This window comes from Bizionia hallyeonensis (assembly GCF_042657385.1).
Lineage (GTDB): Bacteria > Bacteroidota > Bacteroidia > Flavobacteriales > Flavobacteriaceae > Algorimicrobium > Algorimicrobium hallyeonense.
On the sequence record NZ_JBHSLA010000001.1, the window covers coordinates 1,038,089 to 1,095,759 of the forward strand.

A 57,671-nucleotide genomic window follows, 5' to 3' on the forward strand; every position below is an offset into this window, starting at 1 on the left:
CGCTTCAAATAGTTGTTATTATTTAACCTCGAAGGTTATTTTTATATTCACTCGAAATTCGGTTACGTTATCGCCATTTACAATAGCACTTTGTTCTTTTACATAAACCGAACGAATGTTTTTTACGGTTTTAGATGCTTCCTTAACGGCTTTTCGGGTTGCGTCTTCCCAGCTGGTTTCAGAATTTGATAATACTTCAATAACTTTTAAAATAGCCATAATATTGTTTTTTTAAGTTTAGCTGTTAAGTTACTAATTATATTTCGGAATATAAAATTATCCGTTTAAGGCTTCAACTGTTTCCACACGACCTTTAAGCATTTCTTTTAGCATATTTTCAATACCATTTTTCAAGGTAAACGTAGACGATGGACAGCCACTACACGCACCTTGTAAAATAACTTTTACGGTTTTCGTTTCTGGATTGTAGGATTCAAATTGAATATTTCCACCATCACTTGCTACGGCAGGTTTTATATATTCTTCTAAAATGTTTATTATTTCTTTGGACGTATCATCGCGTGATTCATAGGTTTCGTCCAGTTTTTCACTTGTAATATTTAGTACTTCTTGCGCATTAGCATTTACGACTTCCTTACCATTTTCAATAAATGTTCGGATAAACTCGCGTAATTCCATGGTGATAGTTTCCCATTCTGCCATGTCATATTTAGTTACAGAAATGTAATTGTCTTCCATAAAAACACTTTTCACAAACGGAAAATGGAATAATTCTGTTGCTAATGGCGACACTTTAGCATCGTCTATGGATGTAAATTCATAAGTTGCAGTTACTAATTTTTTATTGGCTACAAACTTAATTACAGCAGGATTAGGTGTGCTTTCCGCATAAACCGTAATCGGTACTTTTTTTACCGTTGTGGTGTCGGTAATTACAACGCCACCCGAATTTAAGTATTCGGTAATTTGTTCTGCAACTTCCTCTTGAACATCAGGCCACTCGACAATATTAAAACGTTCAATAGCTATAAAATTACTTGATATATAAACCTTCTTCACAAAAGGTAAATAAAATAATTGCTGTGCTAAAGGTGAATTTTTAGCATCATCAATATTATTAAATTCAAAGCTTTGGTGCTTGGTTATAAACTGATTAAGTTCAAATTTTACAATTGTATTATTGGAAGTTTCTTGAATGGAAACTGTATATGGATTCATGATAAATATTTTTTTTGCAAAAATACTAAAAGAAAACTATAGATATCCATATATTTGAGTTTTAATGCTCGGTAAAATAGAGTTTAAAACTTATCAATTTCATGAAATTTGATAAGGTTTAACTTTTGTAATGGAGTGATAAAAAGTAATTTTTATATATTTGGTCGCGGATTTATAATTTTATTGTAAAAACCGAGTTTTATATAAGGATAAAGATTTAGTGTGGTTTTACCAATCTACCTTGAAAAATATACTATGAGAATGAAAAGGTTTTTTTTAATAGCAGTTGTTGCCTTTTTTACACAGTTTGTAAAAGCCCAAGAAGGACTTCCTATTTATACCGATTATCTAACAGATAACTATTATTTAATTCACCCGTCTATGGCTGGTGTTGCCAATTGTGCTAAAATACGTATGACAGGTAGACAGCAATGGTTTGGCCATGAAAATGCGCCCAAATTATTAACTGTTAGTGCTAATGGTAGAATAGGTGAATCTAATTCTGGAATTGGCGCCATTTTTTACACGGATAAAAACGGATACCACTCGCAAAATGGTGCGTATTTAACGTATGCATACCAATTAATGTTTTCTAGAAATGAAGTAGATTTAAACATGCTTTCTTTCGGTTTAAGTGTTGGAGCTATCCAATATAAATTGGACGAGACAGCTTTCTTAAATGAATTACCAGATCGTATAATTTCAGGAATCGAACAAAGTTCAACCAACTTTAATATTGATTTCGGATTTTCATATTTCTTGTATAATTTCTACGCACATGCTACTGTAAAAAATATTCTAAATAATGAAGGGATTAATAACGATATCGAAATTACTAGTAATTTAAGACGTTATTTATTCTCTACAGGTATTGTTTTAGGGAAGTTTGGTAGTGAATGGACTTATGAGCCATCCATCATGTTTCAATATAAAGATGGTACAAAAGAATCGTCCATTGACATCAATGCGAAAGTTTACAAAGAAATGGATTTCGGAAAGCTTTGGGGAGGTTTATCCTACCGTCGTAGTTTAGATGGTGCCGAATATATTGATGGCGGAAGTGTTAATAGCCAAAAATTACAATATATTTCACCACTTGTAGGTGTTAATTTTAAAGACTTTATGGTTGCATATACCTATTCATACCAATCAAATTCAGTTGTATTCAACAATGGTGGTTTTCACCAAATAACATTAGGTTATAACTTTGGTTGCAGAAAAGAGCGTTATCACTGTGCTTGTCCTGCAATTAATTAAGACATACAATTCAAATAATTTAAAACTCGGAATAACCTTCCGAGTTTTTTTTATGTTGTTTAATTTTATTTGAATAAAACCCAGAATGTGTGAAAGCCCTATTTTAATTAGGGAATGAATTTAATCAGCTTGTAAACAACACTTTTTAACTTAAAATCTTCACCGTATTTGCAAATACGTATTTTATAATACCGCTTAAAGTACGTAAGTTTATACATGTAAATTTTAATAATGAAATCTTTTTTAACCGCTCTTTTGTTTCTGTTCCTGTACGTCAGTCCCTACATGGTCTATGCGCAGGAAATGTCAACATCATCTAATAGGCAACAAACTGTTTTTACGGTTCGTGGGTCGGTATATGATGCTGAATTTAGTAAGCCCATTCCACAAGTTAATATTGAGGTAAATGGTGGCGCATATACCACAACAAATATGGCTGGTGAATTTAGAATTCAGGCAAAAAGAGGTGATGAATTAGTGATAAGGCATAAAGATTTCCAAACCGTTTACTACACCATAAAAGATAACGAACGCATAAAAATAGAAGTGCGAGCAAATGAGTTAACGTTTGAAGCGCCAAAAATAAATCAAGAGTCAACTTTTAATGCATCTATAGATTCTGCGGAAACCTATTTAAAAACAGATATAGAAAAAAGCTTGCAATTTATTACAGAAGCGCTTTCCAAAAGTCGCTCTATTAACGAAAATTCGCAAGTATATGAAGTTTTAGGTGATGTATATATTCATTGGAAACAATATGATTTAGCAATTAGTAATTATCGCATTAGCCTTCAAAGTGTTAAATCTCATACTGTTCAGTTAAAATTAGCCAAAGCCTATTGGTACAATAAAAGTTACCAAGAAAGTATTGCGACATATCAAAATGTTTCAAAATCTGATTTAAGTAATTGGCAACAGGTTGTTTTACATGAAGGACTTGGTGATACTTATACTAGTATTCATGATTATCCAAAGGCTTTAAAGGCTTATAATTCAGCTTTAGAGAAAGCAAATTATTATAAAATAAAAGCCAAAATAACCGATTTAAATTCGAAAATAGCCCAAGTGTTGAGTGAAACTGGGAATGAAAAAGAAGCAGAAGATTACTTTGATAATGCTTTAAAATTAGCCTCTCAAGAAACCGGTTCGCGTGCTGTGGAGGAGAAAGTGAAAGTGGCCGATTTCAAAAATAGAAGTCAAAATTTTTCTGATGAAATTGAACTGCGAAAACAAGCCATACAAGCCATTCAAAATATTGAGTTAGATTCGGCTATCGGTAATGAAAGTGCGTTAACTGTTCAAAAACAAAACTATAAAATTGGCAATGCCTATTATTTAAAAAAGGATTATAATAGCGCTAAAACCTATCTGGAAAAAAGTATAAATGAAGCCAGTGCAAAAAATGATTTAGTGGTTGCCAAGGATGCCAAGCGAAAACTATCAGAGGTTTATAGTAGTTCTGGCGATTATGATAAAGCCCTGGAAACCTACAAGGAATATACAGATCTGGTGGAAACCTTGTATATTAAAAAGGAGCAAGAAATAATTCAAGCGGCACGTTTTAGCAAAGAAATTGCTGAAAAACAAAACCGGATTACCAGTTTGGAATCCGATAGACAATTATCAGAAAGTAAGTATCAATTAACATCAGAACGTAACAAGCGTCAGCAGCTCATAATCTACTCTTTAATTGGAGGATTATTGTTGCTTTTGGTTACGGCTTATTTTATGTATAAATACATTAAACAACAACGTTTGGCAAATAATTTATTAGCTTTAAAATCATTGCGTAGCCAAATGAATCCGCATTTTATTTTTAATGCCTTAAACTCCGTAAATAGTTTTATAGCGGCTAATGATGAGCGAACAGCTAATAGATATTTATCCGATTTTTCCCATCTCATGCGTTCCGTTTTAGAGAATAGTGAAGCTGATTTTATTCCCTTGGAAAAAGAGATTGCCCTGTTGGAGCTTTACACGAAATTGGAGCATTTCCGGTTCCAAGATAAATTTGATTATGAGATAACCATTGCGGATAATGTGGTTGTTTCCGACTTTCAAATTCCACCTATGCTGTTACAACCGTATATAGAAAATGCAGTATGGCATGGTTTACGTTATAAAACAACCAAAGGGTTGTTGTCCATTAGAATCTGTAAAACAAGCGAAACAGAACTAACGATTACCATTTCTGATAATGGTATTGGTCGCGAACGTTCTAAAGAATTAAAAACTGATAATCAGAAAAAGCATAACTCACAAGGCATGAGTAATATTCAAAAACGGGTGTCTATTTTAAATGATATGTATCAGGATAAAGTAGATGTAAGCATTTCCGATTTTCAGGATGAAGAAGATGCAGGAACCCAAGTGATTGTCAAATTGAAAAAAGATTGATTATCGCATAATAAGACAACTTAATTTGTAAACAAAAGAATGAGATTCCCAAATCTAAAAAAATAAGAATATGAAACTAAAAGCTATAATAGTCGAAGACGAACATACTAGTCGTGATATTTTAAAAAACTACTTAACACGCTACTGTCCAAATGTCCAGGTTTTAGGTGAAGCAGAAAACGTGGAGGAAGCACTCATTTTAATTAGAAATAACGAACTAGATTTGGTATTTCTAGACGTGGAAATGCCTTATGGAAATGCCTTCGATTTATTAGAAAAAGTAGGCGATATTAATTTTGAAACCATATTTGTAACAGCCTATAATCACTATGCTATGGATGCGTTAAATGCTCACGCATCGTATTATTTAATGAAGCCAATTTCTATTGATGAATTAATTAAAGCGGTGGATTATGTAACTGAAATTAAACAGAAAGAATCCGCGCTTCAAGATCAGGTTTTAGTCCCTAAAATACAGGTGATTTCAGGAAAAATAACCATACCACAGCAGGATGGGTTTGAAGTCATCAACACAGCAGATATTTTGTATTGCAAAGCCGATGATAACTACACGGAGATTTATTTAAATAATGAGAAAAAGAAATTGGTAAGTAAGACCTTGAAGTATTTTGAAGATGCGTTGATGGATAGCCACTTTTCACGCGTGCATAAATCCTATTTAGTAAACGTCAACGAGATTTTAAAATACGTGAAAGGAAAGGGTGGAAGTGTTGTGTTGAGTAATGGGAAGCAAGTGAGTGTTTCGGCTTCTAGAAAAGCGGAATTTTTGGCTTTTTTTAAATAGAATTCCTGCAAAAGCAGGAAATCGAAGATTCAGAGGAGCTAATCTCATAGCTTTAAATACAGCACTTCAAATTTAACACAAGCGTTAACCATTTCAAGCGAAGCGAGAACTAATAAATTTTTTATATCACCCTAGATTTCCAAACCTATCAGGTTTTAGAAACCTTTTAGGTCTTTTAGGCATTTCTCAAAACCATTCAGTAAGAGTAGAAATATTAATCTCAAAAATAATCCTACTTTAGCAATTCATAAAAACGAATACTCAAAACATAATTTATAAAAGCAACATTATTATGCCTGTTATCAAACCCGTAAACGGAAAAGCACCAAACATACCAACTAATTGTTATATTGCCGAAAACGCAACCATTGTTGGCGATGTTTCAATGGGATCAAACTGCAGCGTTTGGTTTAATGCCGTTATTCGTGGCGATGTCCATTATATTAAAATGGGAAATAAAGTGAATGTTCAGGATGGTGCCATTATTCATGCTACATATCAGAAATCGCCAACCACCATAGGAAATAATGTGTCTATTGGACATAATGCTATCGTACATGGGTGTACCATCCATGATAATGTACTTATTGGTATGGGTAGTATAGTAATGGATGATTGTGTTGTAGAAAGCAATAGTATTATTGCTGCAGGTGCTGTGGTAACCAAAAATACACATATAGAATCAAATAGCATTTATGCAGGCATTCCAGCTAAAAAAGTAAAGGATATTAGCCAAGAATTAATTTCAGGTGAAATTAATAGAATAGCCGAAAACTACGTGACATATTCGGGTTGGTTTAAAGAGTAGATTCTTAAAAATCCAAATACGAAATATCATGATTACCACCTAAAAGCGTGGTAATAACCTCTGTACTTGCATTGGTGTTAAATTGCCACTTCCCTTTAGTCATGGAGCTATTTAATAAATTATTCTCTTTTAAAATGAGTTCCGTCTGTTTGGCAACTGCTTCTCCTGAATCAATAATTTTAACCTGCTCTGGCAATAACTCTAATAGCTGTGGAAGTAAATAGGGGTAGTGCGTACAGCCTAAGACTAAATAATCAATATTGGCTTTAATCATGGGTTGTAAATAGAGTTTTAATAAGCCAGTCATTTCAGATGAATTTAATTTACCCGATTCAATTAATTGCACTATACCTTCGCCTTCTTGTTCTATAACTTGTATATGCCGACTATATAAATCTGCTGCTTGATGAAATAATTCGCTGGACAAGGTGCCGCGAGTGGCAAGAATACCAATGGCTTTGGTTTTAGTATTTAAAGCTGCTGGTTTAATAGCAGGTTCAATACCTATAAAGGGAATTGGAAATTTTTCGCGAAGTATTTTTATGGAATTGGTTGTCGCGGTGTTGCAAGCCACAACAATGAGTTTGCAGCCTTTGGACATTAGGTGTTCGGTGTTTTTGATACTTAATTGAATAATTTCCTGCTGCGTTTTAGTACCATAGGGCGAGTTTTTACTATCGGCAAGGTAAATGGTATTCTCATGTGGTAAACGCAGGTGGAGCTCGTTCCAAATGGACGTGCCACCAACACCAGAATCGAATATGCCAATGGGTTTTGTGCTCATATACCAAAAATAAAAAAGCCACTTGATATAAGTGGCTTTTTGTAGAATATTTTAAAAAAAGATTAGATACCTAACGCTTTCTTAACATCGTCTAATAAATTTTTACCGTCGGCCATGATTACACCACCACCTTGTGTAGAATCAAGTACATACTCAAAACCTTGAGCTCTTGCTACTTTTAAGATAGCTGCTTTGGCTTTTTCAGTAATAGGCTTTAATAAGTCTACTTCTTTCTTTTGCATGTCTTGTTGCGCAGTACCACGATATTGTTGGATGTTTTGCTCCATAGTTTGAACTTCAATCAAACGTTTTTGGTTTTCTTCATCCGTTTTTGTTGGTGCTTCCGCTTCGTATTGCTTCATTTTATTTTGGTATTCAGTTACCATAGCTTTAATATCAGCTTCATACGTTTTGCCCAATTTTTCCATTTCAGATTGTGCTGTTGACATTTCTGGCATAGATTTAATTAAATCTTGGGTATTAATGTGCGCAACTTTGCTTTGAGCTTGTGTAAAACTGGTTGCTCCAATAAATAATGCTGCTGCAAATAAAAGGGTTTTGAATTGTTTCATTTTAAAAATAGTATTAATGTGTGTTATAAATTTAATTATTAATTATCGCCTTCATCCTCGTCTGGCGTGTCTTCATTTGTGTTGTTTCTAGCTTTTTCACGCTCTAAACGTGCTTGTTCTCTTTCGGCTAGAATTCGTTGCTTACGTTCTTCTAATTCTTGTTTTCTGCGCGCACGATCATCTAATTTTTCCTGTCTGCGCTCTTCAGCAATTTGCTCTGGGGTTTTTACCTCTTCAGAGTCTGTATTGTTTTTGTTATTTTCAGTAACAGTTGTTTCTTCTACCTCATCTTCGGCTTCATCAGCTTCATTGTCCTGATTACGGCTGTTTAATTTTTCTTCACGCGCTAAATTACGCGCTTCAATAATACTGTCACGACGTTTTTGAGCTGCTAATTTACGTGCTTCACGTTCGTTCATTATTTCATTTTTGCGTTCGTCAGCAGCTTCTTGTTTTGCTTCTAATTCTTCATCCACTTCAATAACCAGATCTTCATCTTGGGCAGCCTGTTTTTCTGCTCTAGAACCTGCTTGGGTACGTTTAGCACTACGGGTTAAACTTCTAATAACTTGCTCGCTAAAATCATACCGTTTTGCTGAATACAGCATCACTACATCAGCTGATTTATCAAAAACAAAATCATATTTCTTGGCTTCTGCAATATCTTGGACCGCAGAAAAAATTTGATCTTGAATGGGTTGAATGAGTTGCTTTTTCTGAATCATTAAGTCGCCATTTGGACCAAAACGCTTTTGCTGATAATCTAATATTTCTTTTTCTTCAAAAGCAATATCCTCTTCACGCTCGGCAATTAATTCCTTAGTTAAAAGCGCTTTTTCATTGCTTAAATCTTTTCGCTTTTGCGCAATAGTTCCTAATTGTTGTTCAATTTCGCTTTTCCACTTTTGGACTTTTGTTTCCAATTGTGACGTTGCTTGTTGATATTCTGGAACATTTTCAAGAATGTATTCAGTGTCTATGTAGCCAATTCTTACACCACGTTGTGCAAAACTGGACATGCTTAACATGAATACTGTAGCCACTAAAAAAAGAACTTTTAATTTCATCTGTTTCATATTTTATAATTTATAACGTGTAAATTCTAAAACGACAGACTTTTTATATTATTCTATCCTTTTTAAATTACTGTTTTCAAAATTATGAATTTTAATTTGAAAATAATTTAAATCGGGATTTAATTAATTATAAGTGTTATAGAAAATATCGTGCCAAAATTAAAATTGTTGTCCAATAATAAAGTGCGTTTCCCATCCATTAGGTGATGTTTGTCCTGGAAGCGCATCGAATCCATAACCAAAATCAATACCTAATAAACCAAATGCTGGCATGAAAATACGAACACCTGCACCACTGGATCTGTATAAATTGAATGGGTTATAATCCTGAAAATCATTATAGGACACACCCCCTTCAACAAAACCTAAAAGATATATTTTAGCCGTTTGGCTCATACTAATTGGATAACGTAACTCCATAGAGAACTTATTATAAATAGTTCCACCATCGTTGGTAATATTATTTTCGCCATCAATTGGTTGAAGTGATTGGTTTGGATAACCACGCAGCGCAACGGCTTCACGTCCATCTAAACTGTAACTTCCTAAACCATCTCCTCCAAGGAAAAAACGCTCAAAAGGAATTACACCCCTTGCTTGGTTGTAAGCTCCTAAGAACCCGAATTCTACGCCAGATTTTACAATAAACTTACCAAATAGTCTGGTGTACCAGTCACCTTTCATTTTAATTTTATAAAATTCTAACCACTTAAAACGTTCTTGATCAATGGCACCTACTTGATTGGCTGCTTGATTTCTAATAATTGTAGAATTATTTGGATCGTTTTGAATCTCTAACCACGCATCTCGCTCTTCTATAAGCATATCGTAATCCACTCCATTAAACAATGAATATGGCAAAGATAGCTTAGCTGTAACACTAAAGTTAGATCCACCTGTTGGAAAAACAGGGTCATTATAAGTGTTGTTTCTACTTAAACCGATTGTGTAAGCCAGGTTGTTTGAATATCCATCACCAAAAGTAAATAGTCCGGTGTTATAGTTTTTTAAATTATAATGTTGAAAACTTACAGCTTGTGATAAAGTGAAATAATCATCAGGGATAGTTAAACGTTTGGCTAAACCAACTGTTATACCTGAAATATTAAAACGTTTATCGCGATCGGCATTTCCTGTTGTTGGATCATATAAAAATTGTGCCGAATGCGAAATAGATGTTGAAAATTGAACTGGTTTTTTTCCACCCATCCAAGGTTCTGTAAATGAGAAACTATAGGTTTGGTAAAAACGACTGGCTTGTAAACGCAATGCTAATTTTTGTCCATCACCACGAGGAACTGGCTTGTAAGCTTCAGGATTAAATATGTTTTTTAAAGAGAAGTTGTTAAATGATAAGCCTAAAGTACCAATAAAACCACCACCACCATAACCACCTTGTAGCTCTACTTGGCTTGATCCTGTTTCTACAACGCCATATTCCAAGTCAATAGTCCCTTCATTTGGATTGGGGTTATTAAAATTGGTGGCAATTTGCTCTGGATCGAAATAACCTAATTGACTTAACTCACGAATAGTACGAACAACATTAGCTTTACTATACAATTGACCAGGTCTAGTGTGTAATTCACGATATATAACGCGGTCATTAGTAACATCATTACCTACAACAGTAACGCTATTGAAATAAACAGGCTTACCTTCTGTAATACGGAGCTCCATATCAATTACATTACCCTCTGTGTTAACTTCTACAGGGTTTATCGTAGAGAATAGATAACCGTTATTTTGGTATTGATTGGTAATATCTAACGCATCTGGTTTGGTTTCGTCTGCTATACGCTTTTCTAAAAGGACACCATTATAAATGTCGCCTTTATTAATTCGAAGAATACCTCTTAACTGTTGATCAGTGTATACGGTGTTTCCAATAAAGCTAATATCACCAAAACGATATTGTTCACCTTCTTCTACCCTAATATTTATAGCAACATTTTTCTTGTCAATTCGGGAAATAGAATCTGAAATAACACGAGCATCACGAAAACCATTTTCCTTCAATTTATCGATAACACTTTCTAAATCTTCTTTATAATCTGTTTCAATAAATTTAGATCGTTTAAAAATGCGTAAGAAATTTTTCTGTTTCGTGTTTTTCATGGCTTTTCGTAACTTCGAATCTGGAAGTGCTGAATTCCCTTCAAAATTAATTTCGCTCACTTTTACTTTTTTGCCTTTATCAACATTTAAAACCATGTTTACGCCTGGACGTCCTGTAGAGTCTGGAACTTCAATTGTATTAATATGTACTTTCGTATTGTAGAAGCCTTCTTTTTGGTATTTATTTGTTAGGTAGTTTTTAGTAGTCGTGACCAAGTTTTCCGTAACTTTCACACCATTTTGTAAATTGCTTTCGGTAATAATATCATCTTTTTTAGATTTTTTAATACCGTTTATTTTCAGCTCCTTCAATTCTGGAAGATCAAAAAGACGAATTTCTAAATAAGCAACATCACCTTCTGTTTTAAGAAGATACATGTTAATGTCTCTAAATAAATTGGATGTCCAAAGCTTTCTAATGGCTTCGCTAATTTTATCACCAGGAATGAGGATTTCTTCCCCTTTTCTAAGCCCCGAATACGTAATAATGGTTTGCGGGCTAAAGTGTGTGTCACCAGAAACTGAAATATCACCAAGGGTATATTTCTTACCGGTTGGTGCTGGTTGTAATTCTTGCCCTTGAATGTTTAAACTGCTTACTAAAAATAAAAAAGTAAATAATAGCCCTATATATGTTTTCAATGATGTGATATTAATGGAGTTGTTCACTTGTTTTCCCAAATCGTCGTTCTCTTTTTTGATATTCAATAATTGCTTCATACAAATTTTGCTTTGTAAAATCTGGCCAAAGCACCTGTGTAAAATATAATTCAGCGTATGCAATTTGCCACAATAGAAAGTTGCTTATGCGCTGCTCACCACTGGTTCTAATTAGTAAATCTACGTCTGGTAAATTTCGCGTGTAAAGATGCTCATTTATAACTGATTCATCAATTTTTTCCGCAGAAATTATATTATTTTTAACTTTAAGACTTATTTCCTTAACGGTATTTAGCAATTCTTCGCGTGAGCCATAACTTAAAGCTAGTGTTAAACACATCCGTTTATTGTTCTCTGTCTTTTCTATAACTTCCAATAATTCTTTATGTGCTTTTTTGGGTAAGGAGTCTAAACAACCTATAGCCGCTAAGCGAATGTTGTTTTCCTGAAGTGTTTTTATTTCCTTCTTTAATGAGGATACTAACAGCTTCATAAGTGTTTGCACTTCTAATTTTGGTCGATTCCAGTTTTCTGTTGAAAATGCATAGAGTGTTAAATTTTCTATACCCAATTCAGCCGAAGCTTCTACAATCTCGCGAACAGATTTGGAACCATTTTCATGTCCAATACTGCGCAATAAACCTTTTTGTTTTGCCCAACGGCCATTACCATCCATTATTATGGCTAGGTGCTTGGGTAAATAATCGGTATGTATGGAGTCTTTTAAGTTCACTTTTTTTAAAATACGCAGAAACATGGTTTCTTGCCGAATGTATATGTTAAGGTTAAACCTGTAAACATATACCAATCATTATTGTTTGTATTACCAAAGCCTACTGGGGCTTCATTGTCATAATCAGGAACACTTCCATCTATTTCATCTGAAAACGTATAACGTGCACCAACTTCGGCTGCAATAATAAGGTTTCCTAATACATTAGTTTTAAAGCCTAAAACCATGGGAATTCCATAGGCAAAACTAGAGGTGTTTTCATCTCTTAAAACGCCTTGTCTACTAAAATAAAAATTATCATGATAGGCTACAGAAATTCCTGAATATAAATAAGGAGTTGCTTTAATTCTACCGTCATGCAAGTCCCAATCGAAAAAAGTAAACTCCAATCCAGCAGATGCTTCAATAAGTTGGTTTGTAAAACTGTAATCACGTTGTTGTCGTCTTGGATCGTCTGATTTTGAGTCTTTACCTTCTAACTCGGTATAAATTACCGAAAACCGAAATGCATGACGCGGACTTCGGTTCCATTTGTATAATGCACCAATAGCTGGCTTGTTAGGCGCAATGTACTTAGAGCTGCCAACATCTCCAATAAAATTACTACCACCTAGAAACACACCCAATTCATGGGTTTGCGATTGGCAGACGTGGTTGCTTAAAATTAGTAATAGTACGATGGTTAAATACCTCATAAACGTTTAAAAGTTTGCAAATATAATAAACTAAGATTAGCCTATAACAATTTGATTCAAAATGTATTTGAATTAAACTGATTTTAAATAAAATTATTGCCTAATTGCGCTTGTCTTCGCCCCAAAGTAGTTTTTTTCGCAAGGTATCCAAAAAGCTTTCTTCTAATAATTCAATCATTTTAATGGTAAAAGGTGCTTTTTTTATCTTGATAATAGTGTCATTAGATAAGGTGGCAATTCTAGAATCTAAGGATACTAAAAAATTGTCTTCACGACCATCTACTTTTAATTGAATTTCAGTAGAATCAGTTATCACCAAAGGCCTCGCGCTTAAATTATGTGGCGCAATGGGTGTAATAACAAAGCTATTTGTATCTGGTGTAATTACGGGGCCACCGCAGCTTAATGAATAACCGGTTGATCCTGTTGGTGTGGAAACAATGAGCCCATCACTCCAATAGGATGTTAGGTATTCATCATTTAATCGTGTTTCCACAGTAATCATGGAAGTCGTGTTTTTCCGGCTAACGGCTATTTCGTTTAGTGCAAAATTAAGTGTGTTAAAATCATCTTTTTTAGGAAATGTTTCAATAGCTAATAAATTACGTTCCGAAAGTTTATAAGCCTTATTAAAAATAGCATCCATAGCAGGAATAATTGCCTGACTTTGTATGGTGGCTAAAAATCCTAATCTACCTGTGTTAACACCAATTATAGGAATATTTAAGTCGTGAACATAGGTAATGGCTCGTAAAATAGTACCATCACCACCAATGCTTATGAGTAAATCAAAACTCGAATCTAAAACGTCAGTAAGCGGAACATCATTGAACGACGATTCTTTTTCTTCTTGAATTTTCTGATTAAACTCTGAAATTAAAAATACACTTGCGGCGTCCTTATTCTTTAGGTAATGCAAAATAATAACAAGTGCTTCTTCCGTGCTGGCGTTAAAAGCTTGACCAAATACAGCTATTTTCATGACCTTATATATTTAGGTATTTATTTAAATAGGCTGATCGGTCTTTTAAACTCTCTAGGTAACTGTCTTCCTCATGTCCAGAAATAACATTATAACTGTAACGCCTAAATGTTTGCATGATATCATTTAATCCCGTGTTTCCAACTTTTAAGGTGATTTGAATCATATCGTTTTCAATTTTTGAAATAAAAGCACCCAATAATTTTCCGTTGTTGGATTCCACTATCTGGCTTATTTCACTAAAGGAATAATCAACTAAACCTTTTTCAATAATTAAAATACCTCCTGCTTCAGCAAAAAACGGGGTTTCGTTAAATAGACCAATCACATCATTTAACTCATAATATCCTATATAGGAATTAGAGCTGTTCAATATAGGCATGATGTTGGTGCTGTTTTGAGCAAAAGCTTCCAAAACATCTAACCAATTGGTGTTATCTCGAACAAAAAACCCTTCAATAGCGTGCATTTGGTCTGCAATAACCTCATGTTTTTCAAAACAGTACACATCTGTTTCAGACATGCATCCCAAATATAAACCATCAGGTGATTTAATCGGAATATGAGAATAAGTTAACTGATTAAATAGCATTTGTAAATCACCAATTTTATCGGTGCTTACTAATGGCTTTATATCGTTAATAACAAATTCGTTTAAATTCATAGCGTGTTTTTAGGTATTTGCAAATTAATTAAAAAATACTATAATTCCGGTAGTTGAGTTTGTATTTTTGTAAATCAAACGACTAGAATATGACAAAGTTAAGTGTAAATATTAATAAGATAGCAACCTTACGAAATTCTCGAGGTGGCGATTTGCCAAATGTAGTTCAATTTGCTAAAGATGTTCAGCGTTTTGGAGCGGAAGGCGTTACTATTCATCCACGTCCGGATGAACGTCATATTCGCTATCAAGATGCTTACAATTTAAAACCAGAAGTATATACCGAATACAATATTGAAGGCAACCCGATAGAGAAATTCATGAATATGGTTTTGGAAATTAAACCCACTCAAGTAACCTTGGTTCCGGATGCTGTAAATGCTATTACTAGTAATGCGGGTTGGGATACTTTAAAACATAAGGCCTTTTTAGTAGAGGTAATTCAGGAATTTAAAAACCATGGGATTCGTACGTCTATATTTGTAGATCCAGTTTTAAAACAAATTGAAGGCGCCAAGGCTACAGGAACAGATAGAATTGAATTATATACGGAGGCTTTTGCGCACCAATTTAGTTTGGGTAATAAAAAAGCTATTTTGCCCTATACCGAATGTGCTGTTTTAGCGGATAGCTTGGGCTTAGGCATAAATGCAGGACACGATTTATCTTTAGATAATATTCAGTTTTTTAAAGAAAACATCCCTAATTTGTTGGAGGTTTCCATTGGTCATGCGTTGATTTCAGAAAGTTTATATTTGGGTGTGGAAAACGTCATTCAAATGTATTTACACCGACTGAAATAAATTTTCAAGAAACGTTTAAGTTAATAGATTAAGCAAATTTCAAATTCGTGAAAGACAATAAAAAATTATATTCCAATATATTAGGTGAAGGCAAACCATTTATTATTCTCCATGGCTTTTTGGGTATGGGTGATAATTGGAAAACTTTGGGTAACCAATTTGCGGAACAAGGCTATCAAGTTCATTTGGTAGATCAACGAAACCATGGTAGAAGTTTTCATGATGCTGATTTTAGTTATGAAACATTATCAGCCGATTTAAAGCATTATTGTGATGCACATCAACTTTCAGACATTGTGCTTTTAGGGCATTCTATGGGTGGAAAAACAGCTATGCTTTTTGCAACCCAGTTTCCTGAGTTGGTTTCTAAATTATTGATAGCGGATATTTCACCGCGTTTTTATCCCGTGCATCATGATGCCATTTTAAATGGGTTAAGTCAGCTAGATTTTTCTACATTAAAAAGTCGTGGCGCTGCCGATAAAAGTTTAGCGAAGTATGTTTCAGACGTTGGAACCCGTATGTTTTTACTTAAAAATTTATACTGGAAAGAAAAAGGACAATTAGCGCTGCGTATGAATTTGGATGTTTTAACAGACCAAGTTGGTGAAGTAGGGGAACCATTGCCAATTTCTGCTAAATTTGAAGGCGACACCTTGTTTTTACGTGGTGATAAATCTGAATATATCAGTAATCAGGACGAATCTATTATTCACGCCCATTTTCCAAAAGCAGATATTATAACAATTTCAAATGCAGGACATTGGTTACATGCTGAAAATCCTGAAGAATTTTATGATGCCGTGATGGCATTTCTTAAATAAGTTGCATTTTAACAAATCACCAAAAAACACGTACTATGAAATTAATTATCAGAATTTTAATTACAGCCGTATCAGTTGTATTGTTAGCTAAATTGTTACCAGGTATTGCAGTAGAAAGTTATACAACAGCTATAATTGTAGCAATTGTTTTAGGATTACTAAATTTAATAGTCAGACCTATTTTAATCTTTTTAACCTTGCCAGCAACTATTATCACTCTGGGTTTATTCCTGTTTGTTATTAACGCTTTAATGATCTTATTAGCCGATAGTTTAATTAATGGATTTACAGTTTCCAGTTTCTGGACCGCTCTATTATTTAGTATTCTATTAACGATTTTACAATCCATATTTTACGGTATTTTAGGTCAAGATAACGAGTAGAAGTGAGTTTTTTTTTAACATTTTAAACGAATTGAAATCCGTTAGTCCCACTGAAAATCAGTACAAATAAACAGGTGAAAGACAATACGTTAAAATACTTTGTTGGAGTGTAAAAAAGTAGTATTTTTGCACTCCAATTTTTATGTCATAATACAATGAATATTACAAGAGAAAATATTGATGCATTAAATGCTGTAGTAAAAGTCGATATCGCTAAAGAAGATTATAGTGGTAAAGTTGAAAAAATATTAACTGATTATCGTAAAACAGCTAACATTCCTGGTTTTAGAAAAGGTCACGTACCAATGGGAATGGTTAAAAAGCAATATGGTAAAGCCGTATTGGTTGATGAAGTTAATAAATTACTTCAAGATGCATTGAATAAATATTTAACAGAAGAAAAATTAGACGTTTTAGGTAATCCATTACCAAAGGCACAAGATAATTTGGATTGGGATGCTGAACTATTATCATTTGAATTCGAATTAGGTTTAGCTCCAGAATTTGAAGTAAACTTATCGCCTAAAAAAGCGATTATCGATTATAATATTACCGCTGGTGATAAAATGATTGATGATCAAATTTTAAATGTGCAAAAGCAATACGGAAAATTAATCGCATCTGATGTGGTTTCTAAAGATTCTGAAATTACAGGTGTTTTCAAAAATGAAGAACGTGAAATAGAAAACACAGTAACATTAACACTCGATAAATTCAAAGGAAAAGCCACCGAAAAGAAATTTATTGGTGCTAAAGTTGGCGATGTTATTACATTAAAAACTAAAGGATTGTATGCAGATGATCACGAATTAATGCATGCATTAAAAGTATCTCATGATGATATTCACGGTTTAGATATTGAAGTAACTTTTACCATTACCGAAATTAATGAGCGTGAGTTAGCTGAATTAAACCAAGAGTTATTTGATAAGTTGTTTGGTGAAGGTGTAGCCACTTCTATTGAAGATGTAAAAGAAAAAATCAAAGAAGATGCTGAAAAGCAATTCAAGCAGCAATCAGAACAAAAATTACTAAATGATGTTACAGAGCATTTAGTAGAAAATACTAAATTCGATTTACCAGCAACATTCCTACAAAAATGGATGCAAACTGCAGGTGAAAAAGAATTAACAGAAGCTGAGGCGCAAGAAGAATACGCTAAATCTGAAAAAAGCTTGCGTTACCAATTAATTGAAGGTAAATTAATTACTGAAAATAATATTAAAGTAAGCATGGATGATATTAAAGATCATGCCAAGCAAATGATTAAGGCTCAAATGGCGCAATTCGGTCAGATGAATCCTACGGATAAAGAACTAGAAGATATTGCTGCTCGTGTATTATCTAACCAAGATGAAGCACGTCGTATTTCTGAACAAATTATCAGCCAGAAATTATTAGCGCTTTATAAAGAAAAGGCAAACATTAAAACAAAAGATATTACTTACGAAGACTTTGTTAAAGAAGTTTACGGAGACAAATAAGTTGCCAAGTTTTAAAGAATAAATCCTTATATTTAGGCGTTGGAATAAAGAGCTTCAACGCCTATTTTTTTAAATTATTTTTAATTTAAGAAAATGGGACTATACACTTCCTGCTTTTATACAGGATTTTAACCTATAAAATTTTTAAAAACAATGAATTACGGAAAAGAATTTGAAAAATTCGCTATAAAAGATCAAGGTATTAGTAGTACGTATTACGACAAAATTATTAGTCATATGTACCCAACAAACTTAACACCTAATATTATTGAAGAACGTCAAATGAATATCGCTATTTTTGATGTTTTTTCCCGATTAATGATGGATCGCATCATCTTTTTAGGAACCGCAATTAATGATCAAGTAGCCAATATTATTCAAGCACAATTATTGTTTTTAGAGAGTACTGACTCTTCTAAAGATATACAAATATACATCAATTCACCAGGTGGTGGTGTTTATGCTGGTTTAGGTATTTATGATACTATGCAATTTATTAAGCCAGATGTAGCCACAATTTGTACAGGAATGGCAGCTTCTATGGGAGCGGTTTTATTATGTGCTGGTGAAAAAGGAAAACGTAGTGGTTTAACCCATTCACGTGTCATGATTCACCAACCATTAGGTGGAGCGCAAGGTCAAGCAAGTGATATTGAAATTACAGCGCGTGAGATTTTAACCTTAAAAGAAGAACTATACAAAATTATTAGCAAGCATTCTGGTCAGGATTACGACAAGATTTATCATGATAGTGATCGTGATTACTGGATGAAAGCAGATAAAGCTAAAGAATACGGTATGATTGATGAAGTATTGGTTCGTAGCTAATACAAATGAATATATCCTTTTTAACTAGCGCCCTTTAACGGGACTAAAAAGGAATTAGATAATAGAAATTTATTGATTTATGGCAAAGGAAGAATTAGAATGTTCATTTTGTGGTAGGAAAAAGCCGGAAACGAGTTTATTAATTGCTGGATTAGATGCCCATATCTGCGATCGTTGTATTGAACAAGCGCATGGTATCGTAATTGAAGAATCTAAGCAAACAGATAATAGCGATTTGTCGGCGGAATTAAAACTGCGCAAACCACAAAAAATTAAAACATTCTTAGACGAATATATTATTGGTCAGGATACCACCAAAAAAGTAATGTCTGTTGCGGTTTATAACCACTATAAACGATTGTTACAAGCACCAACGGATGATGATATTGAAATTCAAAAGAGTAATATCATTATGGTTGGGCAAACGGGAACGGGTAAAACCTTAATGGCAAAAACCATTGCAAAAATGTTAAACGTACCATTGGCTATAGTAGATGCTACGGTTTTAACAGAAGCAGGTTATGTGGGTGAAGATGTTGAAAGTATTTTAACACGTTTGTTACAGGCTGCCGATTACAACTTAGAAAAGGCAGAAAAAGGAATTGTTTTTATTGATGAAATAGATAAAATTGCGCGTAAAAGTGATAATCCATCTATAACGCGTGATGTTTCAGGTGAAGGTGTGCAACAAGCGCTTTTAAAATTATTAGAAGGTACCGTTGTTAATGTACCGCCTAAAGGCGGGCGTAAACATCCAGACCAAAAGTTCATTGAAGTTAATACTGAAAATATTTTATTTATTGCAGGAGGTGCTTTTGATGGTATTGATAAAGTTATTTCTAAACGTTTAAATATGCAAGCCGTTGGTTACAGCGCGTCCATGTCTGATGAACGTGTAGACCATAACCACTTATTGCAATATATTATTCCAAAGGATTTAAAAGACTTTGGGTTAATTCCTGAAATTATTGGTCGTTTACCCGTTTTAACATACATGGATCCATTGGATGCTAAAACGCTTCGGGCTATTTTAACCGAACCTAAAAATGCCATTATTAAGCAATATAAAAAGTTGTTTAGTATGGATGATATTGAGTTTCATATTACCGATGGTGCTCTAGATTTTATTGTTGAAAAAGCAATAGAATACAAATTAGGCGCTCGTGGATTACGTTCCTTGTGTGAGGAAATCCTAACCGATGCTATGTTTGAAATGCCAGGAACGGATGAAAAAGAATTGAAAGTCACCAAAGCCTACGCCGAAGATAAAATAAGCAAAACAACTATCAAGAAATTGAAGGCGGTTTCGTAATTAATTCGGAACCCAATACAACAAAAAAACCACGCAAATTGCGTGGTTTTTTATTTTGGTTGTTTTTGGATTACAATTAATAATTTGGCATTATGTGCAAATCATTGTGTGATTAATAGCTCTGTAAAACTAGTGCTTTTCCTGTAAGAAAATCAAGACAGGCTTTATTTTTAGATAAACCAACTGCTAAATTCGTTAACCGTATTTTTTTTGCAATTAAAAAGGATAAAAAGTATTATCTGTTTAATTCTAAAAGGGCATCTAGGTAGTCTCTGGTGTTAGATAATCTGGGCACCTTATGTTGGCCTCCTAATTTGTCATTTGCCTTAAGCCAATCGTAAAATAGGCGTTCACGTGCTATGTGGATAGTTGGTTTATTAAGCGTCATGTTATTATAACGCTTGGCTTCATAATCGGAGTTTAAAGATTTTAAAGCATTATCAAATAACTCATTAAAATAATGAATGTTTTCGGGTGGTGTTTTAAATTCAATAATCCATTCGTGTGCGCCTTTTTCTTTACCATCCATAAAAATTGGAGCAGCAGTATAATCTACAATTTCAGATTTTGTTTTTTTGCAGACCTTTTTTAAAGCATCTTCGGCGTTTTCAATAATTAATTCTTCACCAAAAGCATTTATATGGTGTTTGGTTCTCCCAGAAACTTTTATGCGATATGGGTTAATGGACGTAAACCGAATAGTATCGCCAATTTTGTATCGCCAAAGTCCCGCGTTGGTAGTAATAATTACAGCATAATTTTTATCAATTTCCACCTGACTTAATGGAATTATTTTTTCGTCTTTAGTGCCGTAGGTATCCATCGGAATAAATTCATAAAAGATGCCATAATCCAACATTAATAGTAATTCGCTAGACTTGTTTTGATCTTGAATGGCAAAAAATCCTTCCGAAGCATTGTAAATTTCATAATAGCGAAAATCTGTCTTTGGTAAAATTTTCTTGTATTGGTCCACATAAGGCAAGAAGCTAACACCTCCATGAAAATAAACTTCTAAATTGGGCCAAATATCATGCAGATTGTCTTTGCCAGTTGTTTCTAAAACATTGTTTAATAAAACCAACATCCAAGATGGTACGCCAGCCAAACTGGTCACATTTTCCTGTATGGTTTCATTAACAATGGCCTGCATTTTTTCTTCCCAATTGTTCATCAAAGACACCTTGTTACTGGGTGTGCTGCTAAATTCTGCCCAGAATGGCATATTGTCAATTAATATAGCCGACAAATCACCAAAAACGGTTCCGTTTTCTTTATACAGTTCTTTACTACCTCCTAAACGTAAACTTTTTCCCGTAAATAATTGTGCGTTTTCATTATTGTTTAAATACATGCACAATAAATCCTTGCTCGCTGCATAATGACAGTTTTCCAAGGCATCTTCACTCACAGGAATAAATTTACTTTTTGCATTGGTTGTTCCACTGGATTTAGCAAACCATTTAATAGGTTGTGGCCAAAAAATATTGTTCTCACCTAAACGAGACCGTTCAATCATGGGTTGGTATTCCTCATAGGAAGAAATTGGAACACGGTCTGCAAATGTTTGATAGCTCTTTATAGAGTCAAAACCATGTGTTCTACCAAATTCAGTATCCTTAGCCTTATATAGTAATTGCATAAGTAGTTCTTCTTGAACCTCATTTGGGTATTTTAAAAACAATTCAATTTGATGAAATCGCTTTTTTAAAAACCAAGAAGCAATAGAATTTACAATAGGAATTGGCATATTTGCAGTATATTTAATGAACTAAAAATAATACTTTTTTTTATGACCTACCAAGGTGTTTTAACAAAAATGACAACGGAGTTTACCGAACCTATTCAATACTACCTCATTTTTGAAAACGACTTCATCCATATCAATCAGTTGTTAGATAAAACGATTCAGTTGGAGTTTGTTGGTTATCAATGTTTAAGTTGCGGTTTAAATAAGCCAATTTATAGACAAGGGTTTTGTAAAAGCTGTTTTTTTGATATACCTCAAGCAGCCGATTGGATTATAAAACCTGAATTAAGCAAAGCACATTTAGATCAGGAAGAACGCGATTTAGATTATGAAAAACGCGTACAATTACAACCACATATTGTGTATTTAGCCAACTCTAGTAATGTAAAAGTTGGTGTTACACGTAAAAGTCAGGTGCCAACCCGATGGATAGACCAAGGCGCACACGAGGCTATTGAAATTGTTGAGGTGCCAAATAGGTATTTAGCAGGTATTACAGAAGTAGCTTTAAAAGATTTTGTTGCCGATAAAACCAATTGGCGCAACATGCTTAAAAACGATGTGAAAGATGAAAATTTAGTGGACTGGCGTGATAAATTGAAAGCCTATATTCCAGATGAAGCTAAAGAATATTACATAGCTAATAACGCTGAAACGCACATTACCTTTCCGGTGCATCAATATCCAGTAAAACCAAAAAGTTTAAATATAGTGAAAAGTGAATCCTACTCTGGGAAACTAGTAGGCGTAAAAGGACAGTATCTTATTTTTGAAGATAATACGGTTTTCAATATCCGATCCAATGAAGGGTTGGTTGTTAAACTTTCTGTAGCATAAAAAAAAGCACGCATAAAAAATGCGTGCTTTTTTATATATCTAAAAAAGACAATTAAATATCTTCTTGGTCTCTTAAGTTTTGGATATATTCAGCTTTCTGAACCTCACGTCTTCTTTTTACTGAAGGTTTTGTAAAGTATTGCTTCTCTCTTAAGTTCTGCATTACTTTTACATTTCTATGCTTACGCTTGTAACGCTTTAAAGCACGTTCTATATTTTCTCCTTCTTTAATTTCAATTCGTAACATATTATTTTTCTTAAATTTAATGGGTGCTAAGGTAATCCTTTTATTGTTATATTTAGAATGTTTTCTAAAATTTAATTGAAAGGTAGTTTTTCTCTTAAAACCCGTTAGTTTATACTATCTTTTTTCTTCTTATTTTTATTCAATAAACCGCCTAAAATATTTTTAATAGCATCTTCAGCTTTAGGTGTTTCTGTTTTAGTTGAGTCTGTTACAACGCCTGTGCTATCAGTTGATGTGGTATTCTCACTGTTATTGTTGTTGGTGTTGTTTCCGCCTGTTAAACCACCTAAAAGATCTTTAATGGCATCTGTGCCTTGGTTAATTAATTTTTGCTTTTCAATTTCTATTAATTGTTGCGTTAGTTTGGTAACACTAGATGATAAATCAGTCGAAATTTTAGGGTTTTTAAAAGTTCCTTTCATATTAGCTGTTACAGGAATGCTAATTTTGTTGACTTCGGGATCGTTAATTTTTCCGATTAAGCGATTAATATCACTTCCTAAATATTTTGCAGGTACATCAAACGCCAAATCGTAATTCATGGTTTGATCAAATCCATGACTTCCACCAATGGCAATATCAATATCCTTATATTTTAGCATAAAAGGCTTAATATTTACTTGACCATCATCAAACGTTAAATTCGTTTTTAAATCATTTAAATCTAATTTATCAAAATCTATAAAATTCAATTGATTATCTAAAGCATTTAATAAGGGACTGCTTTCAATATTTGTTTTTGTCGCTAATAATTCCGCAAAAGCATTACCCGTAACCGAACTTAAAATAGGTGAAAACGAGCTATCTAAATTACCATTTAATACAATATTTGTATTTAATTTTCCTTCAAAAATCTTGGCAATTGGTGCCAATGCTTTTAATAAATCTAATGTGTTGAAGGACTCCGTAATATCAAATGCATTAGCATTCAATTTTAAATTAAAATTGGGTGTATCTTTTTGGGTGTTAACATCTCCTGAAACGGCTAAAGTACCATCAAATAAATTGGTTGTTAAATTATTTAATGTAGCTACTTGATCCTTAATTGCTAGTTTTCCTTTGGTGTTTTTCAGCGTAAGATTGTCATAAATTACAGTATTAACATCAGCATTAATGGTGCAATCTAAAAATGCTGGAATTTTAAGAGGAACGCTAGCATCTGTTGTTTTTTTAGTTTCACCTTCCACTTCACCGTCATCAGCCACCATAAAGTCGCTTATATTAAAGGTGTTTGATGTCATATTAAAGTTTCCTTGTAGTTTTTTGTCACTTAAAAGAAAACCTAATAAATTGGTAATTGTTCCCGTAGCATTTATATCACTTTGACCAGATTTAGCCTCAAATTTATTCAGCATTACAAGGCCTGTTTGAAAGGTTAAATCTGCATTTGAAATATTAATAGGATTTACAATATCTTCAGAAGCATATACAAAGTCACTAACCTGAACGCTACCATTACTTTTTATGCGTTGATAGGCGTTGGTTTCAATGGCGTTCATATCAAAAGCCGTATTAATCTTGGCTTTTAAAATCCCGCTTAATTCATTGTCCAATTCAATGGGATAGGCTTTAGTAATATTGGCCAGATTTAAAATACCATCAATATAGGCGCTCACCGTCATGTTTTCGGTTAAATTTCGTAGCGTACCAGATGCATTAAATTGGTCATTATCTATTTTAAAATTTAAGGTGCTAATGTCTACGTATGTATCTTCAGATTTTCCTGTTGTATTTTTAATGCTGGTGTTAATATTAATATTATCAACACGTTTTGGTAGTTCCGGATATTTAAATGACGCATTATTGGATAGGATATTTATGTCCATTTGCGGAACCGTTTCTTCAGAAATCAACCCGTTTATACGACCGGTTAATTTAAAATTACCAGTTGTTTCTACATTGGCAATGTCTTTGGAATATGTTTTAGGAATAACGGCTAAAAATTCTTTAAAATCAGAGCCTGGATTTTCAAAAGTAATGTCTAATTCTTGACCGTCTTCTAATTGTTTGAAGTAACCTTGAAACTCCAAAGGCAATTTATTTATATAAGCTTTATTCTCCTTAAATGTGTATGTGTTGTTCGGTAAATCCAAACCAATTATAGCGTCTAATTTTAAGGTGTTATTACTTAAATATTCGGTGCTATCCATGTTTAGCGTAACTCGAGCTGACGTTTTTGTATCTAATTCCGAAACATTTCCCGAAAATGTACCTTGTCCAGAATGATTTAATTCTGTAATATAAAAAATGGTGTTGGCTCCTTCGTCTATATAAGTTAATGCACTATCGTCAATGCTATAATCTTGCACATCTAATGTAAAACTGTTACTGGGCTCTACATCTGCTTGTTTACTATCAGACTCCTTCACAATATCGTAGTTGGTTTGCCCTATTTCATTCGTTTTTAGGACAATTAAAGCTTCATCAATATTAAATTTATTGATAACTACAGGTCCATCGCTTGGTTTTTTGAAAAGCTCCTTAATGGACATGGTTAAGGATATCGATTTGATAGACGCTAATTTTTCATCTTTAAAAGGTGCGAAATTGGTAATTTCTAAATCGCTAACATCTACTTGAGCTTGTGGAAAACTTCTAATAAAGCTTAAATTAATATCGCTAAACTCTACGTTGGCATTCACATTGTTATTAATGGTGTTCTTAACAATGTCCTTAATTTTTCCTTGGAAAACAAAAGGTATAGCTATCAGTAATAGAATAATAACGAGTAGTGTAATTCCAATAATTTTGAAAACTTTTTTCATAAAAATTTTTAAGTGATGGGTTTGTAAGGATATACGTATAAATTATATGAAAGGTTGCTGAAAACCAAAAGTTTAATATAATTTTAATACTTATAGTGGCTTTTTTGCTGGCCTTGAAAAATAATTCATGCTAGGACAAAGATACATCCAAATTTAAATAGAACGTATTCCTATTGCTATATAAATTGACGCAATACATATTAAAATTGACATGGTGAAGCGAGTTTAGAGACGTAAAAATTTACAGTCCTCATCCAATCTTTTAACATCAGGAATTTTTGTGAATAAAAAGGTGTGGCAATTTTAAACTTTTAGAATTTCTTTTAGTTATTTTGGCATCTATTATGACCCAACCAAACACCGTTTACATATCATTAGGAAGTAATCAAGGCGACCGTTTAAAGCACTTGCAAGACGCAGTAGATGTAATTTACAAGCGTGTGGGTAAGGTGCAGATGATTGCTAAGGTTTATAATACACCTGCTTTAGGTTTTGAAGGCCCTGATTTTTTAAATACCTGTATCATTGTTAAAACGGATTATTCGGTTGAAACGGTTTTGGAAGATTTACAACGGATAGAAACAGAAATGGGACGCGTTCGGACAGAAAACGCAGCCTATGAATCCCGAAGTATTGATTTGGATATCTTGCTTTATAACCACGCCATAATTCATACCCCAACTTTAATGGTTCCGCATCCACAAATGGCTAACAGACGTTTTGTATTGCAACCATTGCATGATATTGCCTTAAAAGAAAAACACCCAACCTTACATAAAACCATTGCTGAACTATTGGAGATTTGCGAAGATAAAAGTACGATAGAACCTATTAATATCTGGTTAAAAAACCCGAGTAAAAAATATAACCTTTCCAACTATAATTATATTGCTATTGAAGGAAATATAGGTGCTGGAAAAACGAGTTTGGCCACGATGATTTCAACTGATTTTAATGCGAAATTGGTTTTGGAGCGCTTTGCCGATAATCCGTTTTTGCCCAAGTTTTATGAAGATGCTAAACGGTATGCATTTACGTTAGAAATGAGTTTCCTAGCCGATAGATATCAGCAAATTAGTGACGACTTGTCGCAATTAGATTTATTTAAAGATTTTATAGTTAGCGATTATGATATTTATAAATCCTTGATTTTTTCGAAAATCACCCTTCCAGAAGATGAATTCAAGCTGTATAGACGTTTGTTTTATTTAATGTATAAAGATATTGCCAAACCTGAATTGTATATTTATCTCTATCAAAATACACAGCGACTTCAAGAAAACATCAGAAAGCGTGGACGTGATTATGAGCAAAATATTCAGGATGATTATCTGGAGAAAATTAATGCAGGCTATTTAAATTTCTTAAAAAATCAAGAGGAATTAAACGTGAAAATTATTGATATTTCCAATCGGGATTTTGTAAATAGTCGTGAGGATTATTTATGGATTTTGAATGAAATTGCTTCCGTGGTGCCGAAAGTAGACTAATAGCTTCTGTATAAAGTGTGGTTATCTTAAAAGAGATTCTGCGCTACGCTCTGAATGACACGATTATATCATGAAGTAATACACTAAACGCTAAAAATATGGACTACCAAAAAGTAACAACCAAGGACATCCTAATTATTGGCAATAAAGCTAATTTGTCTTTTAGAACTAATGGCGAAGGAACAGGGAGTTTAGCCAGACAATTTATGCCGCGATTACAGGAAATTACCAATCGGGTTGGAACCTATAGTTTTTCTATTCAGAAGTATAATACCTTCGATATAAAAACCATGACGCCCGAAACCCGTTTTGAAAAGTGGATAGGTGTTGCCGTATCAGACCTAAATTCAATTCCAGAAAATATGGAATCGTTAATTATTCCAGGAGGCGATTTTTTGGTGTTTCCATTTCAAGGTTCTGTGTCCAATTTTATAGAATTTTGGCAACAACTCCATAACGAATGGTTGCCAAATTCAATATATCAATTAGATAACAGACCACATTTTGAAAAACTTCCAGCTAGTTATAATCCAATGCGTGTTGACAACCAAGAGGAAATTTGGATACCTATTAAATAAGATGTTTTAGCAACCATCAGCCAAGCCAAACGACAACACAAGCACATCTTCCATGATTTCATTATTAGCATTTTTGGCAGGAATCCAACTTCCAGGAATTTGCTTTACCAGTTCTATAAGATTGGTGTCTATTTCAGGGTAATTGGTGGTTCTATCAAGCGTTATATTAGTAATGGTGCCATTTTTAGTAATGGTAAAGGATACTTTTACAGCCTGGATTTTTTTTGCATCTATAAAATATGTGTTTTCTAGTTTGTTGGCTTCAATATAGGTCATTAATGCTTTATAGCCATCTGCATATGTTGCTTTAGTCTCTGGAACAACGGTGTAATGTGGTCCAAAATGAGGCGCTTCATTTTTGTAAATCATCGCGTTTGCTTTGATGTAATTTACACGAAATAAAAAGTGTTCTGAATAATCCATAGATTTTAGTAAATCCTTTTGAGAATCACTCAATGCTTCCGAATCTCCATAGGCACGAATCTCCGTTTGAATATCGTTTTTAATAAGGATAACTTCTGTACTATTTATATGTGCTATGTTTCGTGAATCTTTCTCTGGAATAAAATCATGAATGGTTGTTGCCTTGGTCATGTTACTTTTTGTAATGGATTCAAAACGACTATCAATATTATATGCAAACACTAATGGTTTATTAGCGTCACGCTTTAAAGCAGGTTCCGTTTCTGGAATTTCTTCTTGTACAGATTCCTTGACGGTTTCATGTATAGCAACAAGATCGGTTTGGTCTAATGTGTCTTGATTCCAATTTATAAAACTAAAAGCTCCAAGACTTAAAAGGACTAAAGCAATACTGAATAGGGGGAGAGGTTTTTTCATGATTTATTTAATTTGTTTTCCAAATGTAGATCATGACCAAGCTTTATCACGAATTATAAATGTAAAAAAAGTGTCAAATTTGTGTGAATGGGTTGTAGTTATTAAGCTTAAAAGAAGTTTCTATCCTTTATTGTTGTAATCAGAAATCGTTAAAATGTATAATATGTTTTAAGAGATAAATATCGTTTGCAATAAAAGTTAGATGCACTTATTTAAGCCAACCCTTTTTTTTAGCTTTTTTACTATATACATAAAGAAAACCAGCAACTAAAATTACCAACAAAGGAATAATAATAGAAAATACGATGGATTGTTTTTTAATGTCAAAAACAAATAACCAATACAATTCTATAGAAATCAAGGTAACTAATGCTATAACAAAAAATGTAACTGCAATTTTTTTTCTCATAAAAAGCATAAAGCTTCCTAGCATTTCAGAAAACAGTGCAATTAAAAACACAATGCCATACCAAAACGGTAATGATTGGATTCTTTCAAATTCTTCAATCGTAGAATTTTCCTGTAGGAAATCTAATTCAATGGAACTAAAATAAATCTCAAGGAGGTTCCATACAATAGAAAAAATAGCGACTACCCAAAAGGAAGTTGGTGGTTTAACGTTTTTTATCATAACCTACAATTATAATTCTGTAAGTAAGATAGGGAATTATGTTGTGTTTTGTTAGTATTACGTCAGATTCTAAATATAAAAAATAAATATTTATAGCTGTGACATAGGTTTCAGTGGCTGGTTTTTTACTAAAAAAAGGCCAAGCGCTAATATTTTGTTCTATTATAAGTGTTTACTAAACAATAGCAGATGTTTGAATTCAAATAAATTGTTTTTGAAACTGCTTATTTAATATTTTTTCATTTTACTAAACACATCCCATATAACCAAACCACAACTCACAGAAATATTTAAGGAGTGCTTGGTGCCAAATTGTGGAATTTCCAAAACCACATCACTCGCACTTACCACTTGTTGCGCTACGCCTTTTACTTCGTTTCCAAAAACGAGTGCATATCTGGTGTCGGGTTTCGGGTTGAAATTGTGCAACATGGTGGCATTTTCAGCTTGCTCAATGGCGCAGATTTGCACATTTTCATTTTGCAATTTGGAAATCACATCTAGCGTGTTTTCGGCATATTCCCAAGCAACCGTATCGGTACTTCCTAAAGCGGTTTTATGAATATCTTTATGCGGTGGTTGTGCGGTAATGCCACACAAGTAAATTTTTTCAATTAGAAAGGCATCAGCAGTTCTAAAAACAGAACCTATATTATTCAGACTTCTAATATTATCTAAAATAATAATAATAGGTGTTTTTTTGGTGTCTTTAAATTCGTCAACACTCAATCGGTCTAACTCGCTATTTTTTAACTTTCGCATATTTTATTTTGTGATAATTGTAAATAACTTATAGAAACTTGGCTTTAAAAACCTTAAATAAATAAGTACTTTAGCAATCCTATAACTTGGGCAAAAGTAACACATAAAAATTAGTTAAACGTTGGCAAAAAAAGCAAAAAAGGAAACACCGTTAATGAAACAGTATAATGCTATCAAGGTGAAATATCCTGATGCTTTATTATTATTTCGTGTGGGCGATTTTTATGAAACCTTTGGAGAGGATGCCATTAAAACGGCTGGGATTCTTGGCATTATTTTAACCAAACGTGGTGCAGGAAGCGAAAGCGAAATAGAACTAGCCGGCTTTCCACACCATTCCTTAAACACCTATTTACCTAAACTGGTAAAAGCTGGCGAGCGTGTGGCTATTTGTGATCAGCTTGAAGACCCAAAACTCACCAAAAATATTGTAAAACGTGGTGTTACAGAATTGGTAACGCCAGGTGTAGCTTTAAATGATGAGGTGCTAAAATCCAAATCCAATAACTTTTTATGTTCCGTGTATTTTGGGAAACTACATATTGGTATTTCGTTTTTAGATATTTCTACAGGCGAATTTTTAACCTCTCAAGGAAATGCCGAGTATATTGATAAATTACTTCAGAATTTTAATCCAAGTGAAATATTAGTTTCTAAACAAAAGCGCATGCTTTTTAATGACACTTTTGGTCCTGATTTTCATACGTATTATCTAGAGGATTGGGTATATCAAACCGATTATACTCATGAAACACTTATAAAACATTTCGATACTAAAACGTTAAAAGGTTTTGGTATAGAAGATTTAAATGAAGGGATTATTGCTTCGGGTGCCATTTTGCATTACCTAGCCGAAACCCAACACAATAAATTACAACACATAACGGCTATTAGTAGGATTGCCGAAAATGATTATGTGTGGATGGACCGGTTTACCATGAGAAATCTGGAGCTATATCATTCTACCAACACTAATGCGGTTACGTTATTGCAGGTTATTGATAAAACCATTTCCCCTATGGGAGGACGGTTATTAAAACGCTGGTTGGCATTGCCATTAAAGGATGTGGCTAAAATTAAGCAACGTCATGAGGTGGTTGATTTTTTGAGTAACAATAAACCCATTCTACATAAAATACAAAACCACATCAAGCAAATTGGCGATTTAGAACGACTGATTTCAAAAATTGCGACAAGTAAAGTAAATCCTCGAGAGGTTATTCAACTTAAAAATTCTTTAGAAGCTATTGTGCCAATTAAAGAAATAGCGTCAAGTTGTAATAATGATGCTTTGAAAGTCATTGGAGATACACTTCAAAGTTGTGAGGTGTTGCGCCATAAAATTTCCGAAACCTTAAATGAAGATGCACCTGTAAATGTGCTAAAAGGTTTTACTATTGCCAACGGTTTTTCGGAAGAGTTGGATGAGCTTCGTGGTTTGTCTAAATCAGGGAAGAGTTATTTAGATAACATGCTAAAACGTGAAAGTGAACGTACTGGAATTACCTCACTTAAAATAGCATCTAATAACGTGTTTGGTTACTATATTGAAGTCCGTAATACACATAAAGACAAAGTTCCTGAAGAATGGATTCGGAAACAAACATTAGTAAATGCGGAGCGTTATATAACCGAAGAACTCAAAGAATACGAAAGTAAAATATTAGGGGCGGAAGAACGTATTTTAGCCATTGAGCAACAGCTGTTTGCCGATTTAATCCAATGGATGACACAGTATATTAAACCGGTTCAACAGAATGCCTTTTTAATTGGACAGTTAGATTGTCTTTGTGGTTTTGCACAACTGGCAATGGATAATAATTATGTGTATCCTGTAATTGATGATTCTTTCGAATTAGAAATAAAAGACGGTCGTCATCCAGTCATTGAAAAACAACTACCACCAAGCGAAGCCTATATTGCTAACGATGTGTATTTGGATCGTGTTAAGCAACAAATGATTATGATTACAGGACCCAATATGTCTGGTAAATCGGCAATTTTACGTCAAACGGCACTTATTGTTTTGTTAGCACAAACGGGAAGTTTTGTTCCAGCAAAAGCGGCCAGAATTGGTTTAGTGGATAAGATTTTTACGCGTGTTGGCGCTTCAGATAATATTTCTATGGGTGAATCAACCTTTATGGTTGAAATGAATGAGACAGCTTCCATTTTAAATAACCTATCAGAACGTAGTTTGGTGTTGTTAGATGAAATTGGTCGAGGCACGAGCACCTATGATGGCATTTCCATAGCTTGGGCCATTAGTGAATACCTGCATGAACATCCTGCGAAAGCAAAAACCTTATTCGCAACGCATTATCATGAGTTGAATGAAATGACTGAAACATTTGATCGGATTAAGAACTATAATGTATCGGTAAAAGAATTGAAAGACAATGTTTTGTTTTTACGAAAACTGGTTCCAGGCGGTAGTGAGCATAGTTTTGGAATTCATGTAGCAAAAATGGCAGGTATGCCACAACAGGTTTTACATAGAGCAAATAAGATTTTAAAGAAGCTTGAAAAATCACATTCTAGCGAAGAATTGACAGATAAAGTGAAAAGTTTGAAAGATGATGAGATGCAATTGAGTTTTTTCAATTTAGACGATCCCTTATTAGAAAATATCAAAGAAGAAATATTACATATTGATATTGATACACTTACGCCTGTAGAAGCGCTCATGAAACTGAACGAAATTAAGCGCATGTTGGTCAAGAAAAAGCAGGCTTAAAATAAATTGCATTATTTTTCAAAAAAGGCTTTGCAATTCATATAAATATTTTAAATTTGCAACCGCAATAAGCAATATTGCACGCTTACTTCATGTAGGCACGTTCATTAAAAAATTTGCGAAAGTAGCTCAGGGGTAGAGCATCACCTTGCCAAGGTGGAGGTCGCGGGTTCAAATCCCGTCTTTCGCTCTGAAAACTTTTTTAAAGATAAATTCCAATGCTGAAGTGGTGGAATTGGTAGACACGTTGGACTTAAAATCCAATGTCCATTAGGACGTACGGGTTCAAGTCCCGTCTTCAGTACAGATGAAAAGCCGAAACGAAAGTTTCGGCTTTTTTGTTTTAAAAATTTGCGAAAGCACGCTTTCAAGCATATTTTTAAAACAAAAAAGAGCAATCCACACTTTTGGATTGGTTTTTCTCAAGATGTTGATATTGGGACGCGACACAGTGAATTCCTTGTATTTTAATCGGACTTTACCCTTTTATTTTAAGTAGTATAATCCATTTTTGCATGGCAGGATCAATTTAAAGATATTAAGGTTCCTTGATTTCTTCAATAATAGAAACTTCCGAAGATGTTAACTTTCTATCTGCTAAAGTTTCAAATAAACTTATTAAGGTTTCTATATTTTTTAAGGGTACAATTTCAGTTTTGAAATCTATTTGTATCAATAGCATTTTTAGGCTTTTTACAGCTTCTAATTTATCCTGATGTATTACAGAAGCATTTACAATACTATACTCTATTATTAATAATTTTTCTTTTACATTCATTGGTTTCTCAAATAAAGTGCTTTTATTATTTTGTTTATACGAAGATTAAATTCTAAAGTACTTATCATACCACTGTGTTCTTCGTCATTCAATAAGCTCAATGCCTGTAAGGCTTGTTCAATTGAAATTCTTGCCCTTGATTTAGTTTTAGATAATCTATCTGTATGAGTTATACTTTTATCTTTCATGTATAGATAATTTGTGGAGGGCAAAGATATTTGCTGCCTGTAACATCTTTTATAACAGGCCATGTCACCCATAAAAAAAAGGTTTGTATTTGAGTATCAACAGGATACATTTACATGAAAAAGTATACTTCTTTAGGGATGTTTTTAATAGATTTCAGAGCGCATAAAAACATGTCTCAAGCTGATTTCGCTGCGAAATTAGAAGTAGATATTCGGACAATAATCAGGTGGGAGAAAAATCAAACTTTACTAAAACCAGAAAAAGAAGAGGCTTTAGTTGATATTGCATTTGTTCCATATCAAGTTATACGGAATTTAAATGCACCCGTAGCTATACATACATTCTATGATTTTACGTTGCGAAAGTATTCCTTAAGTTTAATGTCCAATGATATTCCCGAAGCAAATTGGTTGAAGGATAAAATAAGTATTTCTACAGACCGATTACGGACTATACAGTATGATTCTGATATTAAAAATGCGCTTCAGTGTATTTGCTTACAGCCCCATATTAAAAAACCAATAGGAATAGATGTTATTAAAAAAGCATTAAGATTACTGCCAGAACTTAACTTAATAATTTTTGACAACTCCAATTATTACTCGGGGCACAGTGTTTTTCTGCCATTAAGCATGGAATGTTATAATCGTTTAAAGAAAAGAGAAATTAGGGAGGAAGCAATCACGGTAAATGATTTGGTTGATTATAAGCAACTGAATAATCCCGTGTTTTATGCCTATGATATAAATAGCGACTGTAATGAAAACATCTTTTATATTGCGAGTAAGCTTATGAGGTTTTTCATGCATATAAAACGCGAGTATTTATATGGCGCTTTTATTTCACGACTTGATAGCTATTCTTTAAACACCCAAATGGGAATCCGTATTGTTTGGCAGGATGATGAGCAACAGCTTCCAGACGGATCAATCTATTTGCCGCGTTTTTATGAAGGTAGTTTTGCTGAATTTCTAAATACCTAGTTTTAGAGTTTTAAATTCTCATAAAACGTCAACTTATTATGAAGCGCTTTTACATCTTTTTGCAAGCGTTCTACTTTGTTTAATAAGTTTGAAATAGCGTGAATGCCTTCAATATTAATATCTAATTCAAAATGAAATCGAATTAATTTTTCAATTGTTTGTATTTCGGTAACGTAAATGCAAGGTGTGTTATTTTCAGTAGCAATTTCAACTAATTCATATTCGTTCAAGGTTATAATAAACTGTTTGGGAATGTTATAATGCTGACAGAATTCAGTGATCGTAATAACGTTTTTTGTTTCCATGGTTATCGTAATTTAGATAATTCAGTAAATAATGCTTTCTCTTTTTCTGTAAGATTGGTAGGAGTTTTTATGTTGTAAGTAATAAATAAATCGCCAAATGCATCTGCTTTTTTGTAAACAGGAAATCCTTTTCCTTTCAGTTTCACGCGTGTGCCGTTTTGAGTTTCCGGTTTCACGGTTAATTTTGCTTTGCCATCAAAAGTATCCACTGTTATATTTCCACCTAAAAGAGCCGTGTATAAATCTAAGTCTACTGTCTTGTACAGGTTAGCTTTATCGCGCTGAAACTTTGTGTTGTTATTGATAGTGAAAGTTATATACAAATCCCCTTTCGGGCCATTATTTGCACCTGGACCTCCATGGCCTGAAATTTTTATAACTTGACCGTTTTCAATACCAGCGGGAATAGTAATACGAATGTTTTTTCCGTTTACGGTTAATGTGCGCTTATGACTGGTATAAACATCCTTTAAATCCAAATGCAATTCGGCATTATAATCTTGGCCTCTAAAACCGGTTTGGCTTCGTGAGCCTCCAGAAGCACCGCCAAACATAGATTCGAAAAAGTCAGAGAAATCCCCTTCGTTAAATTGACTAGAACTTGAATACTGTTGATACTGGCTTCTGTTTTGGTTTTGTCTGGCTTGATTATAAGCATCGGCATGTTGCCAGTCCTTACCATGTTCATCGTATTTTTTACGATTTTCAGGATGACTTAATACCTCATTGGCCTCATTTATTTCCTTAAATTTCTTTTCGGCTTCCGCATCACCTGGATTTAAATCTGGATGGTATTTTCGCGCCAATTTCCGATATGCTTTTTTAATGGCTTGCTCGGTAGCATTCTTTGGAACACCTAAAACCTTGTAATAATCTATAAAAGGCATATTTTTATATTTTAGTTATAATTTAATAATTTTTTTCTGATTTCTGAAGGGTGATACAGGTTATTTCAGGTCGCATACCTAATCTGCCAGGAAAGCCCATCCAGCCTAAACCACGATTAACATATAAATATTGTTCGTTTTCTTGATATAAACCCGCCCAATGCTTGTATTTGTATTTTATGGGACTCCACTCTTTTTTTCCAAAACTTACACCAGCTTGCATGCCGTGTGTATGACCGGAAAGCGTTAAAGCAATATCAGTTTCGTTTAGGACTTCTTCCGTCCAATGGGAGGGGTCATGAGAGAGTAAAATTTTAAATGGAACCTTCTCGGCTTTATATAAAGCTGTTTGCAAATCGCCATATTGTTTAAAAGGTGGATTCCCCCAATTTTCCACACCAACAATAGCGAGTTGTTGATTGTCTATTTCTAGTATTTCTGAATCGTTTAAAAGCAATTTAAAATTATTGTCTTTGAAAAAATTAGTGATGCCTTCAAAGTTTTTTTGCTTGGCTTCTGCCGATTCCCAAGCACTGTAATCCCCATAATCATGATTGCCTAAAACGGCATACATGCCTTTTTTTGCTGAAAGATGCCGGAATGATTTTTTCCAACCACGCAGCTCCCAAGCGTAGTTGTTTACTAAATCGCCAGTAAAGAAAATTAAATCTGGGTTTAATTGATTGATCTTAACAATAGCACGATCCAAAATATGAAACCGATGATTAAAACTGCCTAAATGTAAATCGGAAATCTGAACAATTTTTAAGCCATCAAATGCATCCGGTAAATGCGAAAATAAAAGGGTATGTTCATGGATTTTAAAATTATAAATTGCTTTAAAAATTCCGTAGACGATCACAAAAAAAGGTAAAAAACCTGCAAATAATCCAAGTAGCGGGATTATTAAAAGCGATTCTTTATTTGTAATAGCATAATTAGTCACGAACAAAATACTAATAACAATGATGAAAATAATTTTAGGAATAAAGGATGAAATAGTCAATCCATAAAGCGAGCTAATTAAAAGTTGCTTGCGTTTTGGCGTAATAGAATCTAATTTTAATTTCAAGATAATTATAGCTGCAATTAACCCAAAAGTAAAAAACCAAAAAAGAATATGGATACTGTATTTAAGGATATTAGAATCTAGAAGATCCGTTATGGATTTTAGCCAATAGAATGCAGCAAAATCTACCAGAAATATGGCCAAACAAAGTAATAATATGGTAAAAAGTGAATAACTTCTCATGTGTAATTTAGAAAATTGAAATAGGGCAAATGAACGAGATATCAAGTTAGTTATTATATGTAATATAAGATCAATCTGATGTATAAATATTTGTTAATGTGATAAATGTCATAGTTTATCATCGTGATATTTCTTAAATTCAAAACAGTTAAAACAGGGATATTATGAGACAAATTTTAATGCCATTAGATTTTTCAGAGAATGCTAAAAATGCTATTCGTTACGCTCTAGAATTATTTAAATATGAACGTAGTGTGTTTTATTTTTTACATACCTATGAAGATGCTATTTATCAAAATGAAAAACTAACGCGAGAAACACTTTCAGAAATTGAGGAATCAATTAAGGCAGAAGTTGATGTGAAACTAGAAGAAACCTTAACTTTTGTAAATGAAATTTCACCTAATCCACGGCATGATTATCGCGTTTTGTCAGCTAACAACTCATTGGTAGATGAAGCTGGCAGACTAGTTGAGGAACACAACATGGATGTTATTGTTATGGGTACACGAGGTGAAAGTAATGATCCTAAAGTGCTCTTTGGAAGTCATACGGTTCAAGTATTAAAATATGTACCTTGCCCTGTATTGGCTATTCCAGAAAACTATAAATATACGCAGCCCAAGCATATATTATTTCCAACAAATTTATTAATCCCGTTTAGACGAAGGGAACTCAAGTTGCTTTGTGAAATTGCAGCACCATATCGTTCTAAAATTGATTTGCTATATGTATCAAAGAGTGATACGCTATCCATTCGTCAGGAAGATAATCTAACTTTTTTGAAAGATGTTGTTTGTCAAAATGACATTCAAGTTATAACGGAACATCATGACTCTATTAAAACAGCAATTTATAATAATATAGAGAATCGAAAATCGGATATGCTCGTTATGGTAAACAGCAGACAGTCCTTTTTTGAAGCTTTGCTTATGCAGTCGCCAATTGATAAAATTTCCTTACGAATTGACATTCCTTTTCTGGTGTTGCAGAATTTAAGACGTCAATAAATATGTTTAACCCTTAAAATTAATTCAGATGAAAAATATTTTATTACCAACAGATTTTTCCGACAATTCGTTTCAAGCCATTGGCTATGCTTTGCAGCTTTTTGAACAGGATGTTTGTAAGTTTTATTTGTTACATACCTACACACCCGTAATTTATAATATGGATTATATGCAAGGTTCTACAGCGCAGTTTGAGCTCATGGACGCTGTTAGAAGCGCCTCTGTTGATGGCTTGAAGCGTTTTGAGGCTAAAATTAATGCAACCTATAAAAATTCAAACCATACCATAGAGAGCATTTCATCATTTAATACTTTAACACAAGAAGTTAAAAACATAGTAGCCAAAAAAAATGTAGATTTTATTGTTATGGGAACTCAAGGAGCTACAGGTGCTAAAGAAGTGCTTTTTGGAAGTAACGCTGTTCATGTGTTTAAAAATGCTACCTGCCCGGTTTTAGCTATTCCTAAAGAAACCAAATTTAAAGCGCCTAAAAACCTGCTATTTCCTACAGATTATGGTATTAATTATCAGGACAAAAACATACAACCTATAATTAAAATTTCCAAACCACATAACTCCCAGGTACATGTTATGCACGTCTCTTTTGGTGATGATTTAACTGATGAACAAAGGCAGAATCAAGAAACGTTGAAACGGTATCTTGAAAAAACGCCGCATGATTTTCACGATATTCGTAATGATGCCGTTTCTGCGGCTATTGTAGATTTTCAGAAGCAGCAATCTGTAGATATGTTAGTTATGATAAACAATAAGCATTCATTTTTTGAAAACCTCTTTTTTAAATCTAGAATTAATCAAATCGGTTTTCATATTGGTATTCCATTTTTGGTAATACCATCGTAAGCACAAAATCATAAGATTTAAAATAAATAATTATGAAACAGGATGCATCTAATTCAGGTATAAGTATCATAAAATCCTCTGGAGAACGTGTTAAATTCTCATTAGAGAAATTACGAACATCCTTAAGTCGATCAGGTGCTGAAAAAGAGGTGGTAAATCGGATTGTAGATGTTGTTCGGGATGAGTTGTATCAAGGTATTTCCACCAAAGAAATTTATAATAGAGCTTTTGCTTTACTCAAAAAAGAAAAGCGCTATTATGCTTCAAAATACAAATTAAAGAAAGCGATTTATGAATTAGGGCCAACGGGTTTTCCGTTCGAAAACTTTATAGCAGCACTGCTTAAATATTCTGGTTATGAAACAAAAGTTGGACAGATTCTTCAAGGTATATGTGTTCCTCATGAAATAGATGTGGTTGCTCATAAAAATGCCGATACTACTATTGTAGAATGTAAATTTCATAGTGAAGAAGGACGAAATTGCAATGTGAAAGTGCCACTTTATATCGCCTCTCGATTTAAAGATGTGAAGAAACATTGGGACTCGAAACCACATAAAACGTCGTTAAATCAAGGTTGGGTAGTTACAAATACACGGTTTACAAAAGATGCGCTTCAATATGGCAATTGTATCGGGTTGTATTTATTGAGTTGGGATTACCCTGTAAATGATGGGCTTAAAGACCGAATTGATAGATTGGGTTTATATCCTATTACGGTATCAACATTACTAACAAAACGTGAAAAGCAATTTTTATTAACGCGAGATGTGGTGCTTTGTCGGGATTTAATTGGTGATGTTTTTTATTTAGACCATTTGGGTATTTCAGAAGTTAGAAAAACAAAAATATTAAACGAAATTAAACAATTATGTCATCATGATGAATGAGTTAAATCAAGTTAAAGTCACATTTTTAGGAGCTTCTCAGGTGGTTACAGGTTCTAAATATTTATTAGAAACAGGCGACTTAAATATTATGATAGATTGCGGCATGTTTCAAGGTTTAAAGGAATTGCGCGCGTTAAATTGGCAAGATTTACCTATAGATGTTCCAGCTATTGATGTGGTGTTATTAACTCATGGTCATTTGGATCATGTCGGTTATTTGCCTCGATTGGTGAGACAAGGTTTTTCGGGAAAAATAATTGGCACTAATCCAACATTAGCTATTGCTGAAATTATTTTAAGAGACAGTGCCAAAATTCACGAAGAAGAAGCCGAGAAAGCTAATAAAGAAAAGTATAGTAAGCACGAACCAGCATTACCATTTTATACGACCTTGGATGCAGAAAAAGCCATTCGGAAGTTTCAACCAGAATTACCTGATAAATGGATTGCGCTATCAGAAGTATGCAAATACCGTTTTCAATACAATGGTCATATTTTAGGGTCCACGTTTATTGAATTAGATATTAATGAGAAGCGCTTCGTGTTCTCAGGAGATATTGGTCGTCAAGAAGATTATTTACTCCAGCCTCCAAAAAGACCAGAATGGGCCGACTATTTGTTTGTAGAAAGTACCTATGGTAATAAACTACATCCTGAAGAAAATGTTGAAGCTATTTTAACAGATTTAGTTAAACAAACAATACATAATAAGGGTAATTTAATTATTCCAAGTTTTGCCGTAGAACGCTTACAGACTCTAATGTTTGTACTTTGGAAATTGTACAAGGAAAACAAAATACCAAATATTCCTATAATTGTAGATAGTCCAATGGGTCATAATGTTTTAGATGTTTTTAGCCAGTTTCCAGATTGGCATAAACTATCTCATTCTGAATACCAGGCTATGGTTCAGCATGTAACGATAACAGAATCGTATAGAGATACTTGGAAAGCTATTGATGACAAACGCTCTAAAATTGTTATAGCAGGAAGCGGTATGGTAACGGGTGGACGGGTGCTAACATATTTACAACAACTTATTGATGAATCTGCAACAACCGTTTTGCTGGTTGGTTATCAAGCGGAGGGAACTCGCGGTAGACAATTATTAGATGGAGCTCACGAAATTAAGTTTTTTGGAAAATACTATCCTGTTAAAGCGCGCGTGGCACATTTGGAAAGTTTATCAGCTCATGCAGACCAGAACGGATTGTTACATTGGATGGGTGGCATTAAAAATATCCCTGAAAAAGTATTTTTAGTGCATGGTGAAGCTGCTGCAATGGATGCTTTTCGTGTAAAAATACAAACAAATTTAAAGTGGATAGTTGTTATGCCGAAACTTAATGATGTAGAAATATTAAAGGTGTAAATAAAAAAAGCGCTCCTTTGGGAGCGCTTTTAAAATCAGATTTGTAAAAATCTAATTAATTATCGTCAGTTAAGTCGTTAACTTTATCTTTTGTTGCATCAGCAGCATTGTCAATTGCCTTTCCAGTTTCATCAACTGCATTGTCAATTGCATCACCAGTGTCTTCTGCTGCTTGGTCAATAGCTTTACCAGCTTCTTCCATAGCACCTTCAGTTTCGTCAGCAGCATCTTCCATAGCATCTTCTACATCATCAGCAGCATCTTCCATTGCATCACCAGCGTTGTCCATTGTTTCTTCTACGCTATCAGCATTTTTCTCATCTCTACAAGATGTGAAAGTTACACCTAAAGCCAATAATAAAGCTGTACTTAATAATAATTTTTTCATTAGTTTAAAGTTTTAGTGTTTATTTTAATTGTGCGAATTTAATAACAAATTATGAAATTATGCATTTAATTTTAACATTTTTTAACATCCGTTAAAAATTCACAGTTTCACCTATATACGTATGTAGTCCAAGATTTGGATTACGGCACCTGTATTTTTTTTTATATAATTAAGATTCTGATTACCAGAATTTTGTATTTCTGAAGGGTTTTTTGTGAAATGGTCAAGTGTGTTCTTTAATTCAAATTTATCGCAAATGGAAACCATACCGCCTTCTGAAATCATGTGTGAAGCTTCTGGAAACTTCTCATAATGCTTTCCAATAATAATGGGAATGCCAAAAACAGCCGGTTCCAATGTGTTGTGTAATCCCGTAGACCCCATGGCACCTCCCACATAAGCTATATCCGCATACTTATAAATCTTGCTTAATAATCCTATGGTGTCAATAATTAAAACGGTGTAATCATCTAATTTTTTATCTGCTTTATCTGAAAAAAGGACCGCCTTTTTCGTTAAAGCATCTTGCAGGTTCTTAATCTGATTTGCTTTAATATTGTGAGGTGCAATTATGAATTTCGTCTTGGAATCTGTGTTGTTTATGTAATCAATTAGTAACGCTTCGTCTTCAGGCCACGTACTACCAGCAACTAAGCACAATTGATTGTTTTTAAATTGGTCTATAAAAGGCAATTCATTGTTTTGTGATAGTTGACTAAAAACCCGATCAAAGCGGGTGTCACCAGTTACGGTGGTTTCATTATAATTTATAGTTGCTAATAATTTTTGCGTGTTGAAATCTTGAGCAAAAATATGCTCAAAAGCGAAAAGCGCCTGACGCATAAATCCGCCATAAAATTTAAAAAAGGATTGTTCTTTTCTAAATAATGCAGAAACAAGAAACGCTTTACTACCGCGTTTTTTTAATGCCAATAGATAATTCGGCCAAATATCATACTTGATAAAAAGGGTTAATTCTGGATTAACTAATTCAAGAAAGCGCTTCGCATTATGCGTTGTATCCAAAGGTAAATACACAACTACATCAGCAATGTCTGTGTTTTTTCGGATTTCATAACCAGATGGTGAAAAGAAAGTTAATACAATTTTATGGCTTGGATAAAGCGTTCGTAATTCCTTGAAAACGGGTAGGCCTTGTTCGTATTCACCTAAAGAAGCACAGTGATACCAAAGGGTCTTGTCAGAATTATTTAGAGCCTTTTCTAAAATTGAAAAGCTGTTGGATCGGCCAGAAACGCCTAGCTTTATTTTGTTGTTGAATAACGCTACAAGTGGTAAAACCAATTGCGCTAAAAACATTCCAATGTTATAAATAATTCTCAATTGCTATTCTTTGATGCTAAAATACATTTCTTTGAAATAATTTCATTGGTTCGCGTTAATGAATTTCGTAATTTCGTAGCATATGAGAAAAATTCAAATGGTTGACCTTAAAGGTCAATATAAAGCGATAAAGGATGTTGTGAATCCTGATATTCAGGAAATAATTGATAATGCATCATTCATTAATGGGCCTAAAGTTCATGAGTTTCAAAAAAACCTTGAAACCTATTTAAATGTAAAACATGTTATTCCATGTGCTAATGGTACGGATGCCTTGCAAATAGCCATGATGGGCTTGGGGCTAAAGCCTGGTGACGAGGTTATTACAGCCGATTTCACTTTTGCAGCAACTGTTGAGGTCATTGCGCTTTTACAATTAACACCTGTTTTAGTGGATGTGAATCCGGACGATTTTAACATTAATATTGAAGCAATAAAAAATGCTATTACGCCAAAAACGAAAGCTATTGTGCCTGTTCATTTATTTGGGCAATGTGCGGATATGGAGGCTATAATGGCTTTAGCGGAAGCTCATAATTTATTTGTCATTGAAGATAATGCACAAGCAATTGGTGCGGATTACACATATAGTAATGGTAAAAAAGCGAAAGCGGGAACCATAGGCCATGTAGCATCTACATCATTTTTTCCATCTAAAAATTTAGGTTGTTATGGCGATGGTGGTGCTATTTTTACAAATGATGATGCTTTAGCACATACCATTCGTGGAATTGTAAATCATGGGATGTACGAACGGTATCATCATGATGTGGTTGGTGTAAACTCCCGATTGGACTCTATTCAAGCAGCTGTATTAAATGCCAAATTACCACATTTGGATGCTTATAATAAAGCGAGACAAACGGCAGCTATGAAATATGATGCCGCTTTTAAAAATCACGCTAATATTGAAATCCCTTTTAGAAAAAGCGTTGATTGTGAAGGCCGTTGTTCAACTTGTGATTGTCATGTATTTCATCAATACACATTAAAAACCAAAAATGTTGATCGTGATGGCTTGGTGAAATTTTTAAATTCTCACGATATTCCTTGTGGCGTTTATTATCCAATTCCGCTTCATAAACAAAAAGCTTATGAAGACGATCGTTATAATGAAGCCGATTTTCCGGTAACTAACCAATTAATAAAAAGTGTTATTTCATTACCAATGCATACGGAATTAGATGATGAGCAAATCGACTTTATTACGTCAAAAGTTTTAGAATACATTAATGGATAAAGTATTAGTTACAGGCGGTTTAGGTTTTATTGGCTCTCACACTGTTATCGAATTGCAGAACGAAGGTTTTGAAGTGGTAATAATAGATAATCTATCCAATTCATCCATAGATGTTTTAGAAGGTATTACGGCTATTTCTGGAAAGTCACCGCTTTTTGAACAACTGGATTTAAAGGATAAATCAGCTGTTCAAAATTTCTTTTCTAAGCATAAAGATATTAAAGGAGTTATTCATTTTGCTGCCAGTAAAGCGGTTGGTGAAAGCGTACAAGAACCGCTCCTCTACTATGAAAATAACCTAAATACACTTATATATATATTGCAGGAATTGACGGCTAAAAAGGCGTCTAACTTCATATTTAGTTCGTCATGTACGGTTTATGGTCAAGCAGATAATATGCCTATTACAGAAGATGCGGCTATAAAACCGGCAGAATCACCTTACGGAAATACCAAACAAATAGGTGAAGAAATTATAAAAGACACTTGTAAAGTTAAATCGAATTTTAATGCGATTGCTTTGCGTTATTTTAATCCTATTGGCGCACATCCAACTGCAGAAATAGGGGAGTTGCCTATAGGCGTTCCACAAAATTTGGTGCCATTTATCACTCAAACAGGAGCCGGTTTACGTGATGCTTTATCCGTGTTTGGAGATGATTATCCAACACCAGATGGTACCTGTATTCGAGACTATATCCATGTTGTAGATTTAGCAAAAGCCCATGTTGTTGCGTTAAAACGTTTGTTGAATAAGAAGAATACTTCAAATTATGAAACCTTTAATATTGGAACAGGCGTAGGAAGTTCTGTATTAGAGGTTATCCATTCTTTTGAACGTGTTTCCAATAAAAGCTTAAATTACAAAATTGCTGATAGACGGGAAGGCGATGTTATTTCGGCTTATGCAGATACGACAAAAGCTAATGAAGAATTAGGTTGGAAAGCAGCATCAAGTTTAGATGAAGCTATGTTGTCTGCATGGAAATGGGAACAGAAAATTAGAGGCTTGTAAGTTATTTCTCTCATTTTAGCATTTACTATCTCATAATTATACGTAAGTTTCATTGTGGATATGATAATGAAATAGCGTTTGAATTATTGTATCAATATTATTGTATTGATTAACAGTGTATTAATGATGTATTTTTGCGTATTCCTTTAAAATGTCGTTTCTTTGTATCAAATGATACGAGATAATATGAAATTGATTACAGTAAAACGTGAGACGAAAGTCGAAAAAAGATTCACACCAAAAATGGGTGAATTACTTACCAGAGTAACTTACATTAAGAAACAATTTTTGAGCATTCCTGTCAAAACGGTTCACAAATATCGTGAAACCTATTATGGCAAAATTAAAGATTGTGAAGCTTGCGAATTGGCAAGATAAACGTGTAATACTCTAATTTATTAAACAAAAAGCGTGTCGAAAACATATGTATATATGATTTTGACACGCTTTTTCTATGGCTTAATTTAAGCCGTTTCCTTAACGTTCTTTTTGGATTTAAAACTAGCAACTAGTAACAGTCCCATTCCAAACATCACAGACATATCTGCTACATTAAATATACCAGTTCTAAAAACGCCGCCTAAATCTATGTGAAAGAAATCGGTTACTGATCCGTAAACAATTCTATCATATACATTAGCAATTCCACCACCTACGATACAGCAAAATCCAATTAAAGACCATTTATCCAATTCTTTATTTTTAAGAATGTAATAAACCACATAGCCTAAAACTACGGTTGGTAAAATTAATAGGAAAATGAGTCGCAAGGTTGGATTGAAGTCGCTTCCCATGCCTAAAAATGCCCCTGAATTTTCAACATTATGTAAGGTAAAAAAATCGCCAATGATAGGTGTTTGACTACCTGGAACAACATCGGCTCTAACAATAATTTTGGTTATCTGATCAATAGCAATATTGAATACAATTAATAGAATAATCCAAGTTGTACGTGATAGTTTCATTAGGCTTCCGTTTCAAAAGTTGCAGAGGCCGTTTGAGAATCTCTATTGATTTTCTTCACCAAGCCTTGTAGGACATTTCCTGGTCCAACTTCCGTAAATAGAGCGGCGCCATCCGTTATCATCTGCTGAACAGACTGCGTCCACTTTACAGGAGCTGTTAATTGTGAAATTAAATTGGCTTTAATAATCGCTTCATCCATAACGGCACTTGCTGTTACGTTTTGATATATTGGGCATCGTGGTTTGCCAAAAGTGGTAGCTTCAATAGCAGCTGCTAACTCCTCACGGGCAGGTTCCATTAAAGGCGAATGAAAAGCACCACCAACCGGTAGCACTAAAGCACGACGGGCGCCTGCTGTTTTCAATGATTCACAAGCTCTATTTACGGCCTCAATTTCTCCAGAGATCACTAATTGTCCAGGGCAGTTATAGTTGGCAGCAACTACAATTCCTTCGGTTTCGGCACATATTTTTTCAACAATAGCATCTTCTAAACCTAAAACGGCAGCCATTGTACTTGGTTGGATTTCGCAGGCTTTCTGCATGGCTAATGCACGAGCAGAAACTAGTTTTACACCATCTTCAAAAGACATGGTTCCATTGGCAACTAATGCGGAAAATTCTCCTAATGAATGTCCAGCAACCATATCAGGCTTGAAACTGTTTCCTAAAACTTTAGCTAAAATAACCGAATGTAAAAAAATGGCTGGTTGTGTAACCTTGGTTTGTTTTAAATCTTCAGCAGATCCTTCAAACATGGTATCTGTAATATTAAAGCCTAAAATATCATTTGCGGTTTCAAATAATTCTTGTCCTAAAGGTGATTTTTCGTAAAGGTCTAATCCCATTCCTGAAAATTGGGCACCTTGTCCTGGAAATATATATGCATTCATGTGTATCAAATTTTGATTGCTGCAAAAATAGGAAATTTTAAATTAGTTTACCGTTGCCCTTAAATGATAAAATTAGTCTTAAGTTCAACGCTAAAGAAAACAATTTACTAGCTTTAAGAGCAAGCTGCTTCGGCACAACGCTCACCATCCATGGCAGCAGAAACAATGCCTCCTGCATACCCACCACCTTCACCGCAAGGATACAAGCCTTTAATTTGTGTGTGTTCTAATTTTTCGTTTCTAGGAATGCTAATAGGTGAGGAAGTACGGGATTCCACACCAACTATATTTGCTTCTTCGGTATAATACCCATGCATTTTTTCGCCAAAAGCTTTAAAGCCTTGGCGTAAACGACTCCCAATTAATTTTGGTAATAAGGAATGTAAAGGCGCCGAATTTAAACCAGGTTGATAGGATGTTGGGTTTAATGTAGGTGATAGTTTACCATTAACAAAGTCTGTTAAACGTTGGGCAGGAGCTGTTTGAGTTCTGCCGCCAGCCGTAAAGGCTAAACGCTCTAAATCCTTCTGGTATTCTAAACCTTTCAACACGCCAAAATGCTCATATTTATACAGGTCTTTGTGGACATCAATTTCAACCACAATCCCAGAATTAGCAAATAAATTATTGCGTTTAGAAGGCGACATGCCATTAACAACCACTTCGCCATTAGCTGTAGCTGCAGGCACAATAAAACCACCGGGACACATACAGAATGAATATACACCACGATTGTTAACTTGTTGCACTAAACTATAGGAAGCTGCTGGTAATAAATCGCTGCGTTTACCGCTACAATGATATTGAATACTGTCAATAATTTCTTGCGGATGCTCGGCGCGAACACCCATAGCAAAAGATTTTGCTTCGAGTGCAATTTCTTTTTTATGCAGCAAATAATAAATATCTCTAGCAGAATGACCCGTTGCTAAAATAACGCGATTGGCTTCCATCTCGTTGCCATTTTGTAATTGAATGGCTTGGATGGTATTGTTTTTTATTATGAAATCGGTAACACGTGTTTCAAAATGAATTTCGCCACCGTATTTTAAAATGGTTTCACGAACATTTTGGACCACTTTCGGCAACTTATTGGTGCCAATATGTGGATGGGCATCGACTAAAATCTGATCTGTAGCACCATGATAGACGAGGTTTTCAAAAATACGTCTTACATCACCACGTTTTAAGCTTCGGGTGTATAATTTTCCATCACTATAGGTTCCTGCGCCACCTTCACCAAAGCAATAGTTGGAATCTTCGTTTACAAAATGATCTTGATTGATGGCTTTTAAATCCCGGCGTCTGTCTTTTACATTTTTCCCACGTTCCAAAACAATAGGTTTAAAACCGAGTTCAATACAGCGTAATGCAGCATACATGCCTGCAGGTCCAAAACCAATAATGTGAACGGGTTTTGCTTTGGAAACATCTTTATAGTCAAAGGTGTATTCTGATGTTTCTGGAACAGGTTCGTTAATATAAACGGCGACTTTATAATTGAAAATTATTTTAGGTTTTCGCGCATCAATAGACTTTCGAAGCACTTTTACGCCTGAAATTTTTTCGCGACTTATTTCAAGAAATTGAGACGCCTTTATTAGTAAAATATCAGCGCGTTCTTCTTCTATTAAACTAATGCGCAATTGAATGTCTTTAACCATACTGCGAAATTAGAGAAAAAATGGGAATATTACGCGTCTTTTTCTTCGCTCATTTGAGATCCAATAAACGGAATGGGTGGTGCTAAAAAATAACCTGTTAAACTCGCAAATAGAATCGGGATAAAATACGTAAACCCTGTTAAGGTTGATAGTAAAATTGTCGTACTCATGGGGGTCCTAGTTACGCAAGCATTTATAGCAGCCATACAACTAACAATTGTTAAGGACAGACTGATAGATGGTAAAAATTGATGAAGTATTAAACCTAAAGTAGCGCCTGTAAAAAACAAGGGAATTATAAAGCCACCTCGCCAACCAGATGTAACGGTTATGGCAATGGCAATTATTTTAAAGCATAGAATGAGGACGAGCATTTTTAAAGAAAAGTCGCTTAAAATAAGGGTGTTAATTTCATGATGACCAAAATAGCGGGTGATTGGTAGGTAGTAAACAATACAACCCAATAAAACACCTCCAATAAGGGTTTTGATATAAATGGGCACCATTAATTTAGCAAATATTTTTTTAAGAATTTTGTGCAAACTATAAAGAGCCAACCAATGGCTGTTGCTATAATTGCGAATAAAATAGCATAAGCAAAATCAAATTTACTTAACATTTCATAAGCTGGTAAATCCCAAGTTGGGCCAATGCCTAAATGATAATTAAAGCAAATATCATATAACTAAAACTGCTAGCTACAAAGGCAGGGATAATGGCTTTGTAATATTCGACTGCATGTTCATGATGCAAAATTTCAAGTGAAAATAAACTACCACCTAAAGGTGCTCCGAATAAGGCTGTAAATCCGGAAGCCATACCAGCAATACTCATGGAACGTAGGTCTTCACCTTTTAATCTAAAGACTTTTCCAAGCCAAGTGCCAGTTGATCCTGTAACTTGAACCAATGGCGCTTCGGGACCCAAACTACCTCCTGACGCAATACATAATAAGGAAGAAAGAATCATGGATGGATTATTCTTCGGGTCGAGTTTTCCTTTATTAAAACGAATGTTGTTTACAATTAAATGAATTTCCCCTGGATCGCCAATAAAGTGAATAACAAAACCTGCTAAAAGCCCACAGATAGCCATGGTTGGAATAACCAACCAACCATCAAAAAACGCTAATTGATGGGTGAAAAACTCTAAAACAATCCAATAAACACTAGCAATTAGTCCGCCTATTAAACCCAATAAGGCCCAAAGAATAAATTTTCTGCTAAATACAAAAGGGTTAAATTGAATGGGTTGATCTAGTATATTAAGATACGTTATGAATTTGCGTTTCTTTTTAAGCTTCACAACAGGATTTTATTGGCGTGTATAGGTTATAAACGAAAAATCATGAGCATGCTTATCATCTTTTGGATGTGTAGTTTTGGTAACTTCTTTCCAGATAGATAGATCTATTTCTGGGAAAAATGTATCGGCTTCAAAACTGGAATGCACCCGTGTTATTTCTAACTTATTAGCAAAAGGCATAGCTTGCTTGTATATTTCGCCGCCTCCAATTATAAATGGTTGACTGTCTGCTCGCGCTGCATCTAGAGCATCTTCTAAATTATTAACAACAATAACACCAGAAGGAACTTGATAGTTTTCTTGACGGGTTATAACAATATGCGTACGGTTAGGTAAGGGTTTCGAGAAACTTTCAAAGGTTTTACGACCCATAATAATATGGTGACCATTAGTTAAGTTTTTAAACCGTTTGAGGTCGTCACTTAAATGCCAAATTAATTGGTTGTCTTTTCCTATAGCATTATTCTCTCCAGCGGCAACTATTATAGTAATATTTGAATTTTTAGAAGTCGCTATCCGGTTTTTTTTTTCTGGTAGCGGTAAGTCATTTTCTACCTGTGTTTTTAATTCGGCAATGCGTTGCTTTTGCTTATTAATAAGTAAATTTAATTGTTTGTCTTCCCACTTTTTACTCAACAATTTTGACGTAATAAACACATTCACAATATGATATATAAACAAGAATAACCAAATGCCAATAGCATATACAAACCAATCTATGTTAAATAGTTTAACACCTTCTCCAATTCCTAGAGCCGTGTTGGCGAGTATTAAAAATACGGACCCAATTAGAAAAATTACAAAATGCGCATACAAACGCTTTTTTTGTTTAATGCGGTTTTGGGCTGTTTTTAAAAGCTCCAATTGTTCCTTATCTATTGCCGTGGTAGTATCTTTTTTCTTTCCGAACATGATTGACTGAATTTAAACAAATTTAGCTATTTTTTGCTGAATTCATATTGTGAAACAGATTAGAAATAAATGGTCATTAAAAATTTGACGGGTACTTTGGTTGGCTTACCATTTATAGAACCAGGTGCTTTCATTTTAGGCATACGCTTTAAAACGCGAATAGCTTCCGCAGCCATTTCTCTTTTGTGTGCTTTGGCAGAAATATCTTCGGCTTTACCTTTCTCGTTTATAACAAAGCTAACTTCAAATTGTGTGCTTTTATCTAATGGGAATAATTTGTCTGCTAACTCATAATTGATACTGACTTTTAAATAGTCCATTATTTTTCCAATGGTACAATTCTTTAAATCTTCAAAGCTCACCGATTTTTCACAACCTCTGTAAGTTGGATATTGCATGTCTTTAGAAGAATTAAAACCGCTATTTGCAATTTTAAATTTTATTGGAATAAAATAAGGAACGCTTACAGGTTCATCTTTAAAGTAACCTGGTCTTTCCATTTTCGGAATTAATTTAATAACGCGAATAGCTTCGGCTTCCAATTCTGGAAAGGGTGTTCCAGCTTCAATAGCTACAATTTCTCCGGTTTTAGAAATAATGAACTTAACATTTATTTTAACCACAGTCTCGTCAGGCAGGTCTATTTTTGCAGCGACTTTAGTGTTAAAGTTTGCGCCAATATGTTTGTTTAGTTTTTTATTTAAACATTCTTTTTGAGCTTTGTTGTCTAGATTTTTACTACAGCCTTTATAAATGGGAACATTTTCTATGATAGAAAATGATGTCACATCCGAATCAACAGAGCCTTCGAAATTAGACGTATCTTGAGTATCTTTCAAGTCTTCTGAATTTGTGTTTTCTTGTGAAAAGATAGAGAGACTAAAAAGGATCGAGAATAGGAATAGTAAGTTTTTCATGGAGGGGTTTTAAATGGCCACTTTTCCTTTAATATGAGGATGTGGATTGTAATCTTCCAACGTAAAATCTTCAAATTTGAAATCGAAGATATCTTTTACATCTGGATTAATTTTCATTTTAGGTAAAGGTCTGATGTCACGAGATAATTGCAATTCCAATTGTTCTACGTGATTATTATAAATATGTGCATCACCAAAGGTGTGGATAAATTCGCCAGCCTCATAACCACAAACTTGTGCTATCATCATAGTGAAAAGCGCATAGGAACCAATATTGAAAGGAACACCTAAAAATATATCAGCACTACGTTGGTATAATTGGCAAGACAACTTACCATCTGCTACATAAAACTGAAAAAAGGCATGACAAGGTGGAAGTGCTGCTTTTCCGTTGGCCACATTTTCATCAAACGATTTGGAAGTGTCTGGTAAAACAGACGGATTCCAAGCAGAAACCAACATGCGTCGGCTATTCGGATTGGTTTTTAAAGTTTCAACAATATCTTTAATTTGGTCAATCTCGTCGTTGTTCCAGTTTCGCCATTGATGGCCGTAAACTGGTCCTAAATCGCCATTTTCGTCAGCCCATTCGTTCCATATTCTAACACCATTGTCTGTTAAATATTTGATGTTGGTATCACCTTTTAAAAACCATAAAAGTTCGTAAATAATAGATTTTAAATGTAGCTTTTTGGTTGTAACCATTGGGAAACCTTCGCTTAAATCAAAACGCATTTGATATCCAAATACACTTTTTGTTCCAGTTCCTGTACGGTCACCTTTTTCGTTTCCGTTTTCCAATACGTGCTTAACTAGGTCGTGATATTGTTTCATAATATGTCCCACGAAAGTGGAAATCTCTTTTTAATTACACAAAAATTTCAATTATACTTGGGCGTTTGCCCCCAACAATGATAAGCTAAAATAAAGAAAAGGGTTAAATACAACGGATGTAACCTTTAAAATGATATAAAAAGTTATTAACTAGCTGACGCTAAACTGTAATAGTACTTTTAAATCGATTTTCCGTCCTTTGCAGAAGTGTATTATCCAATAATCATTCCTGCAATTGTTGCAGAAATTAAAGATGCAATAGTTCCACCAATCAACGCTTTCATTCCAAATTTAGATAGTTGTTTGCGTTGGCCTGGCGCAAGAGATCCAATTCCGCCAATTTGAATACCAATAGATGCAAAGTTTGCAAATCCACAGAGCATATACGTTGCCATAATTACAGATTTCTCGTACGTTAAATGTGTGGCATTCGCTACATTTTTTAATTCTGCTAATTGGATGTACCCAATAAACTCACTAGCTGCTAACTTAATACCTAGAAGTTGACCCATTAAAGCCATATCCTCTGTTGCAATACCAATTAACCACATTAATGGCGCAAAAATATAACCTAAAATAAATTCTAAGGATAACGCTTGATACGGGGTGTTTGCTGCAATGACTTCATTTAATGAAGTGAAATGCCAGTTAATGTTTAAAGCTTGAATGCTAATACCGTCAAAACCAGCAATACCGCCTAGAATGCCATTGACCATAGCTATAAATGCGACAAAAACGAGTAGCATAGCACCAACATTTACGGCTAAACGCAAACCTTCAGTGGTTCCGTTTGCTATAGCTTCCAAAATGTTAGACCCTATTTTTTCTTGGGATACGTGAACATCCGTATTAATTTTTTCTGTTTGTGGAAATAATATTTTGGAAATTACAATAGCACCTGGAGCCGCCATAACAGAGGCAGCTAATAAATGTTTGGCGTAAAAGAGTTGTAATGCCTCGTCTTCGCCACCAAGAAAACCAATGTAAGCTGCTAAAACGGCTCCAGCAACGGTAGCCATTCCCCCAATCATTACTAGGAGAATTTCAGACTTGTTCATTTTTTCTAAATACGCTTTTATTAAAAGTGGCGCTTCCGTTTGGCCTAAAAAGATGTTTCCTGCAACACTTAAACTTTCAGCTCCCGATATGCCCAATACCTTACTTAGTAGTAAACCCATTAGTTTGACTACTTTTTGAATAATACCTAAATAGAATAAAACGGATGTTAATGCCGAAAAGAAAATAATTGTTGGCAATACTTGAAATGCGAAAATAAACCCGAAGGAAGTAACATCTAGCATGCCCCCAAATAGAAACTCGCTTCCAGCTTGCGTGTAACTTAAAATTTCGATAAACCCTTTGCCTATAAACTCGAAGATGCCTTTTATAAAACCAACTTTTAAAACCCCAATGGCAATAATGAGTTGTAAGGCTAATCCTAAACCAACCGTTTTCCAATTAATGGCTCTTCGGTTACTGCTAAATAAAAAGGATACAAAAATTAAGGTTACCATACCTAGAATACCACGCCAAAGACTATTAATAGAGAAACCTTGACTGGGAATAATGACACCGTTTTCTGAATTTGATGCAACCGTAGGCGCCGGATTTTCAGCTAAAACTGATGTGGATGATATATAGGTATAAGTAGCTTGCTTATCTTTAAAAATTAAGGTAGAATCTGTTAGTTCTTTTATTTTAAAACGTTTAATGGAGTTTAAAGAATCGTTATAATAGAATACCAATAAGTTGTTTTGATACAAATAATCACCTTTTAAGTCCTGAATTGAATCGTTAGAAAAGGTGAATTCTCCTTTTTTAAACTCGATACTCTTATAAGGGTTTGATGTGGATTGAGACGACCATTTTTTTTCTAAATCTTGTCCGAAAGAAGTTGTAATCCCAAAAAAAATAGCTGTAATAGCTAGTAGTATATTTTTAATCATAAGGTTAGCGTTTAGAAATCTCATCGCGAATATTAGCTGCCTTTTCATAATCTTCATTGGCAACAGCTTCATCAAGCATGTTATGAAGTTCCTCGAGCGATTTTGCTTTGTAATTCTCCTGGACACTTCCGGTTTCTAGTTCTTCGGCAATCATATCATCTACTAAAATACTGTCTGATTCCGACTCGTCTTCATCTTCCGGATTAATTTTTAAATAAATTCCTGCTTTATCTAAAATATTCTTGTAAGTGAAAATTGGTGCCTGGAACCGCAGTGCTAAAGCAATAGCATCACTAGTTCTAGCATCAATAATTTCTTCAGCGTTGTCACGTTCACAAATAATACTGGAATAGAAAACGCCATCCACTAGCTTATGGATGATAACCTGTTTGACAACAATATCAAAACGGTCGGCGAAATTTTTAAATAAATCGTGGGTAAGTGGTCTAGGCGGTCTAATTTCTTTTTCCAAAGCTATAGCAATGGATTGTGCTTCAAAAGCACCAATTACAATTGGCAACTTTCTATCACCATCTACCTCATTTAATATTAATGCGTAGGCGCCATTTTGTGTTTGGCTATATGAAATTCCTTTTATCTTTAGTCGTACTAAACTCATAGTATTTTAAAAAACAAAGAACTGTTTAAATTAGGACTTTACCAAACTGAACGAAACAGTTTTAGTAATTTATACCAACTTAAACAGCCCTTTTATAAATACAATTTAAAAAAATATATTTACTGTTGTGCTTTAAACTCCTTTAATTTTTCAATCAATTTAGGGACAACTTCAAAAGCATCACCTACAATTCCATAATCAGCAGCTTTAAAGAAAGGTGCTTCGGGATCTGTATTAATAACAACTTTTACTTTTGATGCGTTTATACCCGCCAAATGCTGGATAGCTCCTGAAATGCCAACAGCAATATATAAATTGGCAGCAACTGGTTTTCCTGTCTGACCTACGTGCTCACCATGTGGTCTCCAACCTAAATCACTTACCGGTTTAGAGCAGGCAGTTGCTGCACCTAAAACTTCAGCTAATTCTTCAATCATTCCCCAATTTTCAGGACCTTTTAAACCACGACCTGCTGAAACCACTATTTCGGCATCTGCAATGGTTACTTGACCTGTTACTTTATCAACAGAATCTACATGAACTCCTAGTTCTGGAATGTTAGGTGAAAAATCTTCCGCAGTTGCACTCGCTGCATTTTCTTTAACACCATACGCATTTTTAGAAACACCTACCAATTTCACATCGGTATCAATAGTCGTCATATTAAAAGCTTTGTTTGTAAATGCTGTACGTTTTACAGTGAATGGTGAAACATTTGATGGCGCTTCAACCACATTGGATGCAAAACCAGCATCTAAATTAATAGCTAATAAAGGTGCTAAATATTTACTGTCCGCGCTGGAGCTAAGAATAACTACTTTGGAGCCTTCTTTTTTAGCAGCTTGAGAAATAGCGCTTGCATAACCGTTTGCGTTAAATTTCTCTAATTCACTACTTGTAACTTTCAATACTTTGTCAACACCATGATTTCCAAGTACGCTTGTGTCATCAGCGTTAAAGGTAATTGCCGTTACGGTTGTACCCATTTGTTCCGCTACAGCTTTTGCATAAGATGCAACCTCTAAAGCGGTTTTTTTAAATTTTCCTTGTTCGGATTCTGTATATACTAAAACTGACATAAATTTTTAAATTTTAAACTCCAAAAACTAAACTCCAGAGGATTATTTACTGGAATTTGGAATTTGGATATTGTTATTTATATAACTTTAGCTTCATTATGAAGTAAGTTAACTAATTCTCCAACATTATCGGCATCAATTAATTTAACGGCGCCTTTTGGAGCTGGCTTTTCAAATTTCACTGAAGCGGTTTCAGTTCCAGCATCTACTGGTTCCTTAACTTCTAAAGGTTTTTTTCTAGCCATCATTATCCCACGCATGTTTGGAATACGTAAATCGCTTTCCTCAACTAATCCTTTTTGTCCACCAATTACTAATGGTAAACTGGTAGAAACCGTTTCTTTCCCGCCATCAATTTCACGCATAGCTGTTGCTTTGGTACCATCTATTTCTAGACTAATGCAATTGGTTACAAAGTTTGCACCAATTAAACCAGCTATCATTCCCGGGACCATGCCACCATTGTAATCAATGGATTCACGACCAGCAATTACTAAATCGTAACCACCTTCTTTAACTACGTTTGCTAATTGTTTGGCAACTTGGTAGCCGTCTTTAGCTTCTGTATTAACGCGGATTGCATTGTCTGCGCCAATAGCTAGTGCTTTACGTAAAGTTGGCTCTGTTTCTGGTCCGCCAACATTAACAACCGTTACTGCAGCGCCTTGCTTCTCTTTAAACCACATAGCGCGTGTTAATCCAAATTCGTCATTTGGGTTAATAACAAATTGTACACCATTGGTGTCAAATTTTGTGTCGCCATCGGTAAAATTAATTTTCGAAGTCGTATCAGGTACATGACTAATACATACTAATATTTTCATATCTATATATTTATATTAAAAAGTATATTATTTTCAGGTTACGAAGTTAATTATTTTATTTTGAATATTTGCTATGCACGCATAGTAAATTTTTAAATCGAACTATGGACTAAAGTTTTTTAATTATTGTTATTTTTGTCTTTCGTAATTATGATAAGTAAATGAAGACAATACAATTTAGAGAAGCGATTTGT

At 34.1% G+C, this 57,671-nt stretch carries 56 protein-coding genes, 2 tRNA genes and 1 pseudogene (1 of these 59 cut by a window edge); 25 read left to right on the forward strand and 34 right to left on the reverse strand.

Annotated features, from left to right (window positions below):
* Positions 1 to 18 precede the first annotated feature (18 nt).
* Both ACFPH8_RS04680 and ACFPH8_RS04685 read right to left on the reverse strand, forming a co-directional pair.
* Positions 19 to 219: a dodecin family protein gene (locus ACFPH8_RS04680; protein ID WP_092206572.1), complete on the reverse strand. Its 201-nt coding sequence runs from the start codon at positions 217 to 219 to the stop codon at positions 19 to 21.
* 57 nt (positions 220 to 276) lie between these two features.
* Complete coding sequence (locus ACFPH8_RS04685; RefSeq protein ID WP_248397661.1) at positions 277 to 1,179, reverse strand: NifU family protein; 903 nt, start codon at positions 1,177 to 1,179, stop codon at positions 277 to 279.
* 255 nt (positions 1,180 to 1,434) lie between these two features.
* On the opposite strand from ACFPH8_RS04685, the gene ACFPH8_RS04690 reads away from it, so the two are divergent.
* From ACFPH8_RS04690 to ACFPH8_RS04705, 4 genes are all read left to right on the forward strand, one after another.
* On the forward strand, positions 1,435 to 2,436 hold the full coding sequence (locus ACFPH8_RS04690; RefSeq protein WP_376858859.1) for a PorP/SprF family type IX secretion system membrane protein: 1,002 nt from the start codon (positions 1,435 to 1,437) through the stop codon (positions 2,434 to 2,436).
* Between the two features lie 231 nt (positions 2,437 to 2,667).
* Positions 2,668 to 4,833, forward strand: a complete 2,166-nt coding sequence (locus ACFPH8_RS04695; protein WP_376858861.1) for a histidine kinase — start codon at positions 2,668 to 2,670, stop codon at positions 4,831 to 4,833.
* Between the two features lie 70 nt (positions 4,834 to 4,903).
* A complete protein-coding gene (locus ACFPH8_RS04700; RefSeq protein ID WP_376858863.1) occupies positions 4,904 to 5,638 on the forward strand; it encodes a LytR/AlgR family response regulator transcription factor in 735 nt (244 codons plus the stop codon).
* A 292-nt stretch (positions 5,639 to 5,930) separates the two neighbouring features.
* Positions 5,931 to 6,446, forward strand: a complete 516-nt coding sequence (locus ACFPH8_RS04705; RefSeq protein WP_376858865.1) for a gamma carbonic anhydrase family protein — start codon at positions 5,931 to 5,933, stop codon at positions 6,444 to 6,446.
* A 4-nt stretch (positions 6,447 to 6,450) separates the two neighbouring features.
* Here ACFPH8_RS04705 and murI read toward each other — a convergent pair whose 3' ends face one another.
* The 8 genes from murI to ACFPH8_RS04745 all read right to left on the reverse strand — a co-directional run bounded on the left by murI (position 6,451) and on the right by ACFPH8_RS04745 (position 14,730).
* A complete protein-coding gene (murI, locus tag ACFPH8_RS04710; protein ID WP_248397671.1) occupies positions 6,451 to 7,230 on the reverse strand; it encodes a glutamate racemase in 780 nt (259 codons plus the stop codon).
* 62 nt (positions 7,231 to 7,292) lie between these two features.
* On the reverse strand, positions 7,293 to 7,802 hold the full coding sequence (locus ACFPH8_RS04715) for an OmpH/Skp family outer membrane protein (protein WP_066248235.1): 510 nt from the start codon (positions 7,800 to 7,802) through the stop codon (positions 7,293 to 7,295).
* 38 nt (positions 7,803 to 7,840) lie between these two features.
* Positions 7,841 to 8,869 (reverse strand): OmpH/Skp family outer membrane protein, encoded by a 1,029-nt coding sequence (locus tag ACFPH8_RS04720; RefSeq protein WP_376858868.1) that lies wholly within the window; start codon positions 8,867 to 8,869, stop codon positions 7,841 to 7,843.
* Between the two features lie 168 nt (positions 8,870 to 9,037).
* On the reverse strand, positions 9,038 to 11,716 hold the full coding sequence (locus tag ACFPH8_RS04725; RefSeq protein WP_376858870.1) for a BamA/OMP85 family outer membrane protein: 2,679 nt from the start codon (positions 11,714 to 11,716) through the stop codon (positions 9,038 to 9,040).
* Entirely contained in the window at positions 11,649 to 12,413 is a 765-nt protein-coding gene (locus ACFPH8_RS04730) for an isoprenyl transferase (RefSeq protein ID WP_376858872.1), read from the reverse strand. The genes ACFPH8_RS04725 and ACFPH8_RS04730 overlap by 68 nt, the downstream gene beginning before the upstream one ends.
* On the reverse strand, positions 12,395 to 13,084 hold the full coding sequence (gene porG / locus ACFPH8_RS04735; protein ID WP_376858874.1) for a type IX secretion system protein PorG: 690 nt from the start codon (positions 13,082 to 13,084) through the stop codon (positions 12,395 to 12,397). Before porG ends, ACFPH8_RS04730 begins: the two co-directional genes overlap by 19 nt.
* 100 nt (positions 13,085 to 13,184) lie before the next feature.
* Positions 13,185 to 14,066, reverse strand: a complete 882-nt coding sequence (locus ACFPH8_RS04740) for an NAD kinase (protein WP_376858876.1) — start codon at positions 14,064 to 14,066, stop codon at positions 13,185 to 13,187.
* 4 nt (positions 14,067 to 14,070) lie between these two features.
* Positions 14,071 to 14,730 carry a CBS domain-containing protein gene (locus tag ACFPH8_RS04745; protein WP_376858878.1) on the reverse strand — a complete coding sequence of 220 codons (660 nt, stop codon included), beginning with the start codon at positions 14,728 to 14,730 and terminating at the stop codon, positions 14,071 to 14,073.
* Positions 14,731 to 14,819: 89 nt separating this feature from the next.
* Here ACFPH8_RS04745 and ACFPH8_RS04750 point away from each other — a divergent pair, with 89 nt between their 5' ends.
* From ACFPH8_RS04750 to clpX, 6 genes are all read left to right on the forward strand, one after another.
* Entirely contained in the window at positions 14,820 to 15,533 is a 714-nt protein-coding gene (locus ACFPH8_RS04750; protein WP_376858880.1) for a pyridoxine 5'-phosphate synthase, read from the forward strand.
* 47 nt (positions 15,534 to 15,580) lie between these two features.
* Positions 15,581 to 16,357 (forward strand): alpha/beta fold hydrolase, encoded by a 777-nt coding sequence (locus ACFPH8_RS04755; RefSeq protein WP_376858882.1) that lies wholly within the window; start codon positions 15,581 to 15,583, stop codon positions 16,355 to 16,357.
* Between the two features lie 35 nt (positions 16,358 to 16,392).
* Entirely contained in the window at positions 16,393 to 16,740 is a 348-nt protein-coding gene (locus ACFPH8_RS04760) for a phage holin family protein (RefSeq protein ID WP_376858884.1), read from the forward strand.
* Between the two features lie 155 nt (positions 16,741 to 16,895).
* On the forward strand, positions 16,896 to 18,224 hold the full coding sequence (gene tig, locus ACFPH8_RS04765; protein ID WP_248397687.1) for a trigger factor: 1,329 nt from the start codon (positions 16,896 to 16,898) through the stop codon (positions 18,222 to 18,224).
* 153 nt (positions 18,225 to 18,377) lie between these two features.
* Positions 18,378 to 19,052: an ATP-dependent Clp endopeptidase proteolytic subunit ClpP gene (clpP, locus tag ACFPH8_RS04770; protein WP_248397689.1), complete on the forward strand. Its 675-nt coding sequence runs from the start codon at positions 18,378 to 18,380 to the stop codon at positions 19,050 to 19,052.
* 79 nt (positions 19,053 to 19,131) lie between these two features.
* On the forward strand, positions 19,132 to 20,364 hold the full coding sequence (gene clpX, locus ACFPH8_RS04775) for an ATP-dependent Clp protease ATP-binding subunit ClpX (RefSeq protein WP_248397691.1): 1,233 nt from the start codon (positions 19,132 to 19,134) through the stop codon (positions 20,362 to 20,364).
* A 235-nt stretch (positions 20,365 to 20,599) separates the two neighbouring features.
* On the opposite strand, the gene ACFPH8_RS04780 is transcribed toward clpX, so the two are convergent.
* The gene (locus tag ACFPH8_RS04780) at positions 20,600 to 22,114 is read right to left on the reverse strand and encodes a GH3 auxin-responsive promoter family protein (RefSeq protein WP_248397693.1); all 1,515 of its coding nucleotides are present in this window, start codon (positions 22,112 to 22,114) and stop codon (positions 20,600 to 20,602) included.
* 42 nt (positions 22,115 to 22,156) lie between these two features.
* Between ACFPH8_RS04780 and ACFPH8_RS04785 the strand changes: the two genes are divergently transcribed.
* Positions 22,157 to 22,951, forward strand: coding sequence for a DUF2797 domain-containing protein (locus ACFPH8_RS04785; RefSeq protein ID WP_248397695.1), 795 nt, complete (start codon positions 22,157 to 22,159; stop codon positions 22,949 to 22,951).
* A gap of 52 nt (positions 22,952 to 23,003) precedes the next feature.
* On the opposite strand, the gene rpsU is transcribed toward ACFPH8_RS04785, so the two are convergent.
* Both rpsU and ACFPH8_RS04795 read right to left on the reverse strand, forming a co-directional pair.
* On the reverse strand, positions 23,004 to 23,198 hold the full coding sequence (gene rpsU / locus ACFPH8_RS04790; protein WP_376858888.1) for a 30S ribosomal protein S21: 195 nt from the start codon (positions 23,196 to 23,198) through the stop codon (positions 23,004 to 23,006).
* A 104-nt stretch (positions 23,199 to 23,302) separates the two neighbouring features.
* Positions 23,303 to 25,963: an AsmA family protein gene (locus tag ACFPH8_RS04795; RefSeq protein ID WP_376858890.1), complete on the reverse strand. Its 2,661-nt coding sequence runs from the start codon at positions 25,961 to 25,963 to the stop codon at positions 23,303 to 23,305.
* A 344-nt stretch (positions 25,964 to 26,307) separates the two neighbouring features.
* Here ACFPH8_RS04795 and folK point away from each other — a divergent pair, with 344 nt between their 5' ends.
* Positions 26,308 to 27,453: a 2-amino-4-hydroxy-6-hydroxymethyldihydropteridine diphosphokinase gene (gene folK / locus ACFPH8_RS04800; protein ID WP_376858892.1), complete on the forward strand. Its 1,146-nt coding sequence runs from the start codon at positions 26,308 to 26,310 to the stop codon at positions 27,451 to 27,453.
* A 98-nt stretch (positions 27,454 to 27,551) separates the two neighbouring features.
* The gene (locus ACFPH8_RS04805; RefSeq protein WP_376858894.1) at positions 27,552 to 28,031 is read left to right on the forward strand and encodes a GyrI-like domain-containing protein; all 480 of its coding nucleotides are present in this window, start codon (positions 27,552 to 27,554) and stop codon (positions 28,029 to 28,031) included.
* Positions 28,032 to 28,037: 6 nt separating this feature from the next.
* Here ACFPH8_RS04805 and ACFPH8_RS04810 read toward each other — a convergent pair whose 3' ends face one another.
* The 3 genes from ACFPH8_RS04810 to ACFPH8_RS04820 form a co-directional block, all read right to left on the reverse strand.
* Positions 28,038 to 28,871 carry an energy transducer TonB gene (locus ACFPH8_RS04810; protein WP_376858896.1) on the reverse strand — a complete coding sequence of 278 codons (834 nt, stop codon included), beginning with the start codon at positions 28,869 to 28,871 and terminating at the stop codon, positions 28,038 to 28,040.
* 208 nt (positions 28,872 to 29,079) lie between these two features.
* A complete protein-coding gene (locus ACFPH8_RS04815) occupies positions 29,080 to 29,502 on the reverse strand; it encodes a hypothetical protein (protein WP_376858898.1) in 423 nt (140 codons plus the stop codon).
* A gap of 228 nt (positions 29,503 to 29,730) precedes the next feature.
* Positions 29,731 to 30,264 carry an RNA methyltransferase gene (locus tag ACFPH8_RS04820; RefSeq protein ID WP_376858900.1) on the reverse strand — a complete coding sequence of 178 codons (534 nt, stop codon included), beginning with the start codon at positions 30,262 to 30,264 and terminating at the stop codon, positions 29,731 to 29,733.
* Between the two features lie 121 nt (positions 30,265 to 30,385).
* Between ACFPH8_RS04820 and mutS the strand changes: the two genes are divergently transcribed.
* The 3 genes from mutS to ACFPH8_RS04835 all read left to right on the forward strand — a co-directional run bounded on the left by mutS (position 30,386) and on the right by ACFPH8_RS04835 (position 33,305).
* Positions 30,386 to 33,001: a DNA mismatch repair protein MutS gene (mutS, locus tag ACFPH8_RS04825; RefSeq protein WP_376858902.1), complete on the forward strand. Its 2,616-nt coding sequence runs from the start codon at positions 30,386 to 30,388 to the stop codon at positions 32,999 to 33,001.
* A 118-nt stretch (positions 33,002 to 33,119) separates the two neighbouring features.
* Positions 33,120 to 33,191, forward strand: a tRNA-Gly gene (locus ACFPH8_RS04830).
* A 30-nt stretch (positions 33,192 to 33,221) separates the two neighbouring features.
* Positions 33,222 to 33,305, forward strand: a tRNA-Leu gene (locus ACFPH8_RS04835).
* A gap of 234 nt (positions 33,306 to 33,539) precedes the next feature.
* On the opposite strand, the gene ACFPH8_RS04840 is transcribed toward ACFPH8_RS04835, so the two are convergent.
* Together ACFPH8_RS04840 and ACFPH8_RS04845 are read right to left on the reverse strand one after the other, a co-directional pair.
* Positions 33,540 to 33,779, reverse strand: a complete 240-nt coding sequence (locus ACFPH8_RS04840) for a hypothetical protein (protein ID WP_248397709.1) — start codon at positions 33,777 to 33,779, stop codon at positions 33,540 to 33,542.
* Complete coding sequence (locus tag ACFPH8_RS04845) at positions 33,776 to 33,967, reverse strand: hypothetical protein (protein ID WP_376858904.1); 192 nt, start codon at positions 33,965 to 33,967, stop codon at positions 33,776 to 33,778. Before ACFPH8_RS04845 ends, ACFPH8_RS04840 begins: the two co-directional genes overlap by 4 nt.
* A gap of 114 nt (positions 33,968 to 34,081) precedes the next feature.
* Between ACFPH8_RS04845 and ACFPH8_RS04850 the strand changes: the two genes are divergently transcribed.
* Positions 34,082 to 34,951, forward strand: a complete 870-nt coding sequence (locus ACFPH8_RS04850) for a helix-turn-helix domain-containing protein (RefSeq protein WP_376858906.1) — start codon at positions 34,082 to 34,084, stop codon at positions 34,949 to 34,951.
* 2 nt (positions 34,952 to 34,953) lie between these two features.
* Here ACFPH8_RS04850 and ACFPH8_RS04855 read toward each other — a convergent pair whose 3' ends face one another.
* The 3 genes from ACFPH8_RS04855 to ACFPH8_RS04865 are packed head-to-tail and all read right to left on the reverse strand — an operon-like array spanning position 34,954 to position 37,395.
* Positions 34,954 to 35,256, reverse strand: coding sequence for a chaperone modulator CbpM (locus ACFPH8_RS04855; protein WP_376858908.1), 303 nt, complete (start codon positions 35,254 to 35,256; stop codon positions 34,954 to 34,956).
* A 2-nt stretch (positions 35,257 to 35,258) separates the two neighbouring features.
* Positions 35,259 to 36,143, reverse strand: coding sequence for a DnaJ C-terminal domain-containing protein (locus tag ACFPH8_RS04860; RefSeq protein ID WP_376858910.1), 885 nt, complete (start codon positions 36,141 to 36,143; stop codon positions 35,259 to 35,261).
* A 22-nt stretch (positions 36,144 to 36,165) separates the two neighbouring features.
* On the reverse strand, positions 36,166 to 37,395 hold the full coding sequence (locus ACFPH8_RS04865) for a metallophosphoesterase (RefSeq protein ID WP_376858912.1): 1,230 nt from the start codon (positions 37,393 to 37,395) through the stop codon (positions 36,166 to 36,168).
* A 164-nt stretch (positions 37,396 to 37,559) separates the two neighbouring features.
* Between ACFPH8_RS04865 and ACFPH8_RS04870 the strand changes: the two genes are divergently transcribed.
* From ACFPH8_RS04870 to ACFPH8_RS04885, 4 genes are read left to right on the forward strand one after another with little or no spacing between them, the layout of a single operon-like run.
* Positions 37,560 to 38,405, forward strand: a complete 846-nt coding sequence (locus ACFPH8_RS04870) for a universal stress protein (protein ID WP_376858914.1) — start codon at positions 37,560 to 37,562, stop codon at positions 38,403 to 38,405.
* Positions 38,406 to 38,433: 28 nt separating this feature from the next.
* Positions 38,434 to 39,270, forward strand: coding sequence for a universal stress protein (locus ACFPH8_RS04875; RefSeq protein WP_376858916.1), 837 nt, complete (start codon positions 38,434 to 38,436; stop codon positions 39,268 to 39,270).
* A gap of 32 nt (positions 39,271 to 39,302) precedes the next feature.
* On the forward strand, positions 39,303 to 40,160 hold the full coding sequence (locus ACFPH8_RS04880) for an ATP cone domain-containing protein (RefSeq protein ID WP_376858918.1): 858 nt from the start codon (positions 39,303 to 39,305) through the stop codon (positions 40,158 to 40,160).
* A complete protein-coding gene (locus ACFPH8_RS04885) occupies positions 40,150 to 41,532 on the forward strand; it encodes an MBL fold metallo-hydrolase RNA specificity domain-containing protein (protein ID WP_376858920.1) in 1,383 nt (460 codons plus the stop codon). Before ACFPH8_RS04880 ends, ACFPH8_RS04885 begins: the two co-directional genes overlap by 11 nt.
* 55 nt (positions 41,533 to 41,587) lie before the next feature.
* On the opposite strand, the gene ACFPH8_RS04890 is transcribed toward ACFPH8_RS04885, so the two are convergent.
* A complete protein-coding gene (locus ACFPH8_RS04890; RefSeq protein ID WP_376858922.1) occupies positions 41,588 to 41,920 on the reverse strand; it encodes a hypothetical protein in 333 nt (110 codons plus the stop codon).
* A 111-nt stretch (positions 41,921 to 42,031) separates the two neighbouring features.
* Positions 42,032 to 43,264, reverse strand: a complete 1,233-nt coding sequence (locus tag ACFPH8_RS04895) for a 3-deoxy-D-manno-octulosonic acid transferase (RefSeq protein ID WP_376858924.1) — start codon at positions 43,262 to 43,264, stop codon at positions 42,032 to 42,034.
* 82 nt (positions 43,265 to 43,346) lie between these two features.
* On the opposite strand from ACFPH8_RS04895, the gene ACFPH8_RS04900 reads away from it, so the two are divergent.
* The 3 genes from ACFPH8_RS04900 (at position 43,347) to ACFPH8_RS04910 (ending at position 45,897) form a co-directional block, all read left to right on the forward strand.
* Positions 43,347 to 44,504, forward strand: a complete 1,158-nt coding sequence (locus ACFPH8_RS04900) for a DegT/DnrJ/EryC1/StrS family aminotransferase (RefSeq protein WP_248397731.1) — start codon at positions 43,347 to 43,349, stop codon at positions 44,502 to 44,504.
* Positions 44,497 to 45,519: a UDP-glucose 4-epimerase GalE gene (gene galE, locus ACFPH8_RS04905; RefSeq protein WP_376858926.1), complete on the forward strand. Its 1,023-nt coding sequence runs from the start codon at positions 44,497 to 44,499 to the stop codon at positions 45,517 to 45,519. Before ACFPH8_RS04900 ends, galE begins: the two co-directional genes overlap by 8 nt.
* A 186-nt stretch (positions 45,520 to 45,705) precedes the next feature.
* The gene (locus tag ACFPH8_RS04910) at positions 45,706 to 45,897 is read left to right on the forward strand and encodes a hypothetical protein (RefSeq protein WP_248397735.1); all 192 of its coding nucleotides are present in this window, start codon (positions 45,706 to 45,708) and stop codon (positions 45,895 to 45,897) included.
* 86 nt (positions 45,898 to 45,983) lie between these two features.
* Here the strand turns inward: ACFPH8_RS04910 and lspA are convergent, their stop codons facing one another.
* The 11 genes and pseudogenes from lspA to ACFPH8_RS04965 form a co-directional block, all read right to left on the reverse strand.
* Positions 45,984 to 46,484, reverse strand: coding sequence for a signal peptidase II (gene lspA, locus ACFPH8_RS04915; RefSeq protein ID WP_248397737.1), 501 nt, complete (start codon positions 46,482 to 46,484; stop codon positions 45,984 to 45,986).
* Complete coding sequence (fabD, locus tag ACFPH8_RS04920) at positions 46,484 to 47,377, reverse strand: ACP S-malonyltransferase (protein ID WP_376858928.1); 894 nt, start codon at positions 47,375 to 47,377, stop codon at positions 46,484 to 46,486. The genes lspA and fabD overlap by 1 nt, the downstream gene beginning before the upstream one ends.
* 113 nt (positions 47,378 to 47,490) lie before the next feature.
* Positions 47,491 to 49,041 (reverse strand): NAD(P)/FAD-dependent oxidoreductase, encoded by a 1,551-nt coding sequence (locus ACFPH8_RS04925; RefSeq protein WP_376858930.1) that lies wholly within the window; start codon positions 49,039 to 49,041, stop codon positions 47,491 to 47,493.
* 29 nt (positions 49,042 to 49,070) lie between these two features.
* Positions 49,071 to 50,346: pseudogene (locus tag ACFPH8_RS04930) on the reverse strand (chloride channel protein).
* Positions 50,347 to 50,355: 9 nt separating this feature from the next.
* A complete protein-coding gene (locus tag ACFPH8_RS04935; RefSeq protein ID WP_376858932.1) occupies positions 50,356 to 51,258 on the reverse strand; it encodes a dihydrofolate reductase in 903 nt (300 codons plus the stop codon).
* Positions 51,259 to 51,317: 59 nt separating this feature from the next.
* Complete coding sequence (locus ACFPH8_RS04940) at positions 51,318 to 52,175, reverse strand: hypothetical protein (RefSeq protein ID WP_376858934.1); 858 nt, start codon at positions 52,173 to 52,175, stop codon at positions 51,318 to 51,320.
* Between the two features lie 9 nt (positions 52,176 to 52,184).
* The gene (locus ACFPH8_RS04945) at positions 52,185 to 53,009 is read right to left on the reverse strand and encodes a thymidylate synthase (RefSeq protein ID WP_376858936.1); all 825 of its coding nucleotides are present in this window, start codon (positions 53,007 to 53,009) and stop codon (positions 52,185 to 52,187) included.
* 212 nt (positions 53,010 to 53,221) lie between these two features.
* Positions 53,222 to 54,952, reverse strand: a complete 1,731-nt coding sequence (locus tag ACFPH8_RS04950; RefSeq protein ID WP_371922440.1) for a NupC/NupG family nucleoside CNT transporter — start codon at positions 54,950 to 54,952, stop codon at positions 53,222 to 53,224.
* A gap of 7 nt (positions 54,953 to 54,959) precedes the next feature.
* A complete protein-coding gene (locus ACFPH8_RS04955) occupies positions 54,960 to 55,574 on the reverse strand; it encodes a bifunctional nuclease family protein (protein ID WP_248397753.1) in 615 nt (204 codons plus the stop codon).
* Between the two features lie 119 nt (positions 55,575 to 55,693).
* The gene (locus ACFPH8_RS04960) at positions 55,694 to 56,653 is read right to left on the reverse strand and encodes an electron transfer flavoprotein subunit alpha/FixB family protein (RefSeq protein ID WP_248397755.1); all 960 of its coding nucleotides are present in this window, start codon (positions 56,651 to 56,653) and stop codon (positions 55,694 to 55,696) included.
* Positions 56,654 to 56,730: 77 nt separating this feature from the next.
* Entirely contained in the window at positions 56,731 to 57,477 is a 747-nt protein-coding gene (locus tag ACFPH8_RS04965) for an electron transfer flavoprotein subunit beta/FixA family protein (protein ID WP_376858939.1), read from the reverse strand.
* Positions 57,478 to 57,638: 161 nt separating this feature from the next.
* Between ACFPH8_RS04965 and ACFPH8_RS04970 the strand changes: the two genes are divergently transcribed.
* Positions 57,639 to 57,671 carry the start of a pyruvate dehydrogenase complex E1 component subunit beta gene (locus ACFPH8_RS04970; RefSeq protein WP_376858941.1) on the forward strand. It continues 945 nt past the right edge of the window, so the window shows 33 of its 978 coding nt (coding positions 1-33); its start codon is at positions 57,639 to 57,641; the stop codon falls past the right edge of the window.

Bases quoted from the DNA above. Each gene is read 5' to 3' on its own strand.
- lspA (WP_248397737.1), bottom strand. From the start codon at position 46,484: ATGAAACTATCACGTACAACTTGGATTATTCTATTAATTGTATTCAAT.
- ACFPH8_RS04760 (WP_376858884.1), top strand. From the start codon at position 16,393: ATGAAATTAATTATCAGAATTTTAATTACAGCCGTATCAGTTGTATTG.
- ACFPH8_RS04680 (WP_092206572.1), bottom strand. From the start codon at position 219: ATGGCTATTTTAAAAGTTATTGAAGTATTATCAAATTCTGAAACCAGC.
- ACFPH8_RS04740 (WP_376858876.1), bottom strand. From the start codon at position 14,066: ATGAAAATAGCTGTATTTGGTCAAGCTTTTAACGCCAGCACGGAAGAA.
- ACFPH8_RS04880 (WP_376858918.1), top strand. From the start codon at position 39,303: ATGAAACAGGATGCATCTAATTCAGGTATAAGTATCATAAAATCCTCT.
- ACFPH8_RS04850 (WP_376858906.1), top strand. From the start codon at position 34,082: ATGAAAAAGTATACTTCTTTAGGGATGTTTTTAATAGATTTCAGAGCG.
- ACFPH8_RS04690 (WP_376858859.1), top strand. From the start codon at position 1,435: ATGAGAATGAAAAGGTTTTTTTTAATAGCAGTTGTTGCCTTTTTTACA.
- ACFPH8_RS04720 (WP_376858868.1), bottom strand. From the start codon at position 8,869: ATGAAATTAAAAGTTCTTTTTTTAGTGGCTACAGTATTCATGTTAAGC.
- ACFPH8_RS04780 (WP_248397693.1), bottom strand. From the start codon at position 22,114: ATGCCAATTCCTATTGTAAATTCTATTGCTTCTTGGTTTTTAAAAAAG.
- clpX (WP_248397691.1), top strand. From the start codon at position 19,132: ATGGCAAAGGAAGAATTAGAATGTTCATTTTGTGGTAGGAAAAAGCCG.
- ACFPH8_RS04860 (WP_376858910.1), bottom strand. From the start codon at position 36,143: ATGCCTTTTATAGATTATTACAAGGTTTTAGGTGTTCCAAAGAATGCT.
- ACFPH8_RS04695 (WP_376858861.1), top strand. From the start codon at position 2,668: ATGAAATCTTTTTTAACCGCTCTTTTGTTTCTGTTCCTGTACGTCAGT.
- ACFPH8_RS04730 (WP_376858872.1), bottom strand. From the start codon at position 12,413: ATGTTTCTGCGTATTTTAAAAAAAGTGAACTTAAAAGACTCCATACAT.
- ACFPH8_RS04890 (WP_376858922.1), bottom strand. From the start codon at position 41,920: ATGAAAAAATTATTATTAAGTACAGCTTTATTATTGGCTTTAGGTGTA.
- galE (WP_376858926.1), top strand. From the start codon at position 44,497: ATGGATAAAGTATTAGTTACAGGCGGTTTAGGTTTTATTGGCTCTCAC.
- ACFPH8_RS04815 (WP_376858898.1), bottom strand. From the start codon at position 29,502: ATGATAAAAAACGTTAAACCACCAACTTCCTTTTGGGTAGTCGCTATT.
- ACFPH8_RS04845 (WP_376858904.1), bottom strand. From the start codon at position 33,967: ATGAAAGATAAAAGTATAACTCATACAGATAGATTATCTAAAACTAAA.
- ACFPH8_RS04935 (WP_376858932.1), bottom strand. From the start codon at position 51,258: ATGTTCGGAAAGAAAAAAGATACTACCACGGCAATAGATAAGGAACAA.
- rpsU (WP_376858888.1), bottom strand. From the start codon at position 23,198: ATGTTACGAATTGAAATTAAAGAAGGAGAAAATATAGAACGTGCTTTA.
- ACFPH8_RS04725 (WP_376858870.1), bottom strand. From the start codon at position 11,716: ATGAAGCAATTATTGAATATCAAAAAAGAGAACGACGATTTGGGAAAA.
- ACFPH8_RS04785 (WP_248397695.1), top strand. From the start codon at position 22,157: ATGACCTACCAAGGTGTTTTAACAAAAATGACAACGGAGTTTACCGAA.
- tig (WP_248397687.1), top strand. From the start codon at position 16,896: ATGAATATTACAAGAGAAAATATTGATGCATTAAATGCTGTAGTAAAA.
- ACFPH8_RS04960 (WP_248397755.1), bottom strand. From the start codon at position 56,653: ATGTCAGTTTTAGTATATACAGAATCCGAACAAGGAAAATTTAAAAAA.
- folK (WP_376858892.1), top strand. From the start codon at position 26,308: ATGACCCAACCAAACACCGTTTACATATCATTAGGAAGTAATCAAGGC.
- ACFPH8_RS04900 (WP_248397731.1), top strand. From the start codon at position 43,347: ATGAGAAAAATTCAAATGGTTGACCTTAAAGGTCAATATAAAGCGATA.
- ACFPH8_RS04750 (WP_376858880.1), top strand. From the start codon at position 14,820: ATGACAAAGTTAAGTGTAAATATTAATAAGATAGCAACCTTACGAAAT.
- ACFPH8_RS04965 (WP_376858939.1), bottom strand. From the start codon at position 57,477: ATGAAAATATTAGTATGTATTAGTCATGTACCTGATACGACTTCGAAA.
- ACFPH8_RS04700 (WP_376858863.1), top strand. From the start codon at position 4,904: ATGAAACTAAAAGCTATAATAGTCGAAGACGAACATACTAGTCGTGAT.
- ACFPH8_RS04820 (WP_376858900.1), bottom strand. From the start codon at position 30,264: ATGCGAAAGTTAAAAAATAGCGAGTTAGACCGATTGAGTGTTGACGAA.
- porG (WP_376858874.1), bottom strand. From the start codon at position 13,084: ATGAGGTATTTAACCATCGTACTATTACTAATTTTAAGCAACCACGTC.
- ACFPH8_RS04875 (WP_376858916.1), top strand. From the start codon at position 38,434: ATGAAAAATATTTTATTACCAACAGATTTTTCCGACAATTCGTTTCAA.
- murI (WP_248397671.1), bottom strand. From the start codon at position 7,230: ATGAGCACAAAACCCATTGGCATATTCGATTCTGGTGTTGGTGGCACG.
- ACFPH8_RS04910 (WP_248397735.1), top strand. From the start codon at position 45,706: ATGAAATTGATTACAGTAAAACGTGAGACGAAAGTCGAAAAAAGATTC.
- ACFPH8_RS04855 (WP_376858908.1), bottom strand. From the start codon at position 35,256: ATGGAAACAAAAAACGTTATTACGATCACTGAATTCTGTCAGCATTAT.
- ACFPH8_RS04745 (WP_376858878.1), bottom strand. From the start codon at position 14,730: ATGAATTTAAACGAATTTGTTATTAACGATATAAAGCCATTAGTAAGC.
- ACFPH8_RS04715 (WP_066248235.1), bottom strand. From the start codon at position 7,802: ATGAAACAATTCAAAACCCTTTTATTTGCAGCAGCATTATTTATTGGA.
- ACFPH8_RS04885 (WP_376858920.1), top strand. From the start codon at position 40,150: ATGATGAATGAGTTAAATCAAGTTAAAGTCACATTTTTAGGAGCTTCT.
- ACFPH8_RS04870 (WP_376858914.1), top strand. From the start codon at position 37,560: ATGAGACAAATTTTAATGCCATTAGATTTTTCAGAGAATGCTAAAAAT.
- ACFPH8_RS04945 (WP_376858936.1), bottom strand. From the start codon at position 53,009: ATGAAACAATATCACGACCTAGTTAAGCACGTATTGGAAAACGGAAAC.
- ACFPH8_RS04795 (WP_376858890.1), bottom strand. From the start codon at position 25,963: ATGAAAAAAGTTTTCAAAATTATTGGAATTACACTACTCGTTATTATT.
- ACFPH8_RS04705 (WP_376858865.1), top strand. From the start codon at position 5,931: ATGCCTGTTATCAAACCCGTAAACGGAAAAGCACCAAACATACCAACT.
- ACFPH8_RS04810 (WP_376858896.1), bottom strand. From the start codon at position 28,871: ATGAAAAAACCTCTCCCCCTATTCAGTATTGCTTTAGTCCTTTTAAGT.
- ACFPH8_RS04805 (WP_376858894.1), top strand. From the start codon at position 27,552: ATGGACTACCAAAAAGTAACAACCAAGGACATCCTAATTATTGGCAAT.
- ACFPH8_RS04925 (WP_376858930.1), bottom strand. From the start codon at position 49,041: ATGGTTAAAGACATTCAATTGCGCATTAGTTTAATAGAAGAAGAACGC.
- ACFPH8_RS04940 (WP_376858934.1), bottom strand. From the start codon at position 52,175: ATGAAAAACTTACTATTCCTATTCTCGATCCTTTTTAGTCTCTCTATC.
- ACFPH8_RS04840 (WP_248397709.1), bottom strand. From the start codon at position 33,779: ATGAATGTAAAAGAAAAATTATTAATAATAGAGTATAGTATTGTAAAT.
- ACFPH8_RS04955 (WP_248397753.1), bottom strand. From the start codon at position 55,574: ATGAGTTTAGTACGACTAAAGATAAAAGGAATTTCATATAGCCAAACA.
- clpP (WP_248397689.1), top strand. From the start codon at position 18,378: ATGAATTACGGAAAAGAATTTGAAAAATTCGCTATAAAAGATCAAGGT.
- ACFPH8_RS04685 (WP_248397661.1), bottom strand. From the start codon at position 1,179: ATGAATCCATATACAGTTTCCATTCAAGAAACTTCCAATAATACAATT.
- fabD (WP_376858928.1), bottom strand. From the start codon at position 47,377: ATGAATGCATATATATTTCCAGGACAAGGTGCCCAATTTTCAGGAATG.
- ACFPH8_RS04865 (WP_376858912.1), bottom strand. From the start codon at position 37,395: ATGAGAAGTTATTCACTTTTTACCATATTATTACTTTGTTTGGCCATA.